The organism is Gemmatimonadetes bacterium SCN 70-22 (assembly GCA_001724275.1).
Taxonomy (GTDB): domain Bacteria; phylum Gemmatimonadota; class Gemmatimonadetes; order Gemmatimonadales; family Gemmatimonadaceae; genus SCN-70-22.
Window position 1 is genome coordinate 1 of record MEDZ01000029.1, and the last position, 57,671, is coordinate 57,671.

The 57,671-nt window shown below is 71.1% G+C and carries 39 protein-coding genes (1 of these 39 running past the window's edge); 16 read left to right on the forward strand and 23 right to left on the reverse strand.

Annotation, left to right across the window (positions count from 1 at the left end):
• Nucleotides 1–315 precede the first annotated feature (315 nt).
• Nucleotides 316–738 (forward strand): hypothetical protein, encoded by a 423-nt coding sequence (locus ABS52_14020; GenBank protein ID ODT02333.1) that lies wholly within the window; start codon nucleotides 316–318, stop codon nucleotides 736–738.
• 384 nt (nucleotides 739–1,122) lie between these two features.
• On the opposite strand, the gene ABS52_14025 is transcribed toward ABS52_14020, so the two are convergent.
• From ABS52_14025 to ABS52_14035, 3 genes are all read right to left on the reverse strand, one after another.
• Nucleotides 1,123–2,853: a sodium:proton antiporter gene (locus ABS52_14025; GenBank protein ODT02334.1), complete on the reverse strand. Its 1,731-nt coding sequence runs from the start codon at nucleotides 2,851–2,853 to the stop codon at nucleotides 1,123–1,125.
• A 39-nt stretch (nucleotides 2,854–2,892) separates the two neighbouring features.
• Nucleotides 2,893–3,933 (reverse strand): hypothetical protein, encoded by a 1,041-nt coding sequence (locus ABS52_14030; GenBank protein ID ODT02382.1) that lies wholly within the window; start codon nucleotides 3,931–3,933, stop codon nucleotides 2,893–2,895.
• A 277-nt stretch (nucleotides 3,934–4,210) separates the two neighbouring features.
• A complete protein-coding gene (locus ABS52_14035) occupies nucleotides 4,211–5,326 on the reverse strand; it encodes a hypothetical protein (protein ID ODT02335.1) in 1,116 nt (371 codons plus the stop codon).
• Between the two features lie 221 nt (nucleotides 5,327–5,547).
• On the opposite strand from ABS52_14035, the gene ABS52_14040 reads away from it, so the two are divergent.
• The 4 genes from ABS52_14040 (at nucleotide 5,548) to ABS52_14055 (ending at nucleotide 13,462) form a co-directional block, all read left to right on the forward strand.
• The gene (locus tag ABS52_14040; protein ID ODT02336.1) at nucleotides 5,548–7,734 is read left to right on the forward strand and encodes a hypothetical protein; all 2,187 of its coding nucleotides are present in this window, start codon (nucleotides 5,548–5,550) and stop codon (nucleotides 7,732–7,734) included.
• A 154-nt stretch (nucleotides 7,735–7,888) separates the two neighbouring features.
• Nucleotides 7,889–11,056 carry a hypothetical protein gene (locus ABS52_14045; protein ODT02337.1) on the forward strand — a complete coding sequence of 1,056 codons (3,168 nt, stop codon included), beginning with the start codon at nucleotides 7,889–7,891 and terminating at the stop codon, nucleotides 11,054–11,056.
• Nucleotides 11,057–11,138: 82 nt separating this feature from the next.
• Entirely contained in the window at nucleotides 11,139–11,498 is a 360-nt protein-coding gene (locus ABS52_14050; GenBank protein ODT02338.1) for a hypothetical protein, read from the forward strand.
• Nucleotides 11,499–11,893: 395 nt separating this feature from the next.
• Nucleotides 11,894–13,462 carry a gamma-glutamyltransferase gene (locus tag ABS52_14055; protein ID ODT02383.1) on the forward strand — a complete coding sequence of 523 codons (1,569 nt, stop codon included), beginning with the start codon at nucleotides 11,894–11,896 and terminating at the stop codon, nucleotides 13,460–13,462.
• Between the two features lie 172 nt (nucleotides 13,463–13,634).
• On the opposite strand, the gene ABS52_14060 is transcribed toward ABS52_14055, so the two are convergent.
• From ABS52_14060 to ABS52_14075, 4 genes are all read right to left on the reverse strand, one after another.
• Complete coding sequence (locus ABS52_14060; GenBank protein ID ODT02339.1) at nucleotides 13,635–14,273, reverse strand: hypothetical protein; 639 nt, start codon at nucleotides 14,271–14,273, stop codon at nucleotides 13,635–13,637.
• A gap of 75 nt (nucleotides 14,274–14,348) precedes the next feature.
• Nucleotides 14,349–15,587: a hypothetical protein gene (locus tag ABS52_14065; protein ID ODT02340.1), complete on the reverse strand. Its 1,239-nt coding sequence runs from the start codon at nucleotides 15,585–15,587 to the stop codon at nucleotides 14,349–14,351.
• Between the two features lie 168 nt (nucleotides 15,588–15,755).
• Entirely contained in the window at nucleotides 15,756–16,514 is a 759-nt protein-coding gene (locus ABS52_14070) for a hypothetical protein (protein ODT02341.1), read from the reverse strand.
• On the reverse strand, nucleotides 16,511–17,713 hold the full coding sequence (locus ABS52_14075; GenBank protein ODT02342.1) for a hypothetical protein: 1,203 nt from the start codon (nucleotides 17,711–17,713) through the stop codon (nucleotides 16,511–16,513). The genes ABS52_14070 and ABS52_14075 overlap by 4 nt, the downstream gene beginning before the upstream one ends.
• 158 nt (nucleotides 17,714–17,871) lie before the next feature.
• Between ABS52_14075 and ABS52_14080 the strand changes: the two genes are divergently transcribed.
• Nucleotides 17,872–19,614, forward strand: coding sequence for a hypothetical protein (locus tag ABS52_14080; GenBank protein ODT02343.1), 1,743 nt, complete (start codon nucleotides 17,872–17,874; stop codon nucleotides 19,612–19,614).
• Between the two features lie 13 nt (nucleotides 19,615–19,627).
• On the opposite strand, the gene ABS52_14085 is transcribed toward ABS52_14080, so the two are convergent.
• On the reverse strand, nucleotides 19,628–20,104 hold the full coding sequence (locus tag ABS52_14085; GenBank protein ID ODT02384.1) for a thioesterase: 477 nt from the start codon (nucleotides 20,102–20,104) through the stop codon (nucleotides 19,628–19,630).
• A gap of 221 nt (nucleotides 20,105–20,325) precedes the next feature.
• Between ABS52_14085 and ABS52_14090 the strand changes: the two genes are divergently transcribed.
• A complete protein-coding gene (locus ABS52_14090; GenBank protein ODT02344.1) occupies nucleotides 20,326–22,059 on the forward strand; it encodes a hypothetical protein in 1,734 nt (577 codons plus the stop codon).
• Nucleotides 22,060–22,072: 13 nt separating this feature from the next.
• Here ABS52_14090 and ABS52_14095 read toward each other — a convergent pair whose 3' ends face one another.
• Nucleotides 22,073–22,531, reverse strand: a complete 459-nt coding sequence (locus tag ABS52_14095; protein ID ODT02345.1) for a hypothetical protein — start codon at nucleotides 22,529–22,531, stop codon at nucleotides 22,073–22,075.
• A gap of 245 nt (nucleotides 22,532–22,776) precedes the next feature.
• Between ABS52_14095 and ABS52_14100 the strand changes: the two genes are divergently transcribed.
• The 3 genes from ABS52_14100 to ABS52_14110 all read left to right on the forward strand — a co-directional run bounded on the left by ABS52_14100 (nucleotide 22,777) and on the right by ABS52_14110 (nucleotide 25,718).
• Nucleotides 22,777–24,129, forward strand: coding sequence for a hypothetical protein (locus ABS52_14100; GenBank protein ODT02385.1), 1,353 nt, complete (start codon nucleotides 22,777–22,779; stop codon nucleotides 24,127–24,129).
• A gap of 51 nt (nucleotides 24,130–24,180) precedes the next feature.
• Nucleotides 24,181–25,080, forward strand: a complete 900-nt coding sequence (locus ABS52_14105) for a hypothetical protein (protein ID ODT02346.1) — start codon at nucleotides 24,181–24,183, stop codon at nucleotides 25,078–25,080.
• 122 nt (nucleotides 25,081–25,202) lie between these two features.
• Nucleotides 25,203–25,718: a hypothetical protein gene (locus ABS52_14110; GenBank protein ID ODT02347.1), complete on the forward strand. Its 516-nt coding sequence runs from the start codon at nucleotides 25,203–25,205 to the stop codon at nucleotides 25,716–25,718.
• A 39-nt stretch (nucleotides 25,719–25,757) separates the two neighbouring features.
• Here the strand turns inward: ABS52_14110 and ABS52_14115 are convergent, their stop codons facing one another.
• Nucleotides 25,758–29,207, reverse strand: coding sequence for a hypothetical protein (locus ABS52_14115; protein ID ODT02348.1), 3,450 nt, complete (start codon nucleotides 29,205–29,207; stop codon nucleotides 25,758–25,760).
• Nucleotides 29,208–29,407: 200 nt separating this feature from the next.
• On the opposite strand from ABS52_14115, the gene ABS52_14120 reads away from it, so the two are divergent.
• Genes ABS52_14120 through ABS52_14130 form a run of 3 tightly spaced genes read left to right on the forward strand, consistent with a single transcriptional unit; the run spans nucleotide 29,408 to nucleotide 33,413 of the window.
• A complete protein-coding gene (locus ABS52_14120; protein ODT02349.1) occupies nucleotides 29,408–30,010 on the forward strand; it encodes a hypothetical protein in 603 nt (200 codons plus the stop codon).
• A gap of 27 nt (nucleotides 30,011–30,037) precedes the next feature.
• Nucleotides 30,038–31,483, forward strand: coding sequence for a hypothetical protein (locus tag ABS52_14125; GenBank protein ID ODT02350.1), 1,446 nt, complete (start codon nucleotides 30,038–30,040; stop codon nucleotides 31,481–31,483).
• A gap of 55 nt (nucleotides 31,484–31,538) precedes the next feature.
• Nucleotides 31,539–33,413 carry a hypothetical protein gene (locus ABS52_14130; GenBank protein ODT02351.1) on the forward strand — a complete coding sequence of 625 codons (1,875 nt, stop codon included), beginning with the start codon at nucleotides 31,539–31,541 and terminating at the stop codon, nucleotides 33,411–33,413.
• An 85-nt stretch (nucleotides 33,414–33,498) separates the two neighbouring features.
• Here the strand turns inward: ABS52_14130 and ABS52_14135 are convergent, their stop codons facing one another.
• On the reverse strand, nucleotides 33,499–33,999 hold the full coding sequence (locus ABS52_14135) for a hypothetical protein (GenBank protein ID ODT02352.1): 501 nt from the start codon (nucleotides 33,997–33,999) through the stop codon (nucleotides 33,499–33,501).
• Between the two features lie 177 nt (nucleotides 34,000–34,176).
• Nucleotides 34,177–36,642, reverse strand: coding sequence for a hypothetical protein (locus ABS52_14140; GenBank protein ID ODT02353.1), 2,466 nt, complete (start codon nucleotides 36,640–36,642; stop codon nucleotides 34,177–34,179).
• A 128-nt stretch (nucleotides 36,643–36,770) separates the two neighbouring features.
• Here ABS52_14140 and ABS52_14145 point away from each other — a divergent pair, with 128 nt between their 5' ends.
• Nucleotides 36,771–36,956, forward strand: coding sequence for a hypothetical protein (locus ABS52_14145; protein ODT02354.1), 186 nt, complete (start codon nucleotides 36,771–36,773; stop codon nucleotides 36,954–36,956).
• Nucleotides 36,953–39,355 carry a DNA polymerase II gene (locus ABS52_14150; GenBank protein ID ODT02355.1) on the forward strand — a complete coding sequence of 801 codons (2,403 nt, stop codon included), beginning with the start codon at nucleotides 36,953–36,955 and terminating at the stop codon, nucleotides 39,353–39,355. Before ABS52_14145 ends, ABS52_14150 begins: the two co-directional genes overlap by 4 nt.
• Nucleotides 39,356–39,490: 135 nt before the next feature.
• On the opposite strand, the gene ABS52_14155 is transcribed toward ABS52_14150, so the two are convergent.
• The 4 genes from ABS52_14155 to ABS52_14170 form a co-directional block, all read right to left on the reverse strand.
• Complete coding sequence (locus ABS52_14155; protein ID ODT02356.1) at nucleotides 39,491–40,999, reverse strand: hypothetical protein; 1,509 nt, start codon at nucleotides 40,997–40,999, stop codon at nucleotides 39,491–39,493.
• 102 nt (nucleotides 41,000–41,101) lie between these two features.
• Nucleotides 41,102–41,815 carry a hypothetical protein gene (locus tag ABS52_14160; GenBank protein ID ODT02357.1) on the reverse strand — a complete coding sequence of 238 codons (714 nt, stop codon included), beginning with the start codon at nucleotides 41,813–41,815 and terminating at the stop codon, nucleotides 41,102–41,104.
• Entirely contained in the window at nucleotides 41,812–42,891 is a 1,080-nt protein-coding gene (locus ABS52_14165; protein ODT02358.1) for a hypothetical protein, read from the reverse strand. The genes ABS52_14160 and ABS52_14165 overlap by 4 nt, the downstream gene beginning before the upstream one ends.
• Before the next feature lie 74 nt (nucleotides 42,892–42,965).
• Nucleotides 42,966–44,534 carry a hypothetical protein gene (locus ABS52_14170; GenBank protein ID ODT02359.1) on the reverse strand — a complete coding sequence of 523 codons (1,569 nt, stop codon included), beginning with the start codon at nucleotides 44,532–44,534 and terminating at the stop codon, nucleotides 42,966–42,968.
• Nucleotides 44,535–44,812: 278 nt separating this feature from the next.
• Between ABS52_14170 and ABS52_14175 the strand changes: the two genes are divergently transcribed.
• Complete coding sequence (locus tag ABS52_14175) at nucleotides 44,813–46,249, forward strand: hypothetical protein (GenBank protein ODT02360.1); 1,437 nt, start codon at nucleotides 44,813–44,815, stop codon at nucleotides 46,247–46,249.
• On the opposite strand, the gene ABS52_14180 is transcribed toward ABS52_14175, so the two are convergent.
• From ABS52_14180 to ABS52_14210, 7 genes are all read right to left on the reverse strand, one after another.
• Nucleotides 46,227–49,616, reverse strand: coding sequence for an amidohydrolase (locus ABS52_14180; protein ID ODT02386.1), 3,390 nt, complete (start codon nucleotides 49,614–49,616; stop codon nucleotides 46,227–46,229). The two genes, ABS52_14175 and ABS52_14180, sit on opposite strands and share 23 nt — an antisense overlap.
• Nucleotides 49,617–49,765: 149 nt before the next feature.
• Entirely contained in the window at nucleotides 49,766–52,240 is a 2,475-nt protein-coding gene (locus ABS52_14185; GenBank protein ID ODT02361.1) for a hypothetical protein, read from the reverse strand.
• A gap of 139 nt (nucleotides 52,241–52,379) precedes the next feature.
• Nucleotides 52,380–52,766, reverse strand: coding sequence for a hypothetical protein (locus ABS52_14190; GenBank protein ODT02362.1), 387 nt, complete (start codon nucleotides 52,764–52,766; stop codon nucleotides 52,380–52,382).
• 42 nt (nucleotides 52,767–52,808) lie between these two features.
• The gene (locus tag ABS52_14195) at nucleotides 52,809–53,987 is read right to left on the reverse strand and encodes a hypothetical protein (GenBank protein ODT02363.1); all 1,179 of its coding nucleotides are present in this window, start codon (nucleotides 53,985–53,987) and stop codon (nucleotides 52,809–52,811) included.
• On the reverse strand, nucleotides 53,984–56,425 hold the full coding sequence (locus ABS52_14200) for a hypothetical protein (GenBank protein ODT02364.1): 2,442 nt from the start codon (nucleotides 56,423–56,425) through the stop codon (nucleotides 53,984–53,986). Before ABS52_14200 ends, ABS52_14195 begins: the two co-directional genes overlap by 4 nt.
• 255 nt (nucleotides 56,426–56,680) lie before the next feature.
• Nucleotides 56,681–57,370 (reverse strand): ROK family protein, encoded by a 690-nt coding sequence (locus ABS52_14205; protein ID ODT02365.1) that lies wholly within the window; start codon nucleotides 57,368–57,370, stop codon nucleotides 56,681–56,683.
• Nucleotides 57,352–57,671 carry the final stretch of a glucose-6-phosphate dehydrogenase gene (locus tag ABS52_14210; GenBank protein ODT02366.1) on the reverse strand. 1,078 nt of this gene lie beyond the right edge of the window, so only the last 320 of its 1,398 coding nucleotides appear in the window; the start codon falls outside the window, past its right edge — the gene reads right to left on this strand; it ends in the stop codon at nucleotides 57,352–57,354. The genes ABS52_14205 and ABS52_14210 overlap by 19 nt, the downstream gene beginning before the upstream one ends.

Consider the following 57,671-nt stretch of genomic DNA (forward strand, 5'->3'; position numbering starts at 1 on the left):
GCGAGGGCGGCGAGGAGGAGCGGGGCGAGGCGGGAGAGCGTCGGGAGGAGATGCATGGCGGGTGTTGGGGGGAGTGCCCCCGTTGTAGGCCCGGCGACAGCGTGCGACGTCGAAGCGGGCGTGCTCCAGCGAGAGGACAAGCGACCCCATCGGCTGGATTCAGGTCCCCTGGCGAAAGAGCGGTAGTCGAACCCCGACAAGTGGGAGTCGTAGAACTCATCACCAGCGGGGTGCCTGCAGCGGCTCTAGTACTCTAGTGACTACGGAACCGACGAGCTACCGTACCATCATTCCTCACGTGACCCCAACCGAGCCATGCTTCATTCCATCCTCATCCTGCTCTCCTTCATGGCCGGTGAGTCGTCAAGCCCCGTGCTCCGCGCACCCCCGACCGGATGCAGGGTAGCCGATTCAACCTCCGTGCGCGTAATCGACTACGTCCAGAAGCTACTGGAGTCCACCGAGCCAGCCGATGACGCTCTTCGGCGGGCACTTGAATTGACGAACGTCTCCGCCGCGCAGGTTTCGCTCGTCACGACGGCCAAGGACTGCACCAAGGCGGGCGGTGCGCTCGACGAAGCGGCTGGCGTTTCGGGTTCTGGTAGGAGCGTGTATCTCATCAGGGCCGGTACGGAGCGGTTCTTTGTCTACGATCCGGACTCGGACGCGGGCGAGTATCGGCCTCTGTACGTCTTGGACGCGAAGTTCGTCATCCTTCGCGCTCTACTCGTGTGGTGAGGAGTTGCGCCATCCGGATGGTCTCGGAGCAGCGTTCGGAGCGCAGCGAGCCAGCTCGGCCTTTCTCGAGAACTCGCGAGTCGGACGCTGCGATTCGCAGCACGGTCACAGTGTCGGCGCGGGATCACTGAGCGCCGTCACGAACCCATCCGGCTCGTCCAGGTGCAACCCCAGGCGCCGCACGCTGCGCAAGATCCCTCCCGGCGTCCGCATCCACGCGCACGGCCCCTCGCCCGATGGCCACGTGATCGGCCACGTGATCGGCCACGATCCAGGCCAGCGTCCCCACGCCCGCGACCGTGAGTCCCCATGCCAGTACAGGGTGGCGGGGGGATGGGATGTCAGCAACCGGCCTTCACGACGTCCGGCATGCGCCGGTCCCCTTCAGCTCAGCACCACTCCCACTGCCTGTTCCTCACGCCGCTGACTCTCCACGATCTCCATGGCGCGCTCCGACATCGCGTCGGCCAGCTCGTTCTCCCCCAGGAATACGTGCCGCGCGTGCCCTCCCCGAACCAGCTCGTCCTCCTCGTCGCTGTGCACGCGGACAAGGGTCTCCATCTGCGGCCGGAGCGTGAGCGCGGTCTCGAGCATCTGTCGCGCGCGCACGGCGTCCGGAATGGCGATGACGAGCATGCACGCCCGCGCCACGTGCGCCTGGACCAGCACCATCGGCTCCGACGCATCCCCCGCGACCGCGGGAATCCCGCGCGCACGCAGCCGCTCGACGATCTCGCGATTCTCTTCGGCCACGACGATCGGGATGCGCCTGGCCAGGAGCGACTCACCGATGCGCGAGCCGACGCGTCCGTAGCCGACGATGAGGACATGTCCCGTGAGGTGCGCTTCGTGCACCGTGGCCGGAATCTCGGCCAGCGGATCGTCGGCGCGTTCCATGGCCTGAGCGAGCGTCGACTTCGACCGAATCCACCGCTGCGCCGGCTCGATGGCGTTGAAGACGAGCGGATTGAGGGCGATGGAGATGAGCGCCCCGGCGAGGACGAGGTTCTGTCCCTCCTGCGGGAGGAGTCCCAGCGACACGCCGAGGCTGGCGAGGATGAAGGAGAACTCGCCGATCTGTGCCAGGCTCGCCGAGACGGTGAGCGCCGTGTTGAGCGGATAGCGAAAGGCGAGGACGATGAGGAAGGCGGCCATCGTCTTGCCGACCATGATGATTCCGACGACGGTGAGGACGTGGAGCGGTTCACGGATCAGCATCATCGGGTCGAACAGCATTCCGACCGAGACGAAGAACAGCACCGAGAATGCGTCGCGCAGCGGGAGCGACTCGTCGGCTGCACGGTGGCTCAGCGACGACTCGCGAAGGACCATCCCCGCCACGAAGGCCCCGAGTGCAAAGGAGACACCGAACAGCACGGATGCGGCATAGGCAATGCCGACCGCGGCGGCGATCACGCACAGCGTGAACAGCTCGCGAGAGCCGGTGCGCGCCACCTGCCAGAGCAGCCAGGGAAAGAGTCGCTTGCCGACGACGACCATCAGGACGACGAACGCCACCACCTTGCCCAGCGTGATGGCCAGCGAGGCGAGGGCACCGGCCTGGGGGGCCACCGCGGCGACGGTCCCCCCGAGCGACGGGGCGAGGGCAGGGAGGAGGACCAGGGCGAGGACGCACGCCAGGTCCTCGACCACCAGCCACCCCACGGCGATATGGCCGTTGTGCGTGTCCAGGACGCCGCGCGCCTCCAGGGCGCGGAGGAGGACGACCGTGCTGGCGCACGATAGGGCCAGGCCGAAGACGAGGCCCTCTCCCACGGTCCACCCCCACAGCTCGGCGACCCCCCATCCCAGCAGGGTGGCCACGGTGATCTGCACCAGCGCCCCCGGGAGGGCGATGCGCCGCACCTGGAGCAGGTCGCCCAGCGAGAAATGCAGCCCCACGCCGAACATCAGGAGCATGACGCCGATCTCCGCCAGCTGCTGTGCGAGGGCCACGTCGGCGTCGAAACCCGGCGTCGCCGGCCCGATGAGGATCCCGGCCACCAGGTACCCCACGAGAGCGGGGAGCTTCAGGCGTACCGCCAGGAAGCCGAGGATGAGGGCAAGCCCCAGCCCCGCGGCGATCATGGAGATCAGCCCGATATCATGCTCCATCCGCGTCACTCCTCCGTGTAATGGTGTGGTCGCCCGGCGCTACCGTGGCCACCCCTGCTGTGGGAGCCCGCCGGTGATCCGCAGGGCGTTGGCGAAGTACACCTTCTTCAGCACCGCATCGGGGAGGTCGATCCCGTACAGCTTCCACTTCGCGTGGTAGTCGCGGTAGTAGTCGAAGTAGTCGTCGCGCGTCTCGAAGACGCGCCAGTAGTACGGGTACTCGACGGGCTGGAACGAGTCCTTGCCGAAGAGGACCCGGTCCTGGAACCGCACGAAGAAGTCGTGCGCGGCCCGCGGCTGGCGTCCGATGTCGTACAGGACGGCACCCACCTCGGTGTACACGTTAGGCATCGCCTCCAGCATCCTGGCCAGGCGCCCGAGGTCGTTGGCGTGCCAGCCCATGTGGGCGATCACGAAGGTCGTCTTCGGGTGACGGCGGAGCAGGTTGTCGCGCTCCGTCATCAACTCCTCGAAGCTCGGATACTGCCCGGCGGGATAACGCCGTCCGGGGAAGAGGGCGAGCTCCAGCCACCGCTCGTTGTTGTAGTCGATGGGCTGCCAGAACTCCTGCGGATCGGCGGTGTGGATGAAGACGGGGATCCTGAGGCGCGCCGCCGCTTCCCAGACCGGGTCCAGCTCCGGGTCGTCGATGCGGAGGCGAGACCCGTCTGCCTTGCGCGTCGAGAGGCCGAGCCCCTTCCCGATCTCACCGACCCCCACGGCACCGGCGGCGACGTCGGCTTCCAGCTGGGCGACCGCCTTCTGCGCCCACCCGGGCCCCACGTTCCGGAAGTCGATCCCGGCGAGGATGCGGACGCGATCCTTCATGCGCGGCGATGCCCGCACCAGCGCGAGCTGCCGCTTGAGCGCCTCGCCCGACACGTTGTTGGCGGCGACGATCACGCGCACGTTGAGCGAATCGAGCGCATCGCCGAGCTGCTCCAGCCCGTCGGCCGAGCCGAGCTGCGACGTCGGGTGCCCATGAAAGTCGATGGCGGGGAACTTCGCCCTCGTGACGAGGTGGGCCGGGGCGACGAGGGTGGAGCGCGGGCGGTAGTCCAGGATGCTGGGGGGCTCCATGGTCGGCGCCTGGCAGTTGCCTGGTCGCACCTCGGTCATCCCGGGCGGGCACGCCTCGCCCGGCTTGATGGCCGCGCCGCGCCCTCCCTCCCCCGCCCCGCGCACTTGTGCGGAGGCAGCTGACGGGAGGGAGGCGAGGAGGGCGGTGAGGGCGGCGAGAACGAGGTGATGGCGCATGGAGGCTCCGGACGGCGTGAAGTGGGAAATCTGTACGCCGACACCATCGGCGGGTATTGCGCGGGAGACCGAGGCCGCGCGGCATGCGCCGTGACGAGGGTCAGCGCCCTCGCGCCTTCCAGTCCGCCAGTGCCTTCGCCTCGCGCTCGGGCGTGATGGTGAAGCCGGGCTTGTCGCGCCGCGCCTGCGGGACGGTCTGCCACCAGGCCAGCGTATCGCGCACCGTCCCGTCGAGGGGGCGAAAGGCCAGGCCGGCGGAGATGGCCCTGGCATTGCTGATCGACGTGTGCCCGAGGTTGTTGCCGCGCAGCATGATCCAGGGCACCGACGACTGGATGCCATGCGCCGCCAGGAAGTCGTAGTCGTCGATCCAGGTCAGGGTCGACGACGAGCCGAGGGCGCGCATCGCGATGTCGAGGAAGCCCGAGATCGTGAGCGTGTCACGAGGGCCGGCCGCATTGTAGATGCCACCCCGCCGATCCTCGACGAGCTTCACCATGAATGCCACCAAGTCGCGGACGTCGATGACCTGCACGGGATCGTCCTTGTGCCCGGGGGCGAGCGTCTCGCCACCACGCGCGAGGCGCTGGGGCCAGTACGGGAAGCGGTCCGTCGTGTCGCCAGGGCCCACGATGTACGTCGGGCGCACCACGATGGCCCGGTCGCCGAAGGCGTCCTGCGTGACGCGTTCGCACTGGGCCTTGCGCACGCCGTAGTTCTCGGAGCCGTCGTTGGGATCGGTGAACTCCAGCCGCACGGGGTCGGATTCGGCCAGGCCGCGTCGGAGGTAGGGGTAGTAGACGCCGGTCGAGGAGGTGAACAGGTAGCTCCCCACGGCCCCCTTCAGCAGCGTGGTCGACATTTGGACCCACTCGGGATTGGTGGCCGAGTCGTCGATGACCGCATCCCACGACTTTCCCTCGAGCGCCCCTAACTGCCCATTGCGATCGCCGATGAGGTGCACGACGCCGGCGGGCAGGTCCGCCTGCCGGCGCCCGCGCGTGAAGATGGTGACCTGGTGCCCGCGCTCGACCGCCTGACGGACCAGGTGCGGACCGATGAAGCCCGTGCCGCCGAGAATCAGGAGGCGCATCGGCGCGACCGGGGACGGCGGCGTGATGAGTTGCGGCGCGGCCTCGGCCAGCACTCGGCGGCCGAGCAGGAGGGCACCGCCGGCGGCGGACGCGCGAAGGAGGAACGAGCGACGGGAGGACATCGAGGCGACGGTGAGAGTGGTGCTGGCGCGTGGCAGCGGCGCCGGGTGCCGTTCACGTGAGCGTAGGTGAGCCTATCCTCATGCCGGCTCCATCCGCAATGCCTTCCGTCGGCCTCGTCGGCGGGAGTGTCGCCCCACTGGAATTCGGGGCAGTGCGGCGCGGTGCACGGCCCGTAGATTGCCCTCCCATGCGCGCTCCTCCCCCCTGCATTCTCCTCGCGTTGGCGTTGCTCGTCACGATCCCCGTGGCGGGTACCGCCCAGCGGTCACCGGCAGGCGCAACGCCTCCCGGTGCCGCGTCGGCTGCGCCGTCGGTCTACGGCACCTCGCGCGCCATCCAGCTCGACGGAAGGCTCGACGAGCCCGAGTGGGCGCAGGCCGACTCCATCACCGACTTCCACCAGAAGGAACCCACGGAGGGGGGAACGCCGTCGGTGCGCACCGTGGTGCGCCTGCTGGCCACCCCGGAGGGGCTCGCGGTCGGATGGTGGTGCTACGACGACGAGCCGGCCGCGATCAGGCGCACACAGCTGCGGCGCGATGCCGCGCTCCGCTCCGACGACTACGTCAGCATGATGGTCGACGGACTCTCCGACAAGCGAAGTGCCTTCTACTTCCGGACCAATTCGAACGGTTCGCTGTGGGACGGCGACCACGTGACCACCGAGGACGGCAACGAGGAGTGGGACGGGATCTGGGACGCGCGCACGCAGATCACCGATTTCGGCTGGACGGCCGAGGTCTTCATCCCCTGGGCGACGCTGCGCTACCGGCGCGACGTGACGTCGATGAACATGAACTTCCGGCGCTTCCTCCCGCGCACCAACGAGGAATTGCTCTGGCGCGCCTGGCGGCGCACGGAAGGGCTGCGATTCCTCGAGCGCGGCGGGACGGTGACCGGCTTCAAGGCGCTGCCGCGGCGCGCCATCGCCGAGTTCCGGCCGTACGTCCTGGGCGAGGCGCGCCCTCCCGAGCGTCGCTTCGGCAGCGACGGGACCGACACGGTGGTGGCCGGCGCGCTCGAGCGCGGCGACATCGGGCTCGACGTGAAGATCCCCGTCTCCGGGACGCTCACCGCCGACCTCACCGTGCGCCCCGACTTCGCGCAGTCCGAGGTGGACCGCCAGATCGTCAATCTCACGCGCTTCCCGCTCTTCTTCCCCGAGCGACGGACGTTCTTCACCGAGGGGGCGGCGATCTTCGCGTTCGGGCGCGAGCAACAGACGCAGCTCTTCTATTCGCGTCGCATCGGGTTGGGGAGCGACGGCACTCCGGTCACCATCCCGCTGGGCGGGCGCATGCAGGGGCGCGCCGGGAACTACCAGGTCGGGCTCCTCGCCGTGGCCACCGGCGGGCGTGAGGATTCCCGCGACTTCGTGGCCCGCGTGAAGCGCGACGTGCTGGGGCGCGGCTACGTCGGTGCGATGTCGACCCTGTCGGACCGGCCAGCGCGCCCAGGGGCGCTGAACGGCGGGGTCGACTTCAACTTCCCGTTCTTCGTCGGCGCCGGGCGGGACAACTTCATCCTCTCGGGGAACGCCGCCTGGAGTCGTGACAGCACGGGCGGCGCCACGGGGGCGCACTATCGCGTCGTGATCGACTACCCCAACGATCACGCGGACATCGTGACCCGCTTCGACCGGGTGGATGCCGGCTTCGACCCGGCGCTCGGCTTCGTGCAGCAGCGTGGCATCTATCGCTGGGGCGGCTCGACGGCCATCACGCCGCGCCCGCGCAATGCGCGGCTCGTCAGGCGGTACGAGTTCAACCTCCTCAATTACGACGTGGTGTGGCGTCTCGACCGCACGATGGACAACGCCTCGTTCACCACGCGCCCCTTCGGGGTGCAGTTCCAGAGCGGCGATCGGGTGGAGGTGAACCTGATCCGGCGTTTCGACGCCCCGGGTGTCGACTTCGAGATCGCCCCGGGCATCGCCGTCCCCGCCGGCGGCTACTGGTGGAACCGCGTCGAGGCGCGCTACCAGGGGGCGAACGTGCGCACCTGGTCGGTGGATGCCACGGCCTCCACGGGCGACTTCTACGACGGCAGGCGCCACGACCTCTCGTTCACCGGGCGCCTGCGCTACCAGCCGCACCTCGAGTTCTCGCTGGAGTACGAGCGGAACGACATCGCGCTCCCGGCGGGGGCGTTCGTCGCGAATACCGTGCGCTTTCGCGGCGACTACGCGGTCTCGCCGCGCCTGACGTTCACCGCCTTCGCGCAGGGTGACGACCGGACCGACCGCGCGGCGCTCAACCTGCGCATGCGCTGGACCCAGTCGCCGGGGTCGGACCTCTATGTCGTCTGGAACTCCGTCTGGCCCACGTTGCTGGAGCGGAGCTTCATCATCGACCGGCCACAGAGCGGGGCGCTGGTGGTGAAGTACGTGCGGTTCTTCCGGCAGTAGCCCGCGCGGCGCAACACATCACATCGGTGCGCCGTGCGGCACCGCCGCCGGCATGGGCGCGGCGAGGGGGGGTGCGGAATTCACTCTTGCGAGCGCGCGGCACGCGGGCCAACATCGGCGGGCTTCGCACGCATTCACCATCTCGCCCCGTATCATGCCTGCCACTCCCGGTTCGACGCACCCTCGCGCCGCGCGTCTCCGCGCCACACGCGTCGGTGCGGCCCACGCGACGGCGCTCGCCCTCGCCGCGCTCGCGCTCCCGTCCACCGCCGCTTCGCAGCGCGCCCCGGCCGCCGCGCCGCGTTCCAGCGTCGACACGTCAGCGCTCGCCCGCCTCACCTTCCGCTCCATCGGCCCGGCCAACATGATGGGGCGGTCGACCGACGTCGAGGGGGTCCCGGGCAACGCGAACGTCGTCTACGTGGGAACGGCAGCTGGCGGTCTCTGGAAGACCACCAACGGCGGAACGACCTGGTCACCGCTGTTCGAAAAGCAGCCGACGCTCTCCATCGGCGACCTGGCGCTCGAGCCCGGGAACCCCGACGTCATCTACGTGGGCACCGGCGAGGCCAACGCCCGCAATTCGGTCTCGTTCGGGCGCGGGATGTACAAGTCGACCGACGGTGGGCGTTCGTGGCGCTTCATCGGCCTCGGCGACACCCGCCACATCGCCCGCGTCATGGTGAGCCCCGCCGACACGCGCACCGTCTTCGCCTGCGCCGCGGGACACATGGGAGGGCCCAACGCCGAGCGCGGCGTCTTCGTCTCGCGTGACGCGGGCGTCACCTGGAGCAAGACGCTCTTCGTCGACGACCGCCATGGCTGCGCCGACCTGGACATCGACCCGCGGAACCCGAACATCGTCTACGCGGTCATGTGGCTCTTCGACCGCAAGCAGTGGAACTTCACCTCGGGCTCGGAGCAGGGCGGGATCTTCAAGTCGGTGGATGGCGGCGCCACCTGGACGAAGCTCGGTGGAGGGCTCCCGAAGCTCCTCGGCCGCGTCGGCGTCAAGGTGGCGCCGTCGTCGCCCAACGTCGTCTATGCCATCGCGGAATCGAAGGAGGGTTTCGTCTGGCGCAGCGACAACTTCGGCGAGACCTGGCGCAAGACCAGCGATGACGCCCGCACGATCTGCCGCGGGTTCTACTACGCCGATCTCCGCGTCGACCCGCAGAACCCCGAACGCCTGTATTCGATCGCCTGCAACCTCTCCGTCTCCATCGACGGCGGGCGCAACTTCCGGCCGATCGCCCAGACCGTGCACGGTGACCACCATTCGCTCTGGATCGACCCCACCGATCCGGCGCGCATCTGGAACACCAACGACGGCGGCATCGCCGAATCGCGCGACCAGGGGGCCTCGTGGCGCTTCCCGAACCACTTCCCGCTGGCCCAGTTCTACCAGCTGCACGCCGACAACCGCGAACCGTTCTACCACGTGGGCGGCGGGCTGCAGGACAACGGCAACTGGGTCGGCCCCAGCCGCACGCGCGACCCGTTAGGCATCCTGGTCGACGACTGGAACCTGGTGAGCTACGGTGACGGCTACTACCAGACGTCGCATCCCGACGACCCCGACTTCATCATCACCGACTCGCAGGGCGGGATGATCTGGCGCACGCAGATGCGCACCCGCGAGCAGGAGGACATCTCGCCGCAGCCGCGGCGCAACGACGGCGGGCCGGTCAACGACCTCAAGTACCGCTTCAACTGGAACGCCCCCATCGTCGCCTCGCCGCACGACGGCAAGGTGGTGTACTTCGGCTCGCAGGTCCTGTTCCGTTCGAAGGACTTCGGCGCCTCCTGGCAGGCCATCTCCCCCGACCTCTCGAAGAACGACACCACGCGCCACGGGTGGGCCGGCGGCCCGGCCATGCTCGAGGCGACCACCGCCGAGTACTACAACACCATCTACTCCATCGCCGAGTCGCCGGTGCAGAAGGGGCTCATCTGGGCCGGACTCGACGACGGGAACCTGCACGTCACGCGGGATGACGGCGCCACCTGGACGCGCGTCGACCGCAACGTCCCGGGCGTGGGCCCCGAGGCGGTCGTGTCGCACGTGGAAGCGAGCCGCACGGCGGCGTGCACGGCCTACGCCACCTTCGAGCGCAAGTTCATGGACGACCTCAAGCCGTACGTCTTCCGGACGACGGATTGCGGCGCCACCTGGACGAACATCGCCGGCAACCTCCCGGATGGTGCCTATCTGCAGGTGCTGCGCGAGGATCCGAAGAACCCGAGCGTCCTCTACGCCGGGACCGAGACGGGGCTCTACGTCAGCGTCACGGGGGGCAACGACTGGTTCCGGCTGGGCGGCAACCTCCCGCCGATCCCCGTGCACGAGGTGATCGTCCACGCACGCGAGAACGACCTCATCGTCGCCACGCACGCCCGCGGCGTCTGGATCCTCGACGACGCCTCGGCCATCCAGGAGCTGGCCGCAGCGGCGGCAAGGCCGGCGCACCTCTTCTCGATGCGCACGGCGACCCGGTTCGCCACCAAGCAGGCGAAGGGGTCGCTCGGCGATGCGCTCTTCATGGGTCCGAACCCGCCGTACGGCGCGATCATCCGCTATCACCTCCGCACGCCCCCGGCGGCCGGGACGGCGGTGAAGGTCGAGATTCTCGACGGGGGGTCGAAGGTGATCCGGACGCTGGCGCGCGTCCCCCGCGAGGCGGGCATCAACACCACCTCGTGGGACCTCGGGTACGAGCCGGCGCGTCCGCGGCGCGCCCCCGCCCCGTCGACGGGCGCCGAGGACTTCGAGGCGGTGGCCTCGCGGCTGTTCGGCGCGCCGAGCGGGCCGCGCGCCCTCCCCGGGCGCTACACGGTGCGGCTGACGGTGGGGAACGAGACCTTCGAGCAGCCCCTCACCGTGCGCGTCGATCCCACGTCCAACACGTCGATCGAGGCGCTGCGGCAGCAGTTTGCCGTCGCCAGCGAGCTGCGCGACCTCCTCTCGCTGGCCAACGACACGCTGCGCGCGCTCGATGGCCGCAAGGCCGAGTTGGAGGCGAAGCGGCGCGCGGCGCTCGCCATTCCCGAAGGAGCGGGCGCGGCGGCCGCGCGCGCCATCGGCACCGAGCTGGCGGAGGTGGATTCGCTCCTCGACATCCTCGCCAAGCCGTCCACCGCGCCCCAGTGGACCGGGGGGCCGCGCGTCAGCGAACGGATCGGCGCGCTCCTGCGCAACATCGGACAGGGGAACCAGGCACCGACCGGCGAGCAGCAGAAGCTCGGGAAGGAGCTGGCCATCGAGCTGCGCGACGCGCTCGAGCGCGTGCGGAAGTACCTCGGGCGCTTCACGACGATGTGAGCGATTCCTGCCCCCGCCCTTGACGCCCGCGCCCGCGAAGCGGAGCGTCTCCCCGCTCCCTCACTCTCTCGGAGGCACCATCATGGAACGCAACGCGCTCACGAAGGCGATGGGGATGGGGACGGTCCTGCAGGGGTTGATGGTGATCATCGGGCACTTCGTCCCGTCGTTGCAGCAGGCGGGACTCTTCCCCATCGGCGGCACGATCCTCGGCCTCGTCACCGGATGGCTCGCCGGGAAGGAGATGCCGGGCGCCGCCATGGGGAAGCTGGCCACCAACGGCGGGATCGCGGGGGCGGGGGCCGGCATCCTCGGGAGCCTCATCTCCACCGCCCTCGGTGACGTGCCGGTCGGCAACCTCGGCATCGCCGGCGGGAGCACGCTGGTCGCGGGAGCGATCGGCGCGCTCCTGACCCAGGTCATGGGGAAGAAGTCCGCATAGCGGGACGTGCTTGACGAGTCGCATCCTGCGCGACGGGGAGTTGGAGGAGACGATCCTCCGACTCCCCGTCGTCGCGTCGGGTAGCGGTCCCGTGCCGCCGTCGCGCGCACCCCACCCTCGCGCCCGGGCCAGAGACCTCCAATGCGCAGCATCCCGGGCAACGTGGGCGAGGCCGCCGCCCTACCCCTCACCGGGTCGCGCGGTCAACTTCGATCGGTTCCGGCCCCCGAACCGACCTCCCTGCAACGACGCTTCCGCACATGACCCGCCACTCGCGATCCGTTCCAGGATCCGCGCTGCGCGCGATCGCAGCGCTCACCACCGTTGCCATTGCCGCGCTCCCGCTCGTGCCGCCGGCGCTGGCGGCACAGCCCCCGAGCCTTCGACCCGACGTGATGGGGATGCAGGGCGCCCTGACCTCCGACCACGCGCTGGCCACCGCCGCTGGCGCCGACGTCCTCAGGCGCGGCGGCAACGCCGTCGACGCCGCGATCGCGATGGCCGGCGTGCTGGCCGTGGTGCGCCCGCACATGAACGGCGTCGGCGGGGACAACTTCCTCCTCATCCGCATGGCGAAAACGGGGAAGGTCTACGCGCTCAACGGCTCCGGGCGGGCGGGGAGCCGCGCGACACCGGCGTTCTTCGCCCAGAAGGGGATGACGCACGTTCCGGGGTCGGGGATCCTCTCCGTCTCGGTCCCCGGCGCGGTGCAGGCGTGGGACGACGCGCTGCGGCGATTCGGGACGACGACGCTGCGCCAGGCGCTCCAGCCGGCCATTCGTTATGCGGAACAGGGGTTTCCCGTCTCGACCCGCCTATCGCTCGACATCGCGGCCGAGGTGAAGAAGGTTGCCGCCGACAGCGCGATGGCGCATACGTTCCTGGTCAACGGTGAAGCGCCCGCCCCTGGGACGCTCCTGGTCCAGCGCGAGCTCGGCCGGACGCTGCGCGCCATTGCAACTGGCGGGGCGCGCGCCTTCTACCAGGGAGCCACCGCGCGCCGGATCGCCGACTTCATGGAGCATGAGGGAGGGCTGCTCACGGCGACCGACCTCGCCAACCACCGCGCCACCTGGCAGGAGCCCATCAGCACGACCTACCTGGGCAAGCAGGTCCTCGCCTTCCCGCCCAACACCCAGGGGGCCACCTTCCTCGAGATGCTCAACCTCGCCGAGCTGAGCGACCTCTCGGCGATGGGGCGGACCAGTGCCGACTACGTCCACACGATGGTCGAAGGGGCCAAGCTGGCCTACGCCGATCGCGACCGCTACATCGCCGACCCCGCCTTCGCCGACGTCCCGGTGGCGCGACTCATCTCGAAGGAATACGCGCGCGAGCTGGGCCAGCGCATCAGGCGTGACACCATCGCCGCCTCCTCGGCGGGCGACGGCACGCGCGACGGCAACGGCGACACGGTCTACCTCACGGTCATCGACAAGGATGGCAATGCCGTCTCGATGATCCAGTCGCTCTTCGCGTCGTTCGGGAGCGGGCGCATGGTGCCGGAGACCGGGATCGTGCTGCACAACCGCGGCGCCCTGTTCTCGCTCGAGCCCTCGCACCCCAACATCATCGCCCCCGGCAAGCGCCCGTTCCACACGCTGAGCCCAGCCATGGCGCTCAACGAGGACGGCTCGCTCTTCGCCACCTTCGGCACGCCGGGCGGTGACGGACAGCCGCAGACGCTCATCCAGATCCTCAACAACGTACTGCGCTTCGGGATGACGCCGCAGCAAGCCGTGGAGGCGCCGCGCTGGCGGATCTTTGGCGGCGGGCGCCTGGGGGTTGAGCCCGGCCTGCGCGACGAGGTGCGCGCCGAGCTCGGGCGCCGCGGGCAACGCGTCACCGTGCAGCCTCCGAGCGCCGAGTTCGGCGGAGCGCAGATGATCGTCATCGACCCGCGCTCGAAGGCGCGCATGGTGGGGTCGGACTACCGTCGCGAGGCGTACGGACTGGCCTGGTAGGAGTGGCCGAGGCGGAGGGAGCGCACACACCTCGGCCACCCCTGCGGGGGCGTGCGCACCGTTCGCGATGCGCCCGCCCCCGTTGTTGTGTCGTCAGGCGATCGACGCATGACCGTCGGCGCACCGGCTCCCTTCGCCGATCCTGCGCCGACGTCCGTGTGCGAGTTGTCTCCTAGTGCTGGGCGTGCCCTACCATCTTCGGCGCCCCCTCGGCGAACGAATAACCCGTCTTGGGACACTTGAGGGTGGGATTCGTCGGCGAGAAGAGCCCGGCCGGGTTGTCCTTCCACAGCCAGACGTGCAGGTCGTAGTGGTGCAGCGCCGTCGGCATGAGCGGCTTGTGTCCCTCCATCGGCCCCTCGAGCGACTTCCCGAAGATCTTCGGTGCGCCATCCTTGGCCAGGTCGGCCGGCATGAACCACTCCGCAGCGACCAACCTCAGCTTGTCGTCGCTCGTCGGTTCGTAGATCAGCACCTGCGGCTGCTTGGGGTCGAGCTTGGGGCCGACAGCCTGCGGATTGAGGAAGTGCACCCCCATCCCCCCCGCCTTGTACTGCATCGTCCCCTCCGACGCACCCTTGGGATACTCGATGCAGCCGAGCAGCGACATGTAACCGTCGTGCACGGCCATGATGGGATCCTTGTACTTGTCGAGTGCGGTGCGAACCTGGGCAAGCTCGGGGGTGAGCGATGCCGCACCCGAGCCTTGTGCCAGCGCCACCTGAAGGGGAAGCGCCAGGACGAGCGTGATGCCCAGGGCGTGCCGAGCGATGCCGGCAGCTCGCGCCTGGAGCGACGATGCATACTGCATGAGCGTACGCCTCGCTATGAGGGGGGGCTACAGTCTGCATCCATTTAGGGTGCAGGTCAATGGAGGGGGGAGAGTTTACCCTGATTTTGCGCCGCCCCACGCGCCGAGCCCGCTATTCTCCCCCGCTCCTCCCCCACCCAGCTGCGCGTCAGCGCTTCGATCTCCGTGCCGAAGCGCTCCTCCCAGACGGACGAGCGTCGCGCTCGCTCCCTGGCGCGAGGCGGGCGTCATCCCGAACAGCCACCGCACCCACCGGAAGGGGCGCACGAGAGTCTCGTACAGGGCGAGCGTCAGCGCGAGCGACACGACGCTCGTGAAGAGGAACTTGGCCAGCACGGTCTCGTTCGTCTGGACCACGTAGTAGGCGACGACGACGATGACGGTCTGGTGGAGGATGTAGAAGGGGTACGACGCATCGCGCGTCCAGTGCAGGATGGGGTGATCGCGATCGAGCCACCGCTTGCCATAGCCCAGGATGGCCATGACCCAGCACCAGGCGTGCGCCGCGAGGAGCGCCAGGTACACGATCCGCGCCGCCGAGTCGCCGCTCGGCGGCGTGGCGCCGTTCCAGCGCACGCCATTGATGACGAGGAGACCGAGGAGCGCCATGGTGAAGGCCCCCCGACGGCCGCCCTCGATTCGCGCCCAGACGGCAGGGTCGTTGCCGATGATCCAGCCGGTGGCGAAGTACAGGAAGTAGACCAGGAACATCGCGCCGTCGTCCACGATGTTCTGCGCCCCGCTGAATCGCTGGATGAGGAGCGCGTACGCGGCGACGATCGGGAGGGCAAACAGGTGCACGCCGGTGCGCGCCAGGAGCGAGCGGAGTGCCGTGAGCATGGCCGCCCCTCGCGGCGTACGCACGAAGGCGATCGCCGGGGCGAGGATGACGCTGTAGAGGAAGAGATAGAAGATGAACCAGAGGTGGTGGTAGCTCGTGTCGCCCGACGGGTAGGGGGCGAATCGCAGCGTGCGTGGCCAGAAGGCCAGGAACGATCCGCTGAACGCCCCGTCGGCCAGCCGCTCGTAGTAGACCTGCGGCGGGACGATGACGAGGATCCCGAACGAGAGCGGGACGAGGAGCCGCACGGCGCGGTCGCGCAGGAAGGCGCCGGTCGGGCGGCGGCGCAGCACGAAGTGGGCGGCGATGCCGGCGATGACGAAGAGGAGCGCCATCCGGAAGCGCGAGACGAAGAAGTTGGCCTCGAGCAGGAGGCTGCTCGTCTGCGCATTGCGGATGTGCCAGTCCCACTCGGTCACGTACGGCATGGCCGAGTGGAAGAAGAGGAGGGCGAGGATCGCGATGGCCCGCAACCAGTTCCAGGTCGTGACGGCGCGAGGGCGTTGGTGCGGCTTGGCTCACGGGGCGACTCCAATGGCGTGTCGCCCGTACGTTGGCCGGGCTTGCACCTCGCGGTCCACGAGGTGGGGACCGGCGGGAGTGCGCCGGGACGAGCGGGACGCGCCGTGCTCCCCGCGGCGCTACCCGATCTCGAAACGGTCGTCGTCGCGCGAGCGGTAGCGCCGGCTCCAGACGAGCGTCTCGCCCGAGTGCATCACCACGTGCCGGTCGCCGTGCGACCACGCGTGGACCTCGCGGACCGCCTCGATCCGCACCAGCTGCGAGCGATTGATGCGCAGGAAGCGAGCCGGGTCGAGGCGGGCCTCGAGCGCGTTGAGCGTGGTCCGCAGCGTGAAGCGATGGGCGGCGGCGTGGAGGGTGACGTAGTTGCGGTCCGACTCCGCCCAGTCGATCCGCTCCACCGGGAGGAAGACGCTCCTGTTCCCGTGCTCCACGAGGAGGTGGCGCAGCGGGGACCGGACGGGGGCGACATCCGCCAGGACACGTTCGAGCGCGCCACCATCGCCGGCGCGCGCCCCGGCGAGGCGCGCGCGCACGCGCTCGAGCGCGGACTGCAGCCGTTCGGGCGTGTAGGGCTTGAGGACGTAGTCGAGCGCCTCAACCTCGAACGCGCGGACGGCATGCTCGTCGAATGCCGTGACGAAGACCGTCACGGGCATCTCGGCGGCCCCGATCGCGGACACGACGTCGAAGCCGTCGCCCTCGGGCATCTGGATGTCGAGGAAGACGACGTCGGGGGAAAGCTCGCGGATCGCATCGACCGCGGCGGCGCCGGACTTGGCCTCGCCGACCACCTCCACGTCGGACGCCTCGCGCAGGAGCATCCGCAGCCGCTTGCGCGCCGGCGCCTCGTCGTCGACCACGAGAACCCGCATCATGCGTCCGTCACCTGCAGGGGGAGGGTGAGGCGCACCCGCCATCCGCCGCCGGCCGGCCCCGCCTCGCACGAGGCGGCCTGGCCGTACAGCAGCCGCAAGCGCTCGCTCATGGCGCGCAGCCCGAGCCCGCTCCCGGGGTGTGGCGGCGCCGTTCCGTCCCCGTCATCCCACACCTCGAGCGTGAGGGCGTCGCCCGCTTGCCGGGCGGTCACGCGAATGGTGCCCCGGCCCAGCCGCTCCACCCGACCGTGCCGCACGGCGTTCTCGACGAGGGGCTGCAGCACGAAGACCGGCACCCGCGCCGCGGCGCACGGCTCCGGGATGTCGAAGGTCACCTCCAGCCGGTCGCCGAACCGCGCGTGTTGCAGCTGTACGTACCGCCTGGCAATCGCGACCTCCTCGCGCAGGGAGACCTGGTCGCTCCGGTGCGCGCGGAGCGAGGCGCGCAGGAGCTCCGACAGCTCGCCCAGCATGGTGTCGGCCCGACGGGGATCGTCGTACATCGTGGCCGACACCGTGTTGAGCGCATTGAACAGGAAGTGTGGTTGCAGCTGCAGGCGCAACGACGTGAGCTGCGCCTCGGCCAGGGAGCGTTGCAGCTCCACCTCGCGCCGCTCGCGCTCGGTGGCCTGCCACCAGAACCGCCAGAGCTCGACGCTCACCACGAAGAGGGCGAAGTAGAACAGGTCGTTCGGCATCTCGTGCCCGATCGCCAGCACCAGCGACGTGACGCCGTAGTCGCGCGGCGGCACCCCCAGCACCGGGTAGACGAGCCAGCGCAGCGTCTCCATCCCCACGGTGCGCGCCACGGAATAGCCGACGAACAGGGCGACGAGGGGGGCAAGGCTGCGTCGCCAGCGCCCCTCGCCCAGCGGCCATCGCGCCGCCCCCCAGGCCACGATGCCGAGGAGCGCGAGCGCGACGACCGCCGCCGTCCCCTCGTCGACCAGCCGGCGAGCGAAGGTTCCGTGGTCCCCCTCCTGCAGGTCGCCCAGCGTCGCATACACGGCGATGAGGAAGGCGCGCACGAGGACGACCGTCGCCACCCACAGGGCGACACGGCTGGCGCGGGGGCGCGGCGGGAGGCGGTCGAACAGGCCCATGCGGGAGACGCTAACCAGCGCCGCGGTGCGCGGCCACCCGGCGAGGGACGAGCGGGACGTCGGGGGGACCGACGGGACGTCGAACGCGCCGTCCACCGCCTGACGCCGCGCGAGGGGCACGGCGGGTGACGGCGCGCGTGACCGCGCGTGGCGGCGCGCCCTGCCCCACCACCGCGACGCCTTGCCCGTACGCTGTACGCCCCTCACCTTGGCCGGCACGCCGCACGCCCTCAGCTGCAACAGGAGACGCATCGATGCCTCACCCGATCACTCGCCACCTCACGCCCCTCCTCGTGGCGTCGCTCGCCCTTGGCGCCGCGCCGGCGGCGGCGCAGGGGCCCACCTCGGCCGACCAGCGCCTGCGCGCCATCTACAACGCCGAGTGGGAGTGGCGGCAGAAGGAGATGGGGCGCGACCTGCCGGGGTTTCCGCGCGTCGACGCCGCCTCGCAGCAGGCGCGCCTCGCCTACTGGACCCGGGCGCTGGCCCGGCTCGACTCCATCCCCTACGACCAGCTCTCGCCCGAGGAAAAGGTCAACGCCGAGGTCTTCCGCTACTCGATTCGCGGCATGGTGGACGACATCCGATTCAAGTCGTACGAGGCCCCGTTCAACAGCGACACCTTCTTCTGGACGAGCTTCACCCCGCGCCAGGGGTTCCAGCGGCGGGACGAGTACGACCGCTACCTGGCGCGGCTGCGCGACGTGCCGCGCCACTTCGACGAGCAGGTCACCAACATGCGCGCCGGGCTGGCCCGCGGCTTCACCGTGCCGCGAGTCGCCGTCGAGGGGCGCGACAAGACGATCGAGCCCTACGTGAAGGGCGACACCACCAACCCGTTGTACCTCCCGTTCCTGCAGATGCCGGCGTCGATCCCCGCCGACCAGCAGGCGGCACTCCGGGCTGAGGCGATGGGAGTCGTGCGCGACGTGGTCGCCCCCGCCTATGCGCGGCTCCTGGCGATGATCCGCAACGAGTACCTCCCCCGGGCCCGCACCACCCTGGCCGCCACCGCCATGCCCGACGGCGCGGCGTACTACCAGGCGATGATCGAGAAGTTCACCACGCTCCGGCTGACCCCGCAGCAGATCCACGAGCAGGGGCTTGCCGAGGTGGCGCGCATCCGCGAGGAGATGACCTCCACGATGCGTCGTGCCGGCTTCACCGGGTCGCTGCAGGAGTTCATGACCTTCCTGCGGACCGATCCCCAGTTCTACGCCAGGACGCCGCGCGAGCTCCTGTCGTACTCGGCGTACGTGAGCAAGAAGGCCGACTACAAGCTCAAGGAGACCATCGGGTACCTGCCCCGCTACCGCCACGGGATCATCCCGGTCCCCGACGCCATCGCCCCGATCTACACCGGGGGACGCGGCGGGCTGGATGCCTGCATGATGAACACGTACAACCTCCCGGCGCGTCCGCTCTACACGCTGCCTGCGCTCACGTTGCACGAGTGCACCCCCGGCCACTCGTTCCAGGCCGCGCTGGCGCGGGAGGGGCCGCCGCGCCCCGCCTTCCGCAACGCCACCTCGTTCTCTGGGTACGGTGAGGGGTGGGGGCTCTACACGGAGTGGCTGGGGACCGAGATGGGGATCTACGAGACGCCGTACGAGGACTTCGGCCGCCTCACCTACGAGATGTGGCGCGCCGCACGGCTGGTGATCGACACCGGGATCCACCACTACGGGTGGACGCGCCAGCAGGCCATCGACTTCCTCGAGGCGAACGCCGCGCTGTCGGAGCACGAGATCACGACCGAGGTCGACCGCTACATCGCGTGGCCGGGGCAGGCGCTGGCGTACAAGCTGGGGGAGATGCAGATCCGCCGGCACCGGCGCGAAGCGGAGGCGGCGTTAGGCTCGGCCTTCGACCAGCGTCCCTTCCACGATGCCATCCTGGCGCTCGGGTCGGTCCCGCTCCCCGTGCTGGAGGCGCGGATGAAGCAGTTCATCGCCGACGGAGGAAGGAACCCGGCGGTCGTGCCGAACGAACCGTAGGGCGCCCCGTCCTTCAGCTCCCGGCGCCGGCCATGTGCGCCGGGAGCCGCACGGCGACCACCCGTCCCCGCGCGCATTCCACGCCGGCCGCCGTCACGCGCGACGTCACCACCACCTTGCGCTCCCCGACCTCCTCGGCGCGGGAATTCAGGACCAGCTCGACCCCGATCGGCGTCGGCGCGACGTAGTCCACGTGCAGCGAGGCCGTGACGAAGCGGCGCGTCTCGTCGCGTCCTGGTATCTCGCCAGCTGCAACCATCGAGGCGCCGGCCGCCGTCGCCATGGAGTGGCAGTCGATGAGCGAGGCGATCAGCCCGCCATACACGTACCCCGGCATGGACAGATGGTAGGGGGCCGGCGTGAAGCGGGCGATGCACTCGCCACCCTGCCACGCGCTCTTCACGTGGAGGCCGTGCGCGTTCAGGCGACCGCACCCGTGACAGTGCGAGTAGTCGTCGGGATAGAGATCCTGGAGGAAGGGCATCGGCAGGAGGGAGGTGGTGGAACCGGCGGTGACGGAGGGAGGGAGATGATCGTCATGGAAGACCCGGTCAGCGACGGAATATAGTCCGCGGGCATCGGCGGTCCCCGACCGGGATTCGTGAGCGAAGTCCCATACCCTCACCGGAGTCCATGCGCCGTCCCTCCCGACCACGGACCACGAAGGCCGCCACCCGCGCCGCCGCTCCCGCAGAGCCGTCTCCCGAGTACTTGCGGGCACTCTACGATCGCACGACGCTCGGCATCGCCCTGCTCGACCATGCCGGGGCCATCGTGCACGCGAACGCGGCCCTCACCCTCCTGATCGGACAGGAGCCCTCGGCCGTCGCGGGGAGCGTGCTCGCCAACTTCTGCCCGCCGGAGGATGCCGAGCTGGTGCGGGCGCGGTCGAGCCTCGCGCACGGCGCGCAGGGAGCGGCGTCGCTCGAGGCGCGATTCGTGCGCCCCGACGGATCGATCCTCTGGGGATTGCTGACCATCTCGCCGGCCGACGTCGACGAGCGGGTCCGGTTTACCGCCATCCTGCAGGACCTCACGGAGCGCAAGGCCCACGAGGCACGCCTGGTGCACCAGGCGTACCATGACCCACTCACCTCCCTTGCGAATCGCGAGCTGTTTCGCGATCGCGTCTCGCACGCCATTACCTCCCGCGAGCGCGACCCGAGCACGCTCGCCGTGATGTTCCTCGACCTCGATCACTTCAAGAACATCAACGACACGCAGGGGCACTCGGTGGGTGACCGCATGCTGCAAGTCGTCGCCCGCCGGTTGAAGAATGCGACGCGCGGGTGCGACACGGTCGCGCGGCTTGGCGGCGACGAGTTCGCGATCCTGGTGGAGCACGTCGACGCCCGCTCCGGCGCCGAGACCGTGGCCGAGCGGGTCGTGGCGGCGTTGCGGGAGCCGATCACCATCGACGGCACGCGAGCCCTCATCACCGGCGGGAGCATCGGGATCGCCGTGTACACGGGGAGCGAGACGACGGACGAGCTCCTGCGCAATGCCGACGTCGCGATGTACGAGTCGAAGCTGCACGCGCCGGGGCGATGGGTCGTGTTCGACCCGTCCATGCACACCGCGCTCATCGAGCGGGTCACCCTCGAGGCGGACCTTCGCCAGGCCCTCGAGCGCAGCCAGCTCCTGGAGCGTCCGCGGCTGGAAGAAACCGGGGTGTACCGCGCGTACGAGCCCCGGCCAGCCGCATCGACGGAGTTCGCCGTCGCCTACCAGCCCATCGTGGACCTGATGACCGGACAGGTGTCGGGAGTCGAGGCGCTGGCGCGATGGACGCACCCCCAGCGCGGTGAGGTGTCGCCCGAGGTCTTCATCCCCACCGCCGAGCAGTGCGGGCTCATCGCCGTGCTCGGCCGCTGGGTCCTGCGCGAGGCGTGTCGCCAGGGCGCCGCATGGAACAGGGATCGCGCGGGCCCGGCCATCACGGTGACGGTGAACCTGTCCGCGAACCAGCTGGCGCACGACGGGCTGGTGAGCGAGCTGGAATCGATCCTCCATGAGACAGGGCTCGAGCCGCGGAACCTCATCCTCGAGATCACCGAGTCCGCCATCATGCAGAACGCCGAGGCCACCCTGGCGCGCCTGCAGCGAATCAAGCAGCTCGGCGTCGGCCTGGCGATCGATGACTTCGGAACGGGCTACTCGTCGCTCTCCTACCTGCAGCGCTTCCCGGTCGACGTGGTGAAGATCGACCGGGTGTTCACCAGTCGGCTGCGCACGAACGGGGATGGCGCAGAGGTGATCCGCACGATCCTTGCGCTCGCCGAGCTGCTGGACCTGCGCACAATCGCCGAGGGAGTCGAGGAGGTGTCGCAGCTGGACGAGCTGCGGGCCCTGGGGTGCAATGCCGTGCAGGGCTTCCTGTACGGGCGGCCGCTGGCCGCCAGCGAGGTCGAGCAGCTCATCGGCGCCAGCGCCGCGCCGCGTTAGGCGGCGGGGGCAGTCAGCGGCGACGGCGGGCCTTCTTCGACGCCGCCGGCTTCTTCTCGAGCGCGCGCCTGACCGCGCGCTCCCCGCTCGCGATGGCCCCGTCGAAGGCAGCGCGCGGGGTGCGCGCCTGCCAGGTCACGACGACGTCGGGGGCATTCCGCAGCACGACCTTGATCCGGCACTCGAACGTCGGCGCCCCCGTGGGTCCCGAGACGTCGTCGAAGCGGATGCTCGCGCGCGTGATCCACATCCCGAACTTCGCCAGCTTGAAGCGGGCGCGCTCCCGTGCGTACTCGCGGTCGAACGACTCCAGCTCGAACCCCAGCGCGCGCACATGCAGCGGGGTATCGGTCGTGGTCGTGACGCCGAGCGCCCGCTTGACGGCCTTCGGCGTATGCTCGGCGAATGACGCGCGCCGTTCCCGGCGCTGTCGTTCGGCTTTCGAATCCGTTCCGCGACGCGTGGCGCCCATGGCGAGCCTCCGTTCAGGGGTGATGGTGTGAGGCAAGATGGCACTCGAATGGGCCAGCGGGGAGCGCGGAATCCCCTACCCGGGAGTGCGGCTTGGCCCTCCCGACCGGGCGCGGTGCACATCGAAGCGGACAGCGACGACAGGGCGCGCACCCACCTCCCCGTGAGGAGGGTCTCATGGCCAGCGTCGTGATCGGCTTGCGCGTTGTTGACGACGACCATCTCGTTCACCACCGAGCGCATCCGATGAAGCCCACGTCACTGCTGTTCGCCCTGCTCGCCCTGGCTCCCGGTGCAGCCGCCCTCGCCCAGGCGGCCCCGCGTCCCGACGCCGACCCGCGCATCGAGAAGATCGTCGCCGGGGTCTCGCCGGAGCGGCTGCGCGCGATCGTCACCAGGCTGGAATCGTTCGGGACACGCTCGACGCTCTCCGACACGCTCTCCAGCACGAGGGGCATCGGCGCGGCCCGTCGCTGGATTCACGACGAGTTCCGGCGCTCGTCACCCAGGCTGCAGGTGTCATTCGATCGCCACCCGGTGGCCCAACAGGGGCGCATCACGCGTGACGTCGATGTGGTGAACGTCATGGCGGTCCTTCCCGGGCGCTCGCCGCGGCGCGTGTACATCTCCGGCCACTACGACACCGTGAACCTCCGGGCCGCCATGGCCGCCGCGCGCGCGGCGGCGCCCGGGCAGGCGTCCCAGCCCAACCATGACGTCGACGCCCCCGGCGCCAACGACGATGGAAGCGGGACCGCCCTCACGATGGAGCTCGCGCGTGTCTTCGCCGAGAGCGGAATCGAGTTCGACGCGACGCTCGTCTTCATCGCCTGGGCCGGCGAGGAGCAGGGGCTGATCGGCTCGATGGCCCACGCCTCGGCACTCGCCGACGCCAAGGGGGTCGTCGAGGCCAACTTCAACAACGACATCGTCGGCAACTCGCTCGGCGGCAACGGGATCCTCGACGGCGAGAGCGTCAAGGTGTACTCGCTCGGCCCCGAGGACTCGAAGTCGCGCTCGCTGGCCCGATACGTCGCGCGCATCGCCCCGGTATACGTCCCGTCGCACCGCGTGCGCCTGATGGCGCGCGAGGATCGCTTCGGGCGCGGCAGCGACCATTCGTCGTTCACGGCCAACGCCTTCCCGGCGGTGGTTTTTCGTGAGGCCAACGAGAACTTCCGCCGCCAGCACTCGGGCGATGACAAGATCGAGGGGATGGATTTCGCGTACCTGGCGCAGAACGCGCGCGTGAACGCCGCGGCCGCAGCCTCCGTGGCGCTCGCCCCCCCCGCCCCGGTCGTGGTGGGCGACCGGGGACAGGCGCTCATCGGGCGCGGCGCGGCGGGATACGATGCCGACCTGCGGTGGGTGGCCTCCCCCGGCGCGGTGGCGTACCGCATCTACTGGCGCGACGCGTGGGCCAACGACTGGCAGCACGCGCAGGTGGTCGGGAACGTGACGCAGTACGTCCTTCCTAACGTCAACATCGACGACGTCGTGTTGGGGGTGGCGGCCATCGGCGGCGACGGACACGAGAGCCTGGTGAGCGCGTACGTGTCGCCCAATCGGCCGATGCAGCGCGTCAAGCTGTCACGCTAGGGCGGACGCGATCCGCACCGGCCCCTCACCCTGTCATTCGGAGTGCTTGCCATGACGCCCCAGGACGCCCGCACGATCATCGCGCTCGCCGTGCTCGCCGGCAATGCGGACGGCACGCTCGGCCAGGAGGAGCGCATCAGCATCATCTCGGCGGCGGAGCATCTCGGCCTGGCGGAGGGCGATCCCGTGGTGCGCGGGGTGCTGCATGGCGGTGGCGACGTGGCCCAGCTCGCGCACGCGCTCTCCAGTGACGAGGCGCGCGTGGCGGCGTATGACGTGGCCGCCGCCGTCTGCCACGCCGATGGCGCACCCAACGCGCAGGAGTCGGCCTTCCTGGCCGCGCTCTCGCGCGAGCTCGGTGCCGTCGCCGCCTCGCCCGATGCGGCCGCCGTCATGAGCGCCGTCGCGCAGGCCGCCTCGATCCCGCCCCACCAGGGGGCGGGCGGCGACCTGGACGCCTTTATCCTCGACCAGGCGATGCTGGCGGGCGCCGCCGAGCTCCTCCCGCATCGCTTCTCGGCGATGGCGATCCTGCCGCTGCAACTGCGGATGGTTTACCAGATCGGGCAGCGGAACGGGCAGCAGTTCGACATGGCGCAGGCCAAGGACCTCGTCGCCGTTCTCGGGATCGGGGCGATGGGGCACGCACTGGAGGGGGTCGTGCGCGGCGTGCTCGGGAGCGTGGGACGCGGGGTCCTGGGCGGATTGTTAGGCTCGGCGACCGGCGCGGCCGCCGGCGTCGCCGTGACGTTCGCCACGACGTACGCCCTCGGCCACGCCGCCCAGCAGTACTATGCGCAGGGGCGTACGCTGGGCACGGCCGACCTCAGGGCGCTGTTCGCGCGCTTCCAGGGCGAGGCGAACACCGTCTTTCCGCGCGTGGAGTCCCGTATCCGCGAGCTGGCCGCAGGGAGCAGCCTGGAGTCGATGCTCGGGGGACTGTTGCGCTAGCCAACGCCTGGTGCGGCGGCCGGCTGCTGGGTCAGACTTCCCATGCCGCGGGGAGGGGGCGGTGCGACAATGAAAGTGACGGCGAGTCCCTCGCCGTCACCCATCGCCTTCTCCTCACGGCCATGCATTCCGAACTCGTCCTCCTCCGTCTCGTCCACGTGCTCGGCGGGATCGCGTGGGCCGGCTCCGCGCTCTTCCTCACCGTGTTCCTCGGCCCTGCGCTCGCGGCGTCGGGGCCCAACGCGGGACCGGTGATGGCGCAGCTCAAGGCGCGGCGCCTGGTGGCCTTCATGCCCACGGTCGCGCTCCTCACGATCCTGTCCGGATTGCGCCTGATGTGGATCCTCTCCGGCGGCTTTTCCATGGGCTATTTCACGACGCCGCATGGCTTGGCCTTCGGCGTGGCCGGTGCGACCGCGATCATCGGCTTCTTCTTCGCGATGCTCGTGCTGCGCCCCACGCAGGAGCGCATGGCGCAGCTGGCGCAGGCGATGGTGAAGGCCGCGGAGGAGCAGCGCGCGACGATCGCCAGCGAGCTGGCGCTCATGCGCCGTCGCAACGAGCTGGCGAGCATGGCATCGCTCGTGATGCTCGTGATCGGCGCCGGGGGGATGGCGGTGGCGCGGTACCTGGGGTGATGCCGGCGGGCGGTGTCCCGTCCGCCGTGGCTCGCCCCGTCAGTCGGGCACGTTCATCGTCACCCCGTTGGCGGCGAGCGTGCGGCTCATCGCGCGCGCCCGCTCCAGGAAGGTGCGCGCCTGCGTCATCGCCGTGGCCAGTTCCGCGCGCGTGTCGTTCACCTGCCGCATCGTCCCCGCGGTGGGGAGCTCCCAGATGCCTTGCAGCTGCGCCTTCAGCATCCCGAGGCGCCCGAGGACGTTGGCCGCCAGCGCCGCCTGCGCCGCCGCCCCACCGCCGAAGCCGCCCCCCGTGGCGGCGGGGACGCCGAAGCGGGCCCGCACCGAGTCGAACTGCTGCCGGAACTCGCGCCATTCCGTCTTGACGTTCGCCGGTGCCGTGCTCGAGTCCACCTTCGGGGCGACCTTCATGACCTCGTCGTACAGCGCGGCCAGGGGACGCGCCGCCTCGACCCCGCGCCGGTGGGACTCGTGGAGGTCGGCGACGATGGCGTTGTAGCGCGCGCGGTCGCCACCCGTCAGCTGCACGGCCGGGTCCATCGTGAGGCGCAGCGGCTTGGCGTCCAGCACGCGCCCGCCGGCGACGAGGGAGACCGTGTATGTCCCCGGGACGACCAGCGGCCCCTGGTACTGGGCGGCGGCGCCGAAGCCGAAGCCGCCGCCGGGGCCACCGCCACCGGCGGCCGTCGTGTCGGGGGGCGGGCACGGACTCGCGGCCTTGTAGCCGACCGGCGGGAGCGCCTCCGGCACGCCGGGAATGGGGCGCTGGCGGCCCCCGGGGCCGCCCTGCGCGCCCGCACCGCCCTGACCCCCCGTGCGCCGGACGGGGAGCGGCGCGATCGGCTCGACGCGCTGGTCCCAGCACATCGTCTGGAGCCCGGCGGCGTTGCGACTGGCGGGAATCGCCAGCTCGCGGACCACGCGCCCGCTCCCATCGGCGATGCGCAGCCTGGGGCTGTCGAGCGGCGCCTTGAGGTACAGCGGCAACACCGCCTCCGCCGGCGGGTTCTCGCCCGTGAAGAACTGGTGCCCCCAGAACTCGTCGTTGCGGTCGTCCTTGTACTTCCACTGCAGGGTGAAGCCCGGCGTGACCAGCTTCGCCGCCGCGTCGCGGATCGATGCGTACTCCTGGATCGGCTCCAAATGGTCGAGGATCCATAGCGCGCGCCCGTGCGTCGCCACCAGCAGCGCATTGTCGCGCGGATGGATCGTGAGCTCATCCACGCGCACCGTGGGAAGGTTGGCCTTGAGGCGTCGCCAGCTGGCCCCGCGGTCGAGCGAGAGGAAGATCCCCGTCTCGGTGCCGACGTAGAGCACGTCGCGGTTGCGCGTGTCCTCGGTGAGGGTGCGCACGTTCTCGCCGCGGAGCCCGTTCACGATGGGACGGAACGTCGCCCCGAAGTCACGGCTCACCCAGACGTACGGCTCGTAGTCGTTCTCCCGGTGGTTGTCGACGGTGACGTACACCGTCGCCGCATCGAAACGCGACGGGACCACCTCGGACACGAAGGCGTTGCCCGAGGGGAAACCGGGGAGGTTCCGCGTGACGTCCTGCCACGAGCGCCCCCCATCGCGCGACACCTGCACGACCCCATCGTCGGTCCCCGCATAGTACACCCCCGCCTGGCGAGGCGATTCGGCGAAGGCGACGATCGTCGGCCACTGCGAGATCCCATCGTTCTTCGCGATCGTGATGTCCTTCCCCGCGAGCCCCATCGTCACGATGGAATCGCGGTTCACGTTCTTCGTGAGGTCGGGGCTGATCGCCTCCCACGAGTCGCCGCGGTCGCGCGAGCGGAAGACGCGATTGGCCGCCGCCAGCAGCGTCCCCGGGTCGTTGGGCGAGTGCATGAGCGGCGTGTCCCAATGGAAGCGGTATTGCTCCCCCTTGGCCGCGTTGACCACGTTGAACGGCGTGGGACGGATGCTGCGCATCTCGCCCGTGACCGTGTTGCGCCGGATGATGTTCCCGTCCTGCGACTCGGTGTAGACGATCTTCGGGTCGCGCAGGTCGGGGATGGCGACGAACCCGTCGCCGCCGAGGATCTGGAACCAGTCGTGGTTCACGATCCCGCGCGACAGCCGCGAGGCGCTGGGGCCGCACCAGTTGTAGTTGTCCTGCATCCCGCCGCACACGTTGTACGGGATCTGCAGGTCGTAGCTCACGTGATAGAAGAGCCCGACCGGGAGGTTGGGGATGAAGGTCCACGTGCGGCTCATGTCGTACGACACGGCGAGTCCGCCGTCGTTGCCGATGAGGACGTGGTCGGGATTGCGCGGGTCGATCCAGATGGCGTGGACGTCGTCGTGCGTGACGAGCGCGGCGTCGGTCTCGAAGGTGCGCCCACCGTCCACGGACATGTGCAACCCGACGCCGCCCAGGTAGATGCGCTCGGGGCTCGTGGGGTCGATGCGCAGCTGCGAGAAGTACATGGGGCGCGGGTTCGTCGCCGACATCTTGCGCCACGTCTGGCCGCCATCGTCGGAGCGGTAGATCCCCATCGCCGTCGTATCGGGGCCCGGGCGACGCCCGGACGCCGCGCCGCCAGCTGCAGCCGCCATCCCGCCTCCCGGCGCCCCCCCGCCGGGACCGCCGGTCGCCGGTCCTTCCACCAGGGCGTAGACGATCCGGGAGCTCTGCCGGTAGATGTCGAGCGCGATGCGCCCCAGCGGCCCTGCCGGGAGCCCGTTCCCCGAGAGCTTCGTCCACGTGTCGCCGCCGTCGGTCGAGCGCCAGATGGCGCTCCCCGGGCCGCCGCCGTTCATGCAGCACGCGGTGCGCCGGCGCTGGTACGACGAGGCATACAGGACGTTGGGCTCGGAGAGCGAGATCGCGAGGTCGTTGGCCCCCGTGTCGTCGTCCAGGACGAGGACCTGCTTCCACGTCTTCCCGCCATCGGTCGTCTTGTAGATCCCGCGTTCGCCCCCGGGCCCGAAGAGCGGCCCCGTCGCCGCAACGAGGACGACGTCGTTGTTGGCGGGATGGATGACGATGCGATTGATGTGCTTCGACTGCGCGAGCCCCATCCGCGTGAAGGTCTTCCCGCCATCCGTCGACTTCCAGACCCCGCCTCCCCACGAGGTGCTCTGGCGATTGTTCGACTCGCCCGCCCCCACCCAGACCAGGTCGGGGTTGATCTGCGACACGGCGACGTCGCCGATGGCGATCAGCCCCTGGTCCTGGAACAGGGGCTCGAAGGTGGCCCCGTTGCTCGTCGTCTTCCACACCCCGCCGTGGGCGGTCCCCACGTAGTAGACGGCGGGGTTGGCCTCGTACACCGCCACATCCGCGATCCGGCCCGACATCGTGGCTGGGCCGATGGAGCGGAAGTGCAGGCCTTCGAACTCCTCGGCGACCTGTCCCTGCGATTGGGCGAGGGCGTCCGGCGCGAGGACGACGATCGACGCGATCAGACCCGACGCGAGGAGACTCGACGCGAGCGCTCCGAGCCGGGGGAGCGGGAGCGTGGGGCGAGAGGGGAGGCGCATCGCTGGAAGCGTGACGAATGAGGGGAGAGGGGAAGCGAGGACGTTGCATCCCGTACGCGCGCCGCGCCAGCGCCGGTCGATTCGTCTTGTGGATTCCTTCTCCCCCGGGGCGACGATGGTCCCGGGACCTCCCGTTGGCCATCGACGCGCTCCAGCTTATCTCCCGGTCGTCCCCTGCGCCGAGCGTCCCGCCGCCGCAGGTGGCGACGCCGGCCGTCCCCCTCGCCAAGGAGCGCACCATGAACGCCCGCCTCTTCATCCTCGCCGCTGCGCTGGCCACCTCGTTCCCCGTCGCTGGTGCGCGCGCCCAGGGTGCGCCGAGCGCCCCGAGCTGGATGGGCGAGATGCACCGTGACGTCAATCAGGCGCAACAGAAGATGATCGCCCTCGCCAACGCCATCCCCGAGAGCGCCTACGACTGGCGCCCGAGCCCGGGGACACGGTCGGTGCGCGAGGTGTTCCTGCACGTCGCCTCGGACAACTACTTCATCCCGATCGCCATGGGCAAGCCCGCACCGGAGTCGAGCGGGATCACGAGCGACATGAAGTCGGTGGCGGCGTACGAGCAGCGCAAGCTGGCCAAGGCGCAGATCGTCGCCGAGCTCGAGGCGTCGTACAAGCACCTGCACCAGGGGATGGGGCTCACCACCGACGCCAACGCCACCGAGACGATCAAGTTCTTCGGGCAGGACTGGACGCGGATGCGCGCCATGACGCTGACGGTCACCCACCTGCACGAGCACCTGGGGCAGATGATCGCCTACGCGCGCAGCAACAACGTGGTGCCTCCCTGGAGCAAGTAGCCGAGCCTCCTCCTGCTGCGCCCTCGCATGCCCCGCACGCGCCCGTTCGCCGCCGTCGCCGTCCTCCTCGCGAGCAGCGCGTTGCAGCTCGCCGCGCAGGCACCGGCCCCACGCCTCGCCCCCGCGACGGCGGCGGCCATCGACTCCCTGTTCACCCCCATGTCGCACGCCGGCTCCCCCGGCTGCGCCGTGGGGGTGTTCCAGGATGGCAGCATCACCTTCGCACGCGGCTACGGCTTTGCCAACCTCAATCACGACGTCCCCATCACCCCGGCGACGCGCTTCACGGTGGGGTCGGTCTCCAAGCAGTTCACCGCCGCCGCGATCGCCCTCCTGGTGCGCGCCGGCAAGCTCTCGCTCGACGACGACGTGCGGACGTTCATTCCCGAGATGGAGGATTTCGGCACGCCGGTGAAGGTGCGGCACCTCGTGCACCACACGAGCGGGCTGCGCGACTTCTGGGAGCTGGTGGGGCTGGCCGGCGTGCGCTACGACGACGGCTACACCTCCGACGACATGCTCGCCCTCGCCGCCAGGCAGAAGGGGCTCAACTTCGCGCCCGGCTCCGGGTACCGCTACAGCAACACGGGATACCTGGCGCTGGGCGTCATCGTGCAGCGCGTCACGGGGCAGTCGCTGCGGCGCTTTGCCGACTCGGCGCTCTTCCAGCCGTTAGGCATGCAGCAGACGATGTTCCTCGACGACCACACCGAGGTGGTCCCCGGGCGGGCAATGGCCTACGCCCCGCGCGGCGACGGGTGGCGCATCGACGTCTGGAACAACGACATCGTCGGACAGGGCGGGATCGTGACCTCGCTGGCCGACCTGCAGAAGTGGGACGAGAACTTCTACTCGGGGAAGGTCGGCGGCCCGGAGTTCCTGGCGCTGATGCACCAGGTGGAGCCGCTCACCTCCGGCGCACCCAACCGGTATGCCTTCGGGATCACGGTGGGCTCGTACCGCGGGCAGAAGCTGGTGGAGCACACCGGCTCCACCGGCGGCTATCGCGCGGCGCTGTTCCGATTCCCCGACCAGCACACGTCGTTCGCGATGCTGTGCAACCGCAGCACGACCAACACGTCGCAGCTCTCGCTCCGCATGGCCGACGTGGTGCTGCGCGGGTCGTTGGGGGCGCCGACGGCGCGCGAGACGGCGGCCGGCGAGGAACGCGCCGCCGGGCGCACGGCGGGCCCCGCGCGCCCGGGCGAGCACCCGGCGATCGCGGGGCGCTACGCCAGCCCGGAGCTGATGGGAGCCGTGTACGAGGTGACGCAGGCACCTGACGGGTCCTTGCAGCTGAGGCGGCCGCGCGCCGCCGCGGTGGCGCTGTCACCGCTCGGGCCGGCCCTCTCCTACGCCGCCGGCGAGTCCCTCACGCTCACCTTCGACACGCCCGTGAAGGGACGGTCCCCCGGCTTCCGCCTCGACGCCGATCGCGTGCAGCACATCCGGTTCGAACGCGTGGTGCGCTGAGCGCGCCCTCGCGAGACACACACCCGACCATCGCCAACGACGGACCCACCCTTCCGTGCACTCACCCGACGAACTCCTCGAGCAGATGGAGGCGGAGCTGGCCGCCTCCGACTTCGGACTCCCCGCCGCCGAGGGAAGCTGGACCGGCGCCCGCGACATCGACCGCCGTCACTTCATGTTCGTTTCGCTGGTCACCGCCGCGGCGAGCACGCTGGGTGCTGCCACTGCGCTCCGCGCGCAGGAGGAAACGGCCGGCGCCGCCCCGGCGCGCCCGGCCGCGCCAACACAGCCGCAGGCGCTGCAGCCGCCGCAGGCGCTGCAGCCGCCGCAGCCGCAACAACCGCCGCTCCCGCTCGGCAACGGCGAGGCGCCCGCGCTCCAGTTCCAGCCATACCCCGCGGGGACGGGCGCCCTCATGGAGCGGCTCGCGCGCGAACGCGGGCGCGCGGCATTCGACCGGGCGGTGTTCGAGGTGCCGAAGTGGACGGGGCCCGTCCCCACCTCGCCCGACGACCTGGCCTTCCTCCCCGCGCACCGCCTGGCCGCACTGCTCCGGGCGAGGCGGGTCACGTCGTTGCAACTGACGGAGCTGTACCTGTCGCGCCTCGAGCGCCTCAACCCGACGCTCAACTGCGTGGTGACGCTCATGGCCGACCAGGCGCGCGCCGAGGCGCGCCGGGCCGATGCCGAGATCGCGGCCGGGAAGTGGCGCGGGCCGCTGCACGGGATCCCGTACGGGGTGAAGGACCTCTTCTCGACGAAGGGGGTCCCCACGACCTGGGGGGCCGCCGACTTCAAGGACCGCGTCATCGACGAGGACGCGGAGATCGTCATCCGGCTGCGCCAGGCGGGGGCGGTCCTGGTGGCCAAGCTCTCCACCGGGCTCTTCGCCCAGAACGATTGGTGGTTCGGCGGGCGCACGAACAACCCGTGGAACCTCTCGCAGGGGTCGAGCGGATCGTCGGCGGGGCCGGCCTCGGCGGTCGCCGCCGGCTGCGTCGCCTTCGCCATCGGGACGGAGACGCAGGGGTCGATCGTCTCCCCCGCGGTGCGCTGCGGAATCTCGGCGCTGCGCCCCACCTTCGGGCGCGTCTCGCGGCACGGCGGGATGGTGCTGGCCTGGTCGCAGGATCGCGTGGGGCCGATGTGCCGCACCGCCGAGGACTGCGCGATGGTCTTCAGCGTGCTGCATGGCGTGGACGAGAAGGACCCGTCGACGGTGACGACACCGTTCGCCTTCGATCGCCGGGTCGCGCTGGCGTCGCTGCGCATCGGCGTCGACCCCAACGCGCCGAAGGAGCTGGTGGCGAAGCTGCGCGAGCTGGGGATGACCCCGCGCGAGATCGGCCCGCGGCCGGCAATCCCGGGGATGCAGGGGGGCGGGCTCGGCGTGGAGTACGCGGCGGCCTTCGATGCCTACGTGCAGCGCAAGGCGAAGGAGACGGGGCTCGACCTCGACAACCTCCCGCCGCTCCCGGCGCCGGGGACCCCGCCGGCGGCACCGGCGTCCAACGCCTCCCCCGCCAGCCCCATGGCCCCCGCCGACTGGAACCCGCGCTTCGTCAACGGGCGCCGGACGCGCGGCTTCGACTTCCTCCAGGTGCAACGCCGCCGCTACGCGATGATCGTGAAGTGGGGCGAGTTCATGCGCGACCTGGACATGTTCATCGCCGCGCCGATGGCCGACGTCGCGGCGAACGCCCAGACGGGGCACCCCTGCGTCGTCCTGCCCTACAAGTTCGACGTCCCCCCCGTCGCGCAGTTCGGGCAGCGTCCCCCCGCCGACACCACGCCGCCGGCGCCCACGCTCGCCCCCCAGCCCGTCTGCGCCACGATCATCGGCGCGCTCTACGCCGACGACCGGATCCTCTCCGTGGCGCACCAGTTCCAACTGGCGACCGACTTCCACGCGCGGCGCCCGGCGCTGTAGCCGGCGGCGCGGGGGAGCGCATGCCCTGACGTGTCGGGGAGGTGACGTATCGGGGAGGTGCCGCCGGGCCGGCCCAGGCTCCCCCTCATCGGCACACCACCTCCCACCGCTTGGGCTCGAACGTCGTCCCCGACACCGGGTCGTAGCGGTACGTCCCGTTCATCACCAGGTGGAAGTCCGGTGCCGCCGTCGCCGACACCACACGGAAGATGGCCACCTGGTCGGATTCGGAGGCGCCGGTGCTCGTCTGCATTACGTAGTCGCTGTTGGAGACCTGCAGGTGGCGATACGTGAGCCCCGTCGACGTCCCCGTGCCGGAAAGGTTGCCGTTGAGGTGCGACTTGATGCGCAGCACGTCGACACTCCCCCAGATGCGCGTAGTGACGTTCAGCGATCCGCGCACGGCGAGCGTCTCGCTGATGCACGGCCCCGCAACCGTGATGTCGATGGGGACGCGCTGCACGGTCACCTCGACCGGAGCCCCGAGCCCCGCGAGGAGGGCGGGCGTGTCGACCGGCACCGTGGGGAGCGAATCCTGGCATGCGGCAAGCAGCAGGGCGAGTCCGGTGAGTACGATGCGGCGCATGGGGTCTCGGTTCAGGGGTCCGGTGGTGAAGGTCGGCGGTGCACCCGAAGGCGCAGCGCCAGACCTTAACGCCTACTCAAGAATCGCACCATACGGGTGCAACCGGGCCCAGCCGCAACGCCCGTCGAGCGCCGCGGCCGGGCGATCACGGCCACCGCGCCGCGTACGAGGATCGCATCAGGGCCACGGGAGCGGGATCACGGCGAACCGCGAACGGGCGGCGGGATCGTCCTCCCCGGCGAAGTAGCGGGCAATCTCGCGCCGGGCGCTGGCCCGCAGCGCCTGGTCGCCGACGCTCCCCCCGCTCATGGCCGCCATCCGGGCGTCGAGTTGCTGCAGCTGCCACTCCGCCGCCTGGCGCACCTCGGCGAGCGCCTGCTTGTCACCCGCGCGGTCGAGCAGCGTGTTGAGCACGACGCGCTGTACCGTGCGCCGCAGCACCTGCGCCGCCGGCTCCCCGTCAGGCGCAGCCCCCCACGTGCGGTCGACGACCGTCTTCAGCACCTCGTCCAGGGTGGGGAGCCCGCGGTCACGCGCGGCGAACTGCGCCACGCGCGCCAGCCGCTCGCGATGCAGCACCCCCTCGATCACCTCGGTGGCCAGCCCGCCGGCCAGCGAGATCTGGTCGAAGGCGGGGCCTCCCGCCGACCCGATCCACTCGAACGACTGGTCGCCGCCGTAGGGGACGGGGGGGATGAGCCTCATCACGCGCTCCGGGACCTGCAGCTCCGCGGGCTCGAGGGCGTCGAGCGCCATCCGCAGCGCCCGGCGCTGCGACTCGGCGGGGAGGATGGTCGTCGGTGCCTGCCCGTCACCGCGCATCGCATAACGATAGTCCATCCCGCCCACGTACTTCACCAGCCCTTCCAGCGAATAGCGGTGATGCAGGTAGACGTGCGCGAAGCGCATGTTGAGCAGATACATCGGCTCGCCGGGCTCGAGGGCGCGCTCGTCGAACTTGTCGATGGCGATGCGGCGCACCGTGCTCGTCCGCTCGACGGCGTCGAACATCGTCTTCCCCTCGACCCAGCGCGTCACCTCGGGGATCGATCCCGTCGCATCGGCATCCTGGTCGGCGACGAAGCGAACGTCGCGATCGAGCATCTCCTTGATGATCTTCGCGAGTCCCGCCCGCTCGCTCGCCGCGTCCGGGTACCAGGTGTGACCGTAGCGGATGGCCAGCGAGTCCCACGCCCCGGCAAACGGCGCATAGGCCTGGCGCAGGTCGAGGGTGCCGCGCGCGTCCACCGTGATGAGCGGGAAGGGATAGTCCATCACGCTCGACCGTCCCTGGGTGTGGGCGATGTAGTTGTGCGACATCCCCAGCGTGTGGCCGATCTCGTGCGCCACATGCTGGCGGCGCCGCATCATCGCGAAGTCCTCGGCGCTCACATTGAGCCCCGACGGCCCTGCCGCCGGGACGAGCCCTGCATAGATGTTGTAGTCGACCAGGGAGCGCCAGGCGTCCATGCGGACCACCGTCCGGAGGATCTCGCCGGTGCGCGGGTCACCGAGCGACGGCCCCACGCTCGGTCCGGGAAGGTTGCGATGCACCCAGTAGATCATGTTGTAGCGTGCATCCATCGGGTCGGCCCCGGCCGGGAGGTCGCGCACCTGGAAGGCGTTCTTCCACCCAGCCCCCTCGAAGACCTTGTTCCACCACATCCCCCCCTCGCGGAACGCCGAGCGGTAGGGTTCGGGGATGGCGGGGTCGAGGTAGTAGACGATCGGCTGCACCGGCTCCGTGAGCTGGCCGCGCAGGTAGGCGGCCGGGTCCTTCGGCACCAGGCGCCAGCGCGCCGCATAGCCGGCGCGATAGGTCCCGTCCAATCCCTGCCCGAAGTCGTTGAACTGCTGCCCGAAGAGCCCCGCGCGCGAGTCGGCCTGGCGAGGGCGGAACCCCTGCGTGTCGGGGAGGGCCACCAGCGAGTGGTGCACCTCGAAGGTCGGCGAGGCGGCATCGGGGGCGGCGCGGCGCAGCGCGAAGCCGGGATTGTCCACCGCGAAGGTCAGGACGGCGTGGATCTCCGTGTTGCGCGGGAACGCCCTGGTGCGCGAGGGGTCGATCCAGCTGCGATTGGCGTCCACTCGCCCGTTCCCCTGCTGCGAACGCCTGATGCTCTCGGCGATGCCGTACGTGTCGCTCAGGAAGAGCGCGGTCGCGTCGGCGACCAGGACGCCGTTTGCCTCCGACTCGATGGGGAAGGCGGCGACCACGGTGGTCGGGAACGCCTCGGCGGCGCCCCGCTGTCCGGCAGGGTCGGCGCCTAACGCGCGCGCCTGGTAGTTGTCGCGCACCATCACCACGCGCTTGCCGCGGCGCTCCAGCCGCACCACCACGCTCGCCCCGGTCTGCCCGCGGTCGAGCCCGAGCGCCGGGACGCCCGCGCCCGTCGCCAGGACGCTCTGGTGCAGGAAATCCTTCCCCAGCCGCTCGGGGGTGATCTCGAGGAGGACCTTGTTGCGGTCCTGGTCGACGCGGACGCCGATGAACGGAGCGTCGGCGCCCCCCTGGGCCAGGGCGTGGCGAGCGGGCGCGACGGCCATCAGGGCGATCGCGAGGAAGACGTGGAGTCGGCGTGTCGAGCGTGGCATGGGAGCGACGGTGGCGGCGACCGGAGCCGCGTTCTCGGGATGTGGCATCGTGGCGCGGAACCTCGAACGCCGGGACGATGCCTGGGATAAAGTGCTGGCGTGTCGCGCCATCGGCCAGCGGTGGCGCGCGCATTCCCGCACCATACATTCGGAGTCCATTCCGCCGCTTCCTCGCCATGCCGCACTTCCGGACCGCCGCGCTGCGCGGTGCGCTCGTCGCCGCCACGGTCGCGGCACCCGCCTCCGCCCAGCCGCCGCGCGTCGAGGGGAGCGGCGAACGCGCAGGCGTTCGCCATCCCACCGTGTGCACCTTGGGCCACCGCACCCCCTTCGGCGGCGATGACGGGGCGACGAGCGAGTGACTCGATCGCGCGACGACTGGTTGTGGGGATGGGATGACACGCCGGGCATCGTCTCGGTGTGGGGCGAGGCCGACGGGCGCATCACGCTCTGGCGCCGACTGCCCGACGGCGGCGAACTGGTGCGCGAATCGGTGGCCTTTCGACCGTGGCTCCTCGTTTCCCACCTGGAGGACGTGCGCCACCTGGGCGACCGGCTCGTCCCGTCGGGCGGCGCGATTCCGCGCCGGGGGCGCGGGCCCGATGCGGTGACGTGGCGCGAACTGGACGGCGCGGGTGAGCTGCGCTACCTGCTGCGCGCCCGGAGCCTGGCGACGCTGACGAACGCGGTGCTGCACGGAGCGTCCAGGCGCCTGGGGCATCCCCTGCGACACGTGCGCGAACTGGGGGACGGGGCGTTGCTCCTCCTCCCGCCCGAGGAGCAATACCTGGTGGCGACGGGGCGCAGCTACTTTCGCGACCTCCCGTTCGAGCGGCTGCAACGCCTGCAGGTGGACCTGGAGACGACGGGACTCGACCCGGGACGCGACCGGATCTTCATGGCCGCGGTGCGGCTGCCGTCAGGGGCAACGAGGCTGCTCGAGGCGCCGACGGTCGACGACGCCGGCGAGGCGGCGCTCATCCGGCAGCTGGTGGCGACGATCGCCGCCGCCGACCCCGACGTCATCGAGAACCACAACCTGCACGGTTTCGACCTCCCCTTCCTGGCCGAGCGCTCGCGGAGACTTCGCGTCCCGTTGGCGCTGGGGCGCATCGGCGCCCCGGGCCTTCGCGAGCGGGCGGCCATGCGCGGCGCCATGGCCAGCGGCGCCGCGGCAGGCGGTGCCACCCGGCAGCGCATCCGGTACGTGATTCCCGGGCGCGAGCTCATCGACACGCTCGACGCCGTCCGGCGGCACGACTTCTCGTCGCGCGACCTGCCGGGCCACGGCCTCAAGGCGGTGGCCCGGCATTTCGGGCTGGCGCGCGACGACCGGGTGGAGATCCGGGGCGACCGCATCTTCGCCGTCTACCAGCAGGACCCCGGCCGAGTGCGTCGTTATGCGGCCAGCGATGTCGAGGAGGTCGAGGGGCTCGCCCGCCTCCTGGGCGGGGCGGCCTTCGCCCTCGCCCGCATGGTGCCGCGCCGATACGAGCGCGTGGCCGACGCGGGTGCCGCCACCGGCGTCATCGATCCGCTCCTGGTGCGCGCCTACCTGCGCGCCGGCGTGGCCCTCCCGGCGCATGCGCCGGCGTCGCCCATCGAGCACACCGGCGCCGCGTTGCACCTGTTCGCCGCCGGGGTCGCCCATCGCGTGGTCAAGGCCGACGTGGCCTCGCTGTACCCGTCGCTCATGCGCGCCTATCGCATCGGCCCGGCGCGCGACCACCTGCGGGCGCTCCTCACCCTCGTCGACGCCCTCGTGACCCAGCGACTGGAGGCCAAGGCCCTGGCGCGGCAGGCCCCGGCCGGGTCGGCCGAACGCTTCACCCACGAGGCGGTATCGGCGGCGATGAAGATCGTCGTCAACTCCGCCTACGGATACCTTGCGGCTGGCGGAGGCCTGACCCGGTTTGCCGACGTGCGGGCGGCCAACGAGGTCACGCGGCGGGGGCGCGAGCTGCTCGAGCTCCTGTGCCGCGAGCTGGCGGCGCGCGGCGTCACCCTCCTCGAGGCCGACACCGACGGCGTCTACTTCGCCGTCCCCGAGGGATGGCGCGAGGACGACGAGCGGCGCGTGGTCGCCGAGGTCGCCGCCCTCCTCCCGCCACGCGTGCAGCTGGAGTTCGAGGGGCGCTACGCCGCCATGCTCTCGCACGAACCCAAGAACTACGCCCTCCTCACCTACGCCGGGACGCTCCACCTGCGCGGGGTCGCCTTCCGCTCGAGCCGTACCGAGCCCTTCGCCATGGACTTCCTGCGACGTGCCATCGCGGCGCTGCTTCGCGGCGACGTCGAGGGGGTGCGCGCCGAGTACCTGTCGACGGCGGCGCGCCTGCGTGAGCGCCGGTACGAGACACGCGAGGTGTCGTCCCGCGTCCGCCTCACCAAGTCGCCCGCCGAGTACCACGCCGTGCGTGACCGGCGGCGCGAACTGGCGTACGAGGCGATGCTCGCCAGCGGGCGTGCGACCTGGAACGTGGGCGAGCGCGTGCGGATCTATCGCACCGCCACGGGACACGGGGGCGTGGTACGCGAGCACGACGCCGACGAGCACGCCCCTCCCGACCCGCGCGACTACGACGTGGCGCACTACCAGCGCCTGCTGCGCGAGACGTATGCGGCGCGGCTCGCGCGCGCCTTCACCCCCGGCGACTTCGCCACGGTCTTCGCCGACCCCGAGCAGCCGTCGCTGTGGAGCGGCGCACTGGCTGGGGTGCGCCCGATGTTGGCGCCGGTGCGACCGGCACGCGCATACTAGCCCGTGCCGGCGCACGGCACACGTCACGGTTCCGGCGCTCCCACCCTCGACCCGACGGGCCGCCTCACGCGGTGCCTCACGCGGTGCCTGGCGCGGTGCCTCACGCAATGTCTCACGCGGTGCCTCACGTGGTGCCTAACGTGGCGCGGGGACGAACTCCGTCCACGCGATCGCCGGCCGCGCCTGGACGGAGAAGAGCGAATCGACCGGCAACCCCTCGCGCGCCACCGCCCGCCGCAGCTCGATCGCCGGCGTCCGGAAGTACCCCTTCTGCTGGCGGTCGGCGAAGACGAGGTCCGAGCCGTACAGCAGCTTGTGCCCGGGGAAATACGCCATCACCATCCGCTCCGCGTACGCCCCCCCGACGGGATGGAGCTCGATCCGGTTGGTCCCCGTCCCGATCACGGTCCTGCGGTTGACGGGGATGAACCGCGGCGCGCGCGGCGCGCGCTGCAGGCGATCGGGATGCGAGGCGTGCGACGACTTCACCACCCGCGTCAGGAACGGGATGCTGCGCGCGTGGACGTAGATGGGGATGCCGCGCGCCACCGCCTCGCGCACCCCACCCACGTGCGCCCACGGATCCGACGACATCACGATCGCCTTCACCGGGAGCGCCGGATACTTCGCCGCGAGGTAGTCGAGCACCTGGCCCAGGTACCGTCCCGTGAGGTGCGCCTCGAACAGGATGATCCCGTCGTCCTGGCGCACGGCCGTCATCGTCCAGAAGTCGCGCATCCGGATGATCCCCTCGCGCAGCTCCTCCGGCTCGCCGCGACTTCCGAAGGCGAAGTTGGGGGGGCTGTTGCGCGCGTTGTCACGGTACAGGGCGCGCAGCGAGTCCGAGACGACGAAGAGGCCGGCCGGCAGCTCGGCCGCCTCCAGGGCGACGGTCGCGATGGTCATGTCGCGCAGCAGCTCGCCGTCGAGCGTGACGCGGTACTGATGGGGCCACCACACCTCGCCGGCTTCCGCCGTCCAGTTGTCGTAGTCCGCGCGCAGGCGCACGTCGCCGAAGGGGGCGCGGCGGAAGTCGTGCGCGAACTCGCCATGCAGCTCCACCGCCACCGGCAGGTGCGAGTCGCGCGAGAGCTCGATCGACATCCGCCGCCCCTCCCACGGGAACGACACGACGTCGTGCACCACCCCGTGCCGCACCACGGGGCGCTCGAGCCGGAGCGCGGCGGATGCCGCCGCCAGCTGCAGCGCGCGGTCGGGATGCATCGCCACGTACGCCGACAGGTCGTCGTGGAACATCGGGAGCGCGGGCATCTCGTTCGTCCCCTGCCTGAGGGTCACGACGCTGTCGGTCAGGAGGGTGATGCGCTCGGGCGAGTTCCCGGCGGCGCCCAGCGATACCTCGGTGCGCCGCAGGCGGGTGCCGCCCGCCGGCCGGAGCTCGGTGAAGCGGCTGTAGGACACGCGCCAGGGCCCCTCGGGGCGCTCGGCGTTGCCGATCATGTACTCGTGCATGACGCCCGTCGTGGCCACGGCGCGGGCCTGGGCAATCGCCTCGCCCCCGATGGCCGCCTGCGCCTGGCGGACCAGTGCGGCGGCATCGGCGCGCTGCGCGACGGCGCCTCGGGAAACGGCAGCAGACGCGGCGATGACGGCCGCGGCGAAGATCAGTCGGTGGCGGTGCATGGCTCCTCGGGGTTGGGCACGCGCAACCTACGCCCTCCGGTTCCCGCGGATGCACGCCGTGTCGCGAACGGTCGATGCCGTGTCGCGAACGGCCGGCGTGGCTCAGCCGATCGCGCGCGCGCGGAGGGCCGCGTCCACGTCGTCCCAGCGGCGCCGGCTCACCGGGATCGCCGCCCCGCCCGCCAGCTGCAGCTCGCGCTTGCCGCCCGGACGCACCCGCACCGCCATCACCCGGTCGAGGCGCACGATGTAGCCGCGGTGCACGCGCACGAAGCGCGCATCCAGCTCGCGCTCGAGCGCCTCGAGCGCCCGCCTGACGAGAAGCTTCCTCCCCCCGGCGTGCACCGCCGCGTACACGTCATCGGCCTCGATATAGTCCACCTCGTCGAGCCGCACGATCACGTCGCGGTCGCGCACGCGCGCCACCAGGTGGCGCCCGGGGCGCGTCGCCTCCGCGCCGAGCCGCTCGCGCACCCGGGCCACCGCGCGATCGAGCCGATCCTGCACCACCGGCTTGGTGATGTAGTCCACGGGCTCCGCGTCGTAGGCGGGGAGCGCGAACGCCTCGTACGCGGTCACGAAGACGACCAGGGGGCGCCCCGCCTCACGCCCCGCGGCCAGCTCCAGCCCGCTCATGCCCGGCATGCGGATGTCGAGGAAGACGACGTCCGGCGCATCCGTCGCCATCCACGCGCGCGCCTCGACCGCATCGCCGCACTCGGCGATCACCTCCACGTCGGGGTGCGCGGCCAGGAGCTGCCGCATGGCCCGGCGCGAGAGCGGCTCGTCGTCGACGACGAGGGCGCGGATCGTCATGCGCCGCGCCGGAAGGGGAGGGTGACGGTGGCCACTGCCCCCGTTCCCCCCGGCGGCGTCGCCAGCGTGAGGGTCCCGCCCGCGCCGTACAAGCGCTGCAATCGCGCCCGCGTATTGGCGACCCCGACCCCGGTCCCTCCCGCCGTCGCCGAGACCGCCGGGCCGTCGTTGGCCACCACGAGCCGAAGAGTGTCGCCCTCCGCGCACGCCGAGATGCGCACCGTCCCTCCCGCGCGCGCCTGGCTCACGCCGTGCTTGATCGCGTTCTCCACCAGGGGCTGCAGCACGAACGTCGGCACCGGGGCCGACCCCAGGTCGTCGGGGACCTCGATCGCGACCCGCAGCCGGTCGCCCAGGCGCAACTGCTCGATGTCGAGGTAGCGCCCGATGAACGCCAGCTCCTGCGCCAGCGTCACCTCGTGCGCGGGGTCGCGCAGCGCGCCGCGCAGGAGGTCGCTCAGCTGCGCCAGCGCGCGCACGGCCTCGTCGTTGGACCGGTCGCGGATGAGCGCCATCACCGCGTTGAGGGCGTTGAAGAGGAAGTGTGGCTGCAGCTGCATGCGGAGGGCGTGCACCTGCGCCTCGCTCAGCTGCGCCTCGAGCCGTGCCGCGTCGCGCTCGCGCTCGCGCAGTTCGAGCGTCGCGAAGAGCAGGTAGCCGATGGCGAGGATCCCGAAGTAGGCCACGACGCTGGCCGGGAGCCCCCCCAGGAACCAGTTGCGGACCGAGACGGGGAACGAGTACGGCGAGGGGCGCAGGACGTGGTTGACGGCGGCGTTGACCACGGCCACCAGCGCGGCGCAGGCCGTCGCCGACAGCAGGTGTAACGCCGCCGCCGCCGGACGCACCGGACGACAGGCGCGCCAGCGGCTTCCCAGCCGCAGGACCACGGGCGTCAGGAGCGCCCACGCATACCATCCGGGCGCCTGCGTCAGGAAGGCCCGCGCGAACGACAGCGGGCGCGCCCCCATGCGCGAGAAGACGACCGTCTCGATCGTCGCCAGCAGGGCCGGGATCGACCAGAGGGCGACGAGGAGGGAAAGCGACGGGCGGGGGACGGGCGACGAGGGGGGCATGGCTCGTGAAGGTGAAGGTGTACTTCACGAGCCCCGCCACCTCAAGGTGTCCCGCCCCCGGCAGGCACGGCGGGCTACCGGCCGTCGGAGAGCCGGACCCGCTCCACCCGGCGCGTCCTCGCTGCCGAGTTATAGACCTCGAGGCTCACGACATCACCAGGGGTGAGCCCGGCGAGCGCCTTGCGGACGTCGTCGCGCGTGCGCGTCGGGACGCCGTTCACGCTCAGCAGCACGTCGACCCCGTTGTCGGAGGGCGCCAGCAGGTGCGACTCGGCGTCGCTCCCGGGCTCGATCCCGGTCACCACGAGCCCGCCGACGTCGCTCGGCAGCTGCAAGTCGTCGCCGGCGCGCGCGTCGCTCGTCGGCGCCACCGTGATCCCGAGCCGGGTCTCGCCCTCGGAGCGTTCCACCCCCTCGTCACGCCCGTTCTTCGTGGCCTCGTCGGCCTTGGCGACCGCCTCGCCCATCCGGGCCAGCGTCACCCGGACCCAGCGGCGCTCACCCCCCTTGCGCCTGACGTCCAGCACCACGACATCGCCCGGGGCATGGAAGCCGACCCGCTCCTGCAGCTGGGCCACATAGTCCACCGGCGTGTTGTCGACGCCGACGATCAGGTCCCCCTCCCGCAGCCCCGCGCGCGCCGCGGCCGACCCCGGCGCCGGCGGCGAGGCCACCACCACCCCCTGCGGATGGTCGAGCCCCGCCCACCGCGCATCGTTCGCATCGCTATTGCGCACCTGCACCCCGAGCGCTGCGCGCTCCACGTGGCCGTGGTCCATCAGCTGTTGCATCACCTTGCGCGCCAGGTCGATGGGGACGGCGAAGCCGTAGCCGGTGTAGTAGCCCGTCCCGCTCGCGATGGCGCTGTTGATCCCGATCACGCGCCCCCGCAGGTCCACCAGCGGCCCGCCGGAGTTCCCGGGGTTGATGGCGGCATCGGTCTGGATGAAGTCCTGGATGGAGCGGTCGTTGCTGTTGGGGAGGCGGAGCGAGCGTCCCTTGGCGCTCACGATCCCCTCGGTCACCGTGAAGGTCAGCTCCTCGCCCAGCGGGTTGCCGACGGCCAGGACGGTTTCGCCCACCTGCGCCGAGTCGCTCGTCCCGAGCTCGGCCGGGACCAGGTCGTCAGCCGCAATCTTGAGCAGCGCCACGTCGGTCTCGCTGTCCACGCCGACGATGGTGGCCGGGAACTCGCGCCGGTCCAGCAGCCGCACGCGCACGCGCGTGGCCCCGTTGACCACGTGCGCATTGGTCAGGATGTGGCCGTCGGTCGAGACCACGAACCCCGACCCCGAGGCGCGGGCGCGCTCCACCCGTGGCGCCGGCGCCCGCTCGCCGTTCATGGGCGGCAATCCGAAGAAGCGGCGGAACTCCGGCGGGATCGCCCCGTCGACCACGGGGACCGGGGATGACGCCGGGACGTCGGCCGTGATGTAGACGACACTCGGCTTGACGCTCGCCGCCGCGGCGACGACCGCGTCGCTGAGGGCGACCGCCGCCGGGAGGTCGCGCGGCGACGCCGCGGCCGGGAGGGCCGTTGCATGCAACTGACGGCTCGGGGCAAGCGTCAACGCCCCTGCCGCGCCCAGGACGATCCCCCCGGTCGCGACCAGGAAGACGGGGTGGGTGAAGAATCGTGACATGGTTGCGCTCCGTCGTTTGGGACTGGAGGGGCGGCGGTGACCGCCACCCCCACAGCGTCCAATCTCCCACCCCACCCCTTACGCCCTCGTTAACGCCCCGCCGTCGCCGGTGCCGCGTTAATCGTCACGACAGGAACCTCGGCGATGATTCACCCGGGTGCCGTTGGCCGCGACGTCGTCCACCTCCCCCCGCCGTCCCCTTGGATCGTTCCGCTCTCGTGACATCGCCGGATAGCGCGGGCATCACCACAACGCAAACCGACGCGGTCCCCATCGGCATGCGCGCCGACCCCGCGCTCGTCGAGCGCGGCCTCGTGGTCGAGGGAGTCCTCGGCGCCGGGGGACACTCGGTCGTCTATCGCGCGCGCGACGAGCGCCACGCGCGCGAGGTGGCCCTCAAGGTCCTCCGCGAGGAATCGCGCCTGGAGAGCGCGGCCGAGCGCTTCGCGCAGGAGATCAGGGTCGCCGCCGGGCTGCGCCATCCGCACATCCTCCCGCTCTACGACTCGGGCGTGCTCGCCGACGGCCGCCCGTTCGCGGTGATGCCCGTCGCGCACGGCGAGCCGCTCCGCGCGGTGATCGACCGCGGTCCGGTCCCGCTGGGCGAGGCCCTTCGCCTCGTGCACGAGGTCGGCGAGGCGCTCACGTACCTGCACGAGCGCGGTTGGGTGCATCGCGACGTGAAGCCGGAGAACATCCTCGTCGAGTCGGGGCACGCCGTCCTCACCGACTTCGGGATCAGCGCGCCGGTCGACTCCATCACGCGGCGCAGCTCGCCGCAGCACGTGGCAAGCCTGTGGAACGCCCAGCGGTTCACCTCCGTGGGGAGCGTGGTCGGGACCCTCCCGTACGTGGGGCCGGAAAGCCTGTTCGGCGATGCCCCGGTGCACCCGCGCAGCGACGTCTACGCGCTGGGGATGGTCCTCTACGAGATGCTCGCCGGACACCTCCCCTTCACCGCCGAGTCGGCGGCAACACTCCTGAGCCAGCGCCTCGAGCATCCGCTTCCGCCGATGGCCGGGATGCGGGACGACGTCACCGCCGAACTGGATGCGGTGATCGCCCGCGCGACGCAGGCCGATCCGGAGCAGCGATTCGCGAGCATCGGCGCCTTCGTGGCGGCCCTGGATGCCCTTCCCACGCCGGGGGGCCTCGCGGCGCGAGCGGTGCGGAGGCGCACCCTCGTCGCCCTCGTCCTCGCGGTGCTGGCCATCGCCGTCGGCACCTGGCGGGTGCTGGCCCCCGTGTACCTCGACCCCGACCGCGTCGTCGTCGCCGACCTCTCCAACGACACCGGCGACCCGGTGCTCACCCCTATCGGGACGGTCGCCGGCGACCTCATCACCGCGGCGCTGTCGCGCGAGCAGGGGCTGGAGGTCATCAACGCCACCATGTCGTTAGGCTCGCGCCAGCGCCCGCGCCTCCCGGCCGCCGATTCCACGCTGCAGCGCGCCACGCGCGCGTTGGTGGAACGGGCGCACGCCGGGCTTGCCGTCACCGGGGCGTATTATCGGGAGGGGGGGCAGCTCGCCCTCCTCGCCGAGCTGATCGACACCCGGGCCGGCGAGGTCATCGGCGCGATCGGCCCCATCGCCGCCAGCCCCACCGCCCCCGAGCGCGGTCTGCGGATCCTGGCCGACAGCGTCGTGGCGATGGTGAAACGGCGCGGGAGCGCCCGGGTGCCCGCCTTGCCTACGGCCGCACCCCCGCGTTGACCTGCGGCGCCGGTTGGCGCCAGGGTTGCGGCGGGAGCGAGCGCTGCCGCGGCCACACCTCGTCGAGCGTGTTCCCGTCATACAGCCGCCCGTTCCGCATCACCTGACGCACCGTGTTGCTGTTGCGGATGCTGGCCAGCGGGTCGCCGTCGAGGACGAGGAGGTCGGCGAGCTTCCCCGGCTCCAGCGACCCCAGGTCCCGGTCGAGCCCCAGCGCCTCGGCCCCCATGATGGTCGCGACCCGGAGCGCGTCGTGGTTGGACAGCCCGCCCGATGCCACCGTCCAGAGCTCCCAGTGGTAGCCGAGTCCTTGCAGCTGGCCGTGGCTCCCGATCCCCGCCTTTCCGCCAGCCGCAATCAGGTCGCGGATGACCCCGGCGTGCTCCTGGAAGTGGTACTCCTCGTCGAGGAACCACCCGGCCGGCCCCGGTGAGCCGCCGGCCCCCTGCCCGCGGCGTCGCGTCTTCGCATCGAGGTCGTCGTCGGGCGTGAAGCGGCGCAGCTTGACGTCCTTGTTGGGGTTCTCCTTGGTGTAGTAGTAGTTCTCCGCCCACGGTCCGCCGTACGTCACCAACAGGGTCGGCGTGGAGACGGTCCCCGACGCGGCGAAGAGCGCGAGGACGTCGTCGAACAGCGGGGTGATGGGGAGGTTGTGCTCCACGCCCGGGTAGCCGTCGATCGCCATCGTGATGTTGGTGCGGTACGCCAGCCCCGCCTCGGTGGTGGGCATCAGCCGCAGCTCCCGGGCCGCCATCATGATCCACTGCCGTACCTGGCGGTTCCCCGCCCCGTACATCTTGATCGTCTTGGTGTCGTAGTACTCGCTGTAGCGCTTCAGGACGTTCCGCGCCTGCTCCAGCGACCGGATGCGCTCCGCCGCGAAGACCCCCGGGCCGGTGGAGTAGATCCGCGGCCCCACCAGCTCCCCGGTCGACACGCGGTCGGCATAGCTCAGGACATCGGTCGTCCCCGTCTGCGGATCGCGCGTCGTCGTGACCCCGTACGCCAGGTTGGCGAGGAGCGCCCACGGCTGCGCCGTGTGGATGTCGGGTGAATGGCGGAAGTGCGCGTGCGTGTCCACGAAGCCGGGGATGATCACCTTCCCCGTGACGTCGATGATGCGGGCGCCCTGCGGGACCTCAACGCTGCCACGCTTCCCCACGGCCGCGATGCGATTGTCGCGCACCACCACGTCGGCGTCCTCGATCACCTCGTGCCCCTTCATGGTGATCGCCCTGGCGCCGCGCAGCACGACCGAGCCGCGCGGGATGTCGCGGGTCCCGGTCACGCGGATCCGCACCTCCGTCGGCTTGTAGGTGGCGACGCTGTCTCGCGCCACACCGCGCCGAGCGCTGTCTCCCGCTGCCGGCGCCGGCGTCGCTCCCGCCGCTCGCCGCGCGGCACGCACCGAGTCGTCGAAGGCCCTCGCGCGGTCGAGGTCGTACGTCACCAGCGCATTCCCGATCGACCAGTGCACCACGCGCCCGTTCGCCTGCCACGCCGGGAACTCCCCGCCGATGTCGGAGAGGCGTCGCACCGGCGTCGGCGCGTTGTCCGGGGTCGCCACCGAGATGACCGGGACCTGCCCTCCTACCACGGGGACCGTCACGACGTAGAAGTCGGCCCCCACCTGCGCCAGCGCCAGGTCGCCCCGCGGCGCCATCCGCACCGTGCTGGCGTTAGGCGGATTGGGGGCGCCGGGCTGCCCCTGGCCCGTCACCCGCACGTGCTGCCGCAGGTCGGTGCCGTCCCACCGGAACGAGACCAGCCCCTGGCTCCCGCCGTACGCGAAGATGCGCGTCGCGTCGCTGGTGAAGTGGGGATCGCCCAACCCGCCGGCGGCGCGGACGCGCGTCACCGCGCCCCCCTCGGCAGGGATCCAGACGAAGCGCGCCGCCTGGCCCCCGCCAAAGCGCTGCAGCGTCTCGCGCAGCTCGCGCGCATCGGCCTGCATCGCCACGATGCGCGCCCCGTCAGGCGACCATTGCGTCGCGTAGTACGTCGCCGCCTCGCGCGTGAGGCGCACCGGCTGCGCGCGTCCGTCGGCGCGCACCTTGTAGAGGTGTCCGCCGTCATTCGACCACGTCACGTACGCCACCCACTGGCCATCCGGCGACCACGCCGGGTGATACTCCCCCTCGCTGCCCCTGGTGATCCGGCGCGGCTCGCCGCTGGGGAGGTCCATGACGTACAGGTCGCCCAACGCGGAGAAGGCGACGCGCTTCCCGTCGGGGGAGGGGACGGCGTCGCGAATCTGCGAGGCGACGAGGGTCGGGGTGTCGTCGATCGGGTACTGGAACTTCACCTCCGGCCCGATCGCCACGTCGACTTCGGCGCTGAACGGGATGCGAGCCGCCGCGCTCCCATCCACCGGGACGCGCCAGATCTCGCCGCCGTAGCTGATCACGATCGCCGTGCCGTCCGGGGTGAAGTCGTAGCCCGGCAGGGCGTCGGTCTCGAGCATCGCCTCCTGGTTGTCACGCTGGATCGGGTAGGCGAGCCAGCGCTCCTCACCCGTGGCCAGGTCGCGGATCCTCAGCCCGGTCTTCTCCTCGTAGCGGCTCCCGTACGCGAGCCATTTCCCGTCAGGTGAAATCGCCGGGCGGAAGGCCGAGCCGTAGCGCGCGGTCATCGTCGTCGCCGTCCCCAGCTCACGGTCCCATGTGGCCAGCTGGTACTGGGGGAAGATCGCGTTGTACGTCCAGGTCCCCTGGCGCGTGGCGTACCACATGTGGCGCCCGTCCGGGGTGAAGGTCGCCCCGATCGCCGCCATCGGGGCGGGGTCGCGGATCACCTGGATCCCGGCCCCGCCGTCCACGTGGTAGAGGAAGAGCTTGGGCGCCCCGCCAGCGACCGACCGCGTCACCGCGACGTACTTCCCGTCGGGGGTCCACTCGGGCGAGACGTACAGGTCGTCGGACGTCTTCGACAGCTGCACCGTGTCGCGCCCGTCGGCCGACATCACCCAGAGGTTGTTCCCCCCGCTGCGATCGCTGATGAAGGCGATGCGCTGGCCATCGGGACTCCAGCGCGGCTGCGCGTCGTGCGCCATCCCGCTCGTCAGGCGGGTCGCTCCCCCGCCCGCGATGGGGAGCGCATAGAGGTCGCCGAGGAGGTCGAAGACGATGCGCTGGCCATCGGGGCTCACGTCCACCGACATCCACGACCCCTTCGTGGTGGTGAGCCGCAGGCGGCGCGCCTCCTCCAGCGGGAGCGCGGCGCGGCTGGCCGGCCGGGCGGGTGCCTGCGCGAGCGCGGAAGCGATGGGGAGCGCGAGGGCGAGCGCTGGGGCGACCGCGAGGGTGTGCGCGACGACGCGCGCGAGGGCGTGCGCGACGGCGCGCGTGAGGGCGACTGCGTGCGCCAGGCGCGACGCGGAGGGAGCGGAGCGCGACATGTGCGATCGAGAGACGAGATGGTCATCGCCCCGTCAGCGGGGCGCGGGGAACATCGCCCGGTACCCCGGTGCGCGCCAGCCGACGCGGGGCCGGCCGCCCCCCGCGCGCCGCGGCGACCTCACATCGTGCGATCGCCGTACACGAGCGCACGGTTGGCCTCATGCTGCCGCTTCAGCCCGGCCATGAGCGTCTCGTACTCGGCCACTCCCTGGAGCCCCTTCAGACTCGGGTCGTCGCGAAAGAGGGGATAGTTCGGCATCCCGTTCTCCGCCGTGCGGCGTAGCCACGCCACCGCCTCCTTCGCATGGCCGAGCCTCGCATAGGCACAGGCGATGGTGAACTGCGAGTGGTGAGAATGCGACCGGCTCGCGGGATTCAGCGTGGCCGCGCGCACGGCCACCAGCGCCTCGTCGCGCCGTCCTAACGATGCAAGCGCCAGGGCGCGGGCCGCGGCACGGTCGGCGGTCTCCGGCCCCTGCGCTGCCAGCGCCGAATCGAGGACGGCCATGGCCTCCGTGGGCCGGCCAGCACCCGTCAGCACCACCGCCTTCTCCCACACGAAACCGCCCAGGTAGGGCATGCGCGCATAGACGGCGAGCGCCGAGTCGAACTTCTGCTCGTACCACAGGACGCGCGCCACGCGCGGCCGGCTGAAGCCCACGCAGCGCGTCGAGTCGTCACAGCCGTCGCGCGGGTCGAGCGAGAGGCTGGCCTCCAGCTCCTCGCGCGCCTTCCCGGTAAAGCCGTAGTGGAAATAGAGTGAACCGAGCCCGTTGTGTCCCTCCACCAGACTCGGCTCGAGGGCCAGCGCATGCCGCACGTCGGAGAGCGCCTCGGCGAAGTGCCACCCCCGCACCGCGTTCCACTCGAGGTCGTGGCGCGCCTTCCAGGCGTTGGCCACGCTCGAGTCGATGCCTAACGCGATGGCGATGGCGCGCTCCGCCTGGTCGAGCCGCGAGGCCGGCGCGTCGTAGAGGAAGACCGTGCTGACGAGCGTCGAGGCCAGCAGCGCCCACGCGCGGGCGAAGGTGGAGTCGAGGCGCACGGCCTGGGTCAGGCTGGCGATGATCGAGTCCGCCTGGGCCGGCCGCTCGAGTCCGCCCCGCGCGCGCGCCTGGGCGCGCGCCTTGAGATAGGCGTCGTACGCATCCGGGTTCGTCGTGGGGGGGCGCTCGAGCGTCCGCGACTCGCGCTCGGCGAGCTGGATCCGGAGCACCCCGGCCACCTTGCGCGCCACCTCCGACTGGACCTGGAAGACGTCACGCGCCGTGTGATCGTACGCCTGGCTCCACTTCGCCTCCTCGCTGGCGGGGTCGACGAGCCGCACGCGCACGCGGATCGCCTCACCCGACTTCTGCACGTCGCCATCGACGAGAGCATCGATCCGCAGGATCGTCCCGATTTCGCGCGCCCCCTTCGCACTCGCCTGCAGCGACGCCACCGACGCCTGGTCGATGACACGCACCCCTCCCAGGTTGGCGAGCGCGGAGGCGACGTCGGCGGTGAGCCCGTCGGCCAGGTAGCGATCGCTCGCATCTCCACCAATCTGCCGAAAGGGGAGCACCGCGAGGCGGATCGCGTCGGCCGTGCCACGAGGGCGCGCCACGCTCGTGCCGTCCGTCGCCGGGCGCGCCCGCCACATCGGCAGCTGCAGTGCCAGGAGCGCCGCGACGCCGAGGACTCCCGCACTGACGGCGAGTGACCATCGACGCGGGCGCGCGATGCCCGCGCTGGCGCCCGCGCCTGTCCCCTCGCGCTGCAGCGCCGTGACGAATTCCGCCGTGCTCGCCTGGCGATCGGCCGGCGTCGTCGCCAGCGCGCGTCGCAGCGCCGCATCCACGCCCTCGGGAATGGCGGGACGGATGACGCGGAGCGACGGGGCCGGCTGTGACAGTCGTCGCGCCATCACCGCCTGGACGGTAGGGCCGGTGAAGGGAGGCTCTCCTGCCAGCATCTCGTACGCCACCGACGCCAGCGCGTACAGGTCGCTTCGCGCGTCGATGTCGCGCTCACCGGCCGACTGCTCGGGACTCATGTAGGCCGGTGTTCCGAGGGCGAGCCCGCTCGCCGTGAGTCGGTCATTCGTATCGCTCAGGGCGCGCGCGATCCCGAAATCCGTGACGAGGGCATGTCCGGACGCGAGCAGGATGTTCTCCGGCTTGATGTCGCGATGAACGATCCCCCGCTCGTGCGCATGGCCGAGTGCGGCGGCGACTTCGGCCGTGATTTGTAGAGCCTCGTCGAGCGGAAGTTGGCGCTCGCGATCGAGTCGTGCGCGCAGCGTCTCCCCCTCCACCAGCGGCATCGTGTACCACAGCAGTCCCCCCGTCACGCCCGAATCGAGGAGGGGGAGGATGTTCGGGTGCACGAGGCGTGAAGCGACGCGAATCTCCCGTTCGAATCGCTCGATGCCGGTCGCCGCGCTGAGCTCGGGGCGCAGCACCTTGAGCGCGACGGCTCGATCACGCTGCGCGTCGCGCGCCCTGTAGACGATCGCCATTCCGCCGGCGCCGAGCTCGCTCTCGATCTCATAGCGACCCGCGAGGCCAGCGCGTAACCCCCGGGAGGGGTCCGGCTGTTCGCTCGTGCTCATCGGCTTGACGCTCGCTCCCCCTCCCGTGCCCCACAAGGGGGCGCTGCGCGTGCCCAGTCTGCGTGCACCGGAAGCGGCTCTGCCCGCCAGGCGTTCACCCGGGGAGCATCGGCCCCGCCAAGCGCGCCCCGCGCTTCACTCAGTCGATCGCCGCTCCCAAGTCAGCGAGGAGCGTCCGCAGGATCGACCGATGACAATGCGATTCGTCCTCGCAGTAACACCCCACCGAGAAGTTCGTCGCGTGGGACAGCGTCGCCAGGAGCGCCAGGTCGTGACGCGCGGCCGGCTGCGACATCTCCGATCGGTACTTCCGCGCGAAGGCGGACCACTGCGCCGGTGTGGTCGCCGACTGCGCGAGCTTCATCGTCTCCAGGCTCGGCGCCAGGTTGGGGAACCAGACGTCGTACCAGTCCTGCGACGCGAACCGGTCCTTGGGAACGCCACGGGGGGGGCGCCTCACCGTGCCGATGCGCACTCCCTCTTTGGGGTGGCGCGGGGTGCCGAGGCGGACGATGCGGATGGGCATGAGCTGGACTCCGGGTGAAACGTGACTCTCCGTACTTACATGTTAGTACGTGGGAGGCGCCACCAGCGGCAATGAGAAACGGAACGTCGCCCCGGCGCCCGGCGTCGACTGGGCGCTCAGCTCGCCGCCATGCGCCTCCACGATGCCGCGCGCGATCCAGAGCCCGAGCCCCGCGCCATGCCCGTCGCGTGTCCCGTCGCGGCGCGCGCCGGTCCAGAACGCGGTGAACAGGTGCGGCACTTCGTCGGCGGCGAACCCCGGCCCCGTGTCGGTGACCGACGAATGCAGCACGTCATCACGCACGGAAAAGTGCACCCGCACCGAGCCGCCGCGGGGCGTGAACTTCACGGCGTTCCCCACCAGGTTCGAGAGGAGCTGCACCACGCGCTCGTCATCGATCTCGGCCATCGCCTCGGCCGACGCCTCGTCGCCCACGAAGGCGAGCGCCACCCCCGCCGACTCGGCCAGGGGGGAGAGCATCGTTCGGGCGCGCTCGAAGGTATCGCCCACGCGCCGGACCTCGCGAAGGATGCGCAGCCCGTCCCCCCGGATGGCCGAGGCATCCAGCAGGTCTTCCACCAGGCGCTGCATCGCGACCGCGTTGGCGTGGATCGTCGAGAGCGCCTTGCGCCCCCACGCCGCGTCGTCGTCGCCGGGGCGCTCGCCCGGGGCGAGCCCCTGCAGCATGAGCGTCTCCGCGTACATCGACACCACGGCCAGCGGGTTGCGCAGGTCGTGCGCCACCACGGCCAGCAGTCGCTCGCGTTCCCGTGTGGCCTCCTCCGCCTGCGCCCGTGCGCGGCGTTCCTCCAGGTGCAATACGCGCGTCTCGAGGAGGTTCTCCACGCGCAACAGGACTTCCGTGGCGTCGAACGGCTTGGTGACGAAGTCGCGTGCCCCGCGCGACAGGGCAAGGTCGCGCACCTCCGGCGTCACGTCGGCGGTGAGGACGAGGACCGGGCGATAGTCGCCGGGGGGAGTGACGGTGCGCAGGTCGGCCAGGAGATCGAGCCCGTGGCGGTGCGGCATGTGCAGGTCGAGCAGGACCAGGTCCGGCGCATGCCGCTCGGCCAGCGGGAGCACCTCGCGTGCATCGTCGGTGCGCACCAGCCGCGAGTAGCCGGCCGACTCGAGGAGCCCCTCGAGCAGGTCGAGGTTCGCCTCCTCGTCGTCGACGAGGAGGATCGTGCACGCCGAAAGGCGGTGGCTCGTGGTGCTCACCCCTGCCCCCCGGGGAGGAATCGGTCCACGACCTCGAGGAACTCACCGACGTCGAGCGGCTTCGTGAGGTAGGCGCTTGCCCCGGCCGCACGCAGCCGCTCCAGCGAGGCGCGGGTCGCGTCGGCGCTCACCACCACCACCGGGATGCCCGCCGTGCGCGGGTCGCTCCGGAGACGCCGCAGCACTTCCTCGCCGGCGATGTCCGGCAGGTGCAAATCGAGCAGGACCACGTCGGGGACGTGCTCGCGGGCGAGCTCGACCCCCAGCTGTCCCTGCAGCGCCGGGAGCGTCCGCCACCCGGGGCGCGCCTGGAGGATCGCCTCCACCAGGGTGAGGTTGGCGAGGTTGTCCTCGATGTACAGCAGCGTTGCCACGTCCTGCCCCGCCGCCGGGACGGGATAGGTCCCCGTGTCCTCGAAGCCGCGCACCGGGTCGCGCGCGCCATCGAGCTCGACGCGGAAGGTGCTCCCCTCGTCCGAGGTCGACTCGAGGGTGAGCTCCCCACCCATCGCCTCGCACAGCCGCTGCGACAGCGCCAGCCCCAGCCCCGTCCCCTCCACCTCCGTCTGCTCCGCGCCCAGCCGGGCGAACGGGGTAAAGAGCTGGTGCAGCTGGTCGTCCGGGATCCCGCGTCCCGTGTCGCGCACGCGGATCGCCCACCCCCCCTCCTCGACTGGCCCGCACTCCAGCTGCACCACGCCGTTGGGGCGGTTGTACTTGATGGCGTTGCTCAGGAGGTTGAGGATCACCTGCACCAGGCGCTGCCGATCGGCGTGGACGAAGGCGCCATCGGGGACCGTCCCTTCATGCAGCTGCACCTGGTGCTGCTGGGCCAGCGGGCGCACGAGACCGATGGTCTCGTGCAGCACGGCAGCAAGCGCCACCGGTTCCAGCGAGAAGCGCTCGCGCCCCGCCTCGATGCGCGAGATCTCCAGCACCTCGTTGATCAGCTGCAACAAGTGCCGCCCCGCCTTGAGGATGTGGTGAATCCCCTTGGCCTGCTGCGGCGACATCTCGGCGCGGGTGGCCAGCTGGGCGAAGCCGAGGATCGAGTTGAGTGGCGTGCGCAGCTCGTGGCTCATGCGGCTCAGGAACTCGCTCTTGGCCCGGTTGGCGCGCTCCGCCTCCTCCTTGGCGCGGGCCAGCGCCTCGTCGGCCCGCACGCGATCGGTCACGTCGCGCCCGAAGGCGATGACGCCGTCGTCGGCGCTGGTGTTGGAAATCGTGCGCCCCACGTTCTCGAAGACGCGGTAGCTCCCGTCCCTGTGACGGATGCGGAAGGTCGTGGTGATGGGCTCGCCCGGATGCGCGAAGACCCACTGCAGATCGAGCATGATGCGCGCCACGTCGTCGGCGTGGAGGAGGTCGGAAGGGCGCGTCCCGAGGAGCTGCTCCGGGCGAAAGCCCAGGATGCGCATCGACGACGGAGCCACGTAGGTGAGCGCGCCCGTGATGTCGCACGTCATCACGAAATCCGCCGCGTTCTCGATGATGCGGCGAAAGTGCTCGTCCTGCCGCCGCAGCGCCTCCTGCGCCGCCGTGCGCTCGGCCACCTCCGTCGCCAGCGCCGCCGTCCGCTCGGCGACGCGGCGCTCCAGCTCCTCGTTGGCACGCCGCTGCGCCAGTTCGGCCTCCTTGCGCGCGCTGATATCGCGCGCGGCCGCCACCAGCCGCTCCTTCCCGCCGATGTTGATGCGCGTCAGGCGCATCTCCTCCCAGATGGGAGTCCCGCTCTTGTGGTATCCCATCCACTCGAAGCGCTGCGGCTCGCCGGCCGCCGCGCGCCGCGCGTACTCCCAGGCGCGCTCCTCGGTGAACCCCTGGTCGGCCGCCGTCAGCCCGGCCAGGCCGCGCACCTTCTGCTCCTCGGCGGTGTAGCCGTACAGCTCGACCGCCGCCTCGTTGAGCTCGAGCAGCTCGCCCGTCTCGATGTCGTGCACCCACATTGCGTCGAACGCGTAGCGAAAGAGCGAGCGGTACGCGTTCTCCGAGGCGCGCAGCGCCTGTTCGGTGGCACGCCGCTCGGTGATGTCGAGCGAGGTGCCGAGGACGCGCGTGTACCGCCCCTCGTCGTCCGCCACCAGGAGGGCGTGCGCCTGGAGCAGTCGAACCGCACCGTCGGGGCGAATGACGCGGAACTCCGCCGTCGCCGGCTCTCCCGGGACGAGCGCCGACATCCCTTCATCGACGAACGGGAGGTCGTCGGGGTGGACCATCCCCCGGAACTGCTCGTGCGTGTGCGGTGCCGTCTCCGGGGTGACGCCGTGGATGCGGCACAGCTCGCGCGACCAGAAGATCCGGTCGGTGACGAGGTCGATCTCCCAGCTCCCGATCCCCGCGATCCGCTCGATGAGGTCCATGTGCGCGTCGCGCTCGCCCGTCGTGCGTGGCACGGGAGCACGCGCGGGATCGGGGGAGCGCTCGGGCGGGCGGGGCATGCGGGACGGAGCTGGGTGGCGGAACGCGGACGGGATGGAATCTGCGGACGATGTGCCGAGGATGGGAGGGACGATGGAATCCTTCCGACCCGGCCTGGGTGTCTGCTTGCGGCCGCCCGGCACGCGGCAGCCCTCACCTTGGGGCTCCCGCGACAGGAGGGGGCGACGAGGCTGCGCGAATCCTGGCGGGTCGAGGGCGCCGCTCTGATCCACTAGCGAGCGCCAACAGCTTCGCGTCGCGCCCCCTCCCCGCTTTCAGCCCTGCGGATCCGCGGGCGAACCCGGCCGCTCCCAGAGTCGAAGCCCGCCGGGAAACGCATCGGCGTTCGATCCCAGGCGGGCGTGCGGGGGCAACGCGTGGAGCAGGCGCGCGTTGCCGCCGCCAAGCACCATGCTCTCGCACACCAGCGCGTCGTACATCAGTGTCGCGATCGTGTGGACGTGCCGTTCCCACCGCTTGCGCCCCATGCGCTCGCGTGCCGCGTCGCCCACGTAGTCCTCGTACGTGCCCTTCCGGTACGGCAGGTGCCCCAGCTCCAGCCCGACCGCCTGGCCATTGTCCACCAGCGCCGTCCCGAGGCCGGTCCCCAACCCCAGGAAGAGCATGCGCCCCCCGTTGTAGCTGCCAAGCGCCTGCATCACGGCGTCGTTGACCACACGAACGGGGCCCTCGAAGGCGGCGGCGAAGTCGAACCCGACCCACCCGTCGCCAAGGTTGACCGGCTCGCGCACGATCTCCCCATGCCGCACCGGCGCAGGGACGCCGATCGAGATCGCGTCGAACCGCCAGCGGGCCGTGGCCTCGCGCACCGCCGACACCAGCATCGGCGGAGTGAACGTCGGGCCGGTGTCGAGCTTCACCACTCCGGCGCGGCCGGATGCGCGCACCTTGACGTGCGTCCCGCCGACGTCGAGTACCAGCACCTTCACGCCGGATTGCTCCATCCGCCCACGGCGGCGACGAGCGCGTCGGCGCTCGCCGGTCCCCAGCTCCCCTCGTCGTACAGCTCCGGCGAGTTTGTCCCCACGAGGAGGGGCTGGACCACCTGCCAGGCGGCCTCCACCGCGTCCTGGCGCGCGAAGAGCGTCGCGTCGCCGCGCATGGCATCGCCCAGCAGGCGCTCGTAGGCGTCCATCTCGTCGGCATCGCGCTGCCGCACGACCGACAGCTCGGTCCCCTGCCCGGCCATCCCTTCGCCCGGGCGCTTGGTGCTGGCGCCGAGGGCAATCACCACGTCGGGACCGA

Bases quoted from the DNA above. Each gene is read 5' to 3' on its own strand.
- ABS52_14105 (ODT02346.1), top strand. From the start codon at position 24,181: ATGACGCCCCAGGACGCCCGCACGATCATCGCGCTCGCCGTGCTCGCC.
- ABS52_14160 (ODT02357.1), bottom strand. From the start codon at position 41,815: ATGACGATCCGCGCCCTCGTCGTCGACGACGAGCCGCTCTCGCGCCGG.
- ABS52_14175 (ODT02360.1), top strand. From the start codon at position 44,813: ATGCGCGCCGACCCCGCGCTCGTCGAGCGCGGCCTCGTGGTCGAGGGA.
- ABS52_14145 (ODT02354.1), top strand. From the start codon at position 36,771: ATGCCGCACTTCCGGACCGCCGCGCTGCGCGGTGCGCTCGTCGCCGCC.
- ABS52_14025 (ODT02334.1), bottom strand. From the start codon at position 2,853: ATGGAGCATGATATCGGGCTGATCTCCATGATCGCCGCGGGGCTGGGG.
- ABS52_14190 (ODT02362.1), bottom strand. From the start codon at position 52,766: ATGCCCATCCGCATCGTCCGCCTCGGCACCCCGCGCCACCCCAAAGAG.
- ABS52_14185 (ODT02361.1), bottom strand. From the start codon at position 52,240: ATGAGCACGAGCGAACAGCCGGACCCCTCCCGGGGGTTACGCGCTGGC.
- ABS52_14170 (ODT02359.1), bottom strand. From the start codon at position 44,534: ATGTCACGATTCTTCACCCACCCCGTCTTCCTGGTCGCGACCGGGGGG.
- ABS52_14205 (ODT02365.1), bottom strand. From the start codon at position 57,370: ATGGAGCAATCCGGCGTGAAGGTGCTGGTACTCGACGTCGGCGGGACG.
- ABS52_14035 (ODT02335.1), bottom strand. From the start codon at position 5,326: ATGTCCTCCCGTCGCTCGTTCCTCCTTCGCGCGTCCGCCGCCGGCGGT.
- ABS52_14100 (ODT02385.1), top strand. From the start codon at position 22,777: ATGAAGCCCACGTCACTGCTGTTCGCCCTGCTCGCCCTGGCTCCCGGT.
- ABS52_14070 (ODT02341.1), bottom strand. From the start codon at position 16,514: ATGATGCGGGTTCTCGTGGTCGACGACGAGGCGCCGGCGCGCAAGCGG.
- ABS52_14020 (ODT02333.1), top strand. From the start codon at position 316: ATGCTTCATTCCATCCTCATCCTGCTCTCCTTCATGGCCGGTGAGTCG.
- ABS52_14045 (ODT02337.1), top strand. From the start codon at position 7,889: ATGCCTGCCACTCCCGGTTCGACGCACCCTCGCGCCGCGCGTCTCCGC.
- ABS52_14110 (ODT02347.1), top strand. From the start codon at position 25,203: ATGCATTCCGAACTCGTCCTCCTCCGTCTCGTCCACGTGCTCGGCGGG.
- ABS52_14095 (ODT02345.1), bottom strand. From the start codon at position 22,531: ATGGGCGCCACGCGTCGCGGAACGGATTCGAAAGCCGAACGACAGCGC.
- ABS52_14060 (ODT02339.1), bottom strand. From the start codon at position 14,273: ATGCAGTATGCATCGTCGCTCCAGGCGCGAGCTGCCGGCATCGCTCGG.
- ABS52_14030 (ODT02382.1), bottom strand. From the start codon at position 3,933: ATGGAGCCCCCCAGCATCCTGGACTACCGCCCGCGCTCCACCCTCGTC.
- ABS52_14140 (ODT02353.1), bottom strand. From the start codon at position 36,642: ATGCCACATCCCGAGAACGCGGCTCCGGTCGCCGCCACCGTCGCTCCC.
- ABS52_14155 (ODT02356.1), bottom strand. From the start codon at position 40,999: ATGCACCGCCACCGACTGATCTTCGCCGCGGCCGTCATCGCCGCGTCT.
- ABS52_14115 (ODT02348.1), bottom strand. From the start codon at position 29,207: ATGCGCCTCCCCTCTCGCCCCACGCTCCCGCTCCCCCGGCTCGGAGCG.
- ABS52_14080 (ODT02343.1), top strand. From the start codon at position 17,872: ATGCCTCACCCGATCACTCGCCACCTCACGCCCCTCCTCGTGGCGTCG.
- ABS52_14055 (ODT02383.1), top strand. From the start codon at position 11,894: ATGGGGATGCAGGGCGCCCTGACCTCCGACCACGCGCTGGCCACCGCC.
- ABS52_14050 (ODT02338.1), top strand. From the start codon at position 11,139: ATGGAACGCAACGCGCTCACGAAGGCGATGGGGATGGGGACGGTCCTG.
- ABS52_14125 (ODT02350.1), top strand. From the start codon at position 30,038: ATGCCCCGCACGCGCCCGTTCGCCGCCGTCGCCGTCCTCCTCGCGAGC.
- ABS52_14165 (ODT02358.1), bottom strand. From the start codon at position 42,891: ATGCCCCCCTCGTCGCCCGTCCCCCGCCCGTCGCTTTCCCTCCTCGTC.
- ABS52_14200 (ODT02364.1), bottom strand. From the start codon at position 56,425: ATGCCCCGCCCGCCCGAGCGCTCCCCCGATCCCGCGCGTGCTCCCGTG.
- ABS52_14135 (ODT02352.1), bottom strand. From the start codon at position 33,999: ATGCGCCGCATCGTACTCACCGGACTCGCCCTGCTGCTTGCCGCATGC.